This is a genomic window from Chitinophaga lutea, assembly GCF_003813775.1.
GTDB classification, from domain to species: domain Bacteria; phylum Bacteroidota; class Bacteroidia; order Chitinophagales; family Chitinophagaceae; genus Chitinophaga; species Chitinophaga lutea.
The window spans coordinates 922,743-980,413 of the sequence record NZ_RPDH01000001.1 but is presented as its reverse complement, the minus strand read 5'-3'; the positions used below and the strand labels follow the sequence as shown (position 1 = coordinate 980,413).

At 55.1% G+C, this 57,671-nt stretch carries 43 protein-coding genes (2 of these 43 cut by a window edge); 22 read left to right on the top strand and 21 right to left on the bottom strand.

Going from position 1 to position 57,671, the window contains the following annotated elements:
- The 6 genes from EGT74_RS03820 to EGT74_RS03795 all read left to right on the top strand — a co-directional run.
- Positions 1-1,448: the 3' portion of a SusC/RagA family TonB-linked outer membrane protein gene (locus EGT74_RS03820; protein WP_123845204.1), read on the top strand. Its footprint begins 1,756 nt before the window's first position; the window shows 1,448 of its 3,204 coding nt (coding positions 1,757-3,204); its start codon lies off the left edge, out of view; it ends in the stop codon at positions 1,446-1,448.
- A gap of 11 nt (positions 1,449-1,459) precedes the next feature.
- Positions 1,460-2,941 (top strand): SusD/RagB family nutrient-binding outer membrane lipoprotein, encoded by a 1,482-nt coding sequence (locus EGT74_RS03815; protein WP_123845203.1) that lies wholly within the window; start codon positions 1,460-1,462, stop codon positions 2,939-2,941.
- 30 nt (positions 2,942-2,971) lie between these two features.
- Positions 2,972-3,838, top strand: a complete 867-nt coding sequence (locus tag EGT74_RS03810) for a BT_3044 domain-containing protein (protein ID WP_158617989.1) — start codon at positions 2,972-2,974, stop codon at positions 3,836-3,838.
- A 168-nt stretch (positions 3,839-4,006) separates the two neighbouring features.
- Positions 4,007-4,318 (top strand): DUF3467 domain-containing protein, encoded by a 312-nt coding sequence (locus EGT74_RS03805; RefSeq protein WP_123845201.1) that lies wholly within the window; start codon positions 4,007-4,009, stop codon positions 4,316-4,318.
- A 9-nt stretch (positions 4,319-4,327) separates the two neighbouring features.
- Complete coding sequence (locus EGT74_RS03800; protein WP_123845200.1) at positions 4,328-5,404, top strand: Ldh family oxidoreductase; 1,077 nt, start codon at positions 4,328-4,330, stop codon at positions 5,402-5,404.
- A 23-nt stretch (positions 5,405-5,427) separates the two neighbouring features.
- Entirely contained in the window at positions 5,428-6,750 is a 1,323-nt protein-coding gene (locus EGT74_RS03795; protein WP_123845199.1) for an aspartate kinase, read from the top strand.
- Between the two features lie 225 nt (positions 6,751-6,975).
- Here the strand turns inward: EGT74_RS03795 and EGT74_RS03790 are convergent, their stop codons facing one another.
- From EGT74_RS03790 to dinB, 3 genes are all read right to left on the bottom strand, one after another.
- Positions 6,976-9,960: a DNA polymerase III subunit alpha gene (locus tag EGT74_RS03790; RefSeq protein WP_123845198.1), complete on the bottom strand. Its 2,985-nt coding sequence runs from the start codon at positions 9,958-9,960 to the stop codon at positions 6,976-6,978.
- A gap of 253 nt (positions 9,961-10,213) precedes the next feature.
- The gene (locus tag EGT74_RS03785; RefSeq protein ID WP_148089619.1) at positions 10,214-10,546 is read right to left on the bottom strand and encodes a hypothetical protein; all 333 of its coding nucleotides are present in this window, start codon (positions 10,544-10,546) and stop codon (positions 10,214-10,216) included.
- Between the two features lie 185 nt (positions 10,547-10,731).
- Complete coding sequence (gene dinB, locus EGT74_RS03780) at positions 10,732-11,979, bottom strand: DNA polymerase IV (RefSeq protein WP_181954728.1); 1,248 nt, start codon at positions 11,977-11,979, stop codon at positions 10,732-10,734.
- A gap of 195 nt (positions 11,980-12,174) precedes the next feature.
- Between dinB and EGT74_RS03775 the strand changes: the two genes are divergently transcribed.
- Positions 12,175-12,849, top strand: a complete 675-nt coding sequence (locus tag EGT74_RS03775) for an SdpI family protein (protein WP_123845196.1) — start codon at positions 12,175-12,177, stop codon at positions 12,847-12,849.
- A gap of 80 nt (positions 12,850-12,929) precedes the next feature.
- Here EGT74_RS03775 and EGT74_RS03770 read toward each other — a convergent pair whose 3' ends face one another.
- Positions 12,930-13,391 (bottom strand): hypothetical protein, encoded by a 462-nt coding sequence (locus EGT74_RS03770; protein ID WP_123845195.1) that lies wholly within the window; start codon positions 13,389-13,391, stop codon positions 12,930-12,932.
- A 110-nt stretch (positions 13,392-13,501) separates the two neighbouring features.
- Between EGT74_RS03770 and EGT74_RS03765 the strand changes: the two genes are divergently transcribed.
- Entirely contained in the window at positions 13,502-14,257 is a 756-nt protein-coding gene (locus EGT74_RS03765) for an XRE family transcriptional regulator (protein ID WP_123845194.1), read from the top strand.
- A gap of 881 nt (positions 14,258-15,138) precedes the next feature.
- Here the strand turns inward: EGT74_RS03765 and pdeM are convergent.
- From pdeM to EGT74_RS03750, 3 genes are read right to left on the bottom strand one after another with little or no spacing between them, the layout of a single operon-like run.
- Positions 15,139-15,786, bottom strand: coding sequence for a ligase-associated DNA damage response endonuclease PdeM (gene pdeM, locus EGT74_RS03760; protein WP_123845193.1), 648 nt, complete (start codon positions 15,784-15,786; stop codon positions 15,139-15,141).
- Positions 15,787-15,796: 10 nt separating this feature from the next.
- Positions 15,797-16,210 (bottom strand): DUF6157 family protein, encoded by a 414-nt coding sequence (locus tag EGT74_RS03755; protein WP_123845192.1) that lies wholly within the window; start codon positions 16,208-16,210, stop codon positions 15,797-15,799.
- A gap of 24 nt (positions 16,211-16,234) precedes the next feature.
- On the bottom strand, positions 16,235-18,661 hold the full coding sequence (locus EGT74_RS03750; protein ID WP_123845191.1) for a ligase-associated DNA damage response DEXH box helicase: 2,427 nt from the start codon (positions 18,659-18,661) through the stop codon (positions 16,235-16,237).
- Positions 18,662-18,707: 46 nt separating this feature from the next.
- Here EGT74_RS03750 and EGT74_RS03745 point away from each other — a divergent pair, with 46 nt between their 5' ends.
- On the top strand, positions 18,708-20,030 hold the full coding sequence (locus tag EGT74_RS03745; protein WP_123845190.1) for an NCS2 family permease: 1,323 nt from the start codon (positions 18,708-18,710) through the stop codon (positions 20,028-20,030).
- A gap of 261 nt (positions 20,031-20,291) precedes the next feature.
- Here EGT74_RS03745 and EGT74_RS03740 read toward each other — a convergent pair whose 3' ends face one another.
- From EGT74_RS03740 to EGT74_RS03730, 3 genes are all read right to left on the bottom strand, one after another.
- On the bottom strand, positions 20,292-21,107 hold the full coding sequence (locus EGT74_RS03740) for a sulfite exporter TauE/SafE family protein (RefSeq protein WP_123845189.1): 816 nt from the start codon (positions 21,105-21,107) through the stop codon (positions 20,292-20,294).
- A gap of 248 nt (positions 21,108-21,355) precedes the next feature.
- Entirely contained in the window at positions 21,356-22,957 is a 1,602-nt protein-coding gene (locus EGT74_RS03735; protein WP_123845188.1) for an ATP-dependent DNA ligase, read from the bottom strand.
- A 3-nt stretch (positions 22,958-22,960) separates the two neighbouring features.
- On the bottom strand, positions 22,961-23,962 hold the full coding sequence (locus EGT74_RS03730) for a ligase-associated DNA damage response exonuclease (RefSeq protein ID WP_123845187.1): 1,002 nt from the start codon (positions 23,960-23,962) through the stop codon (positions 22,961-22,963).
- Positions 23,963-24,458: 496 nt separating this feature from the next.
- Here EGT74_RS03730 and EGT74_RS03725 point away from each other — a divergent pair, with 496 nt between their 5' ends.
- Positions 24,459-27,698 (top strand): SusC/RagA family TonB-linked outer membrane protein, encoded by a 3,240-nt coding sequence (locus tag EGT74_RS03725; RefSeq protein WP_123845186.1) that lies wholly within the window; start codon positions 24,459-24,461, stop codon positions 27,696-27,698.
- An 18-nt stretch (positions 27,699-27,716) separates the two neighbouring features.
- Positions 27,717-29,480: a RagB/SusD family nutrient uptake outer membrane protein gene (locus EGT74_RS03720; protein WP_220392804.1), complete on the top strand. Its 1,764-nt coding sequence runs from the start codon at positions 27,717-27,719 to the stop codon at positions 29,478-29,480.
- 68 nt (positions 29,481-29,548) lie between these two features.
- Here the strand turns inward: EGT74_RS03720 and EGT74_RS03715 are convergent, their stop codons facing one another.
- The 8 genes from EGT74_RS03715 to guaA all read right to left on the bottom strand — a co-directional run bounded on the left by EGT74_RS03715 (position 29,549) and on the right by guaA (position 42,008).
- Positions 29,549-30,679 carry a TlpA disulfide reductase family protein gene (locus tag EGT74_RS03715; RefSeq protein ID WP_123845185.1) on the bottom strand — a complete coding sequence of 377 codons (1,131 nt, stop codon included), beginning with the start codon at positions 30,677-30,679 and terminating at the stop codon, positions 29,549-29,551.
- Between the two features lie 16 nt (positions 30,680-30,695).
- Entirely contained in the window at positions 30,696-31,850 is a 1,155-nt protein-coding gene (locus EGT74_RS03710) for a TlpA disulfide reductase family protein (protein ID WP_123845184.1), read from the bottom strand.
- Between the two features lie 12 nt (positions 31,851-31,862).
- Positions 31,863-33,329: a RagB/SusD family nutrient uptake outer membrane protein gene (locus EGT74_RS03705; RefSeq protein WP_123845183.1), complete on the bottom strand. Its 1,467-nt coding sequence runs from the start codon at positions 33,327-33,329 to the stop codon at positions 31,863-31,865.
- Positions 33,330-33,340: 11 nt separating this feature from the next.
- Complete coding sequence (locus EGT74_RS03700) at positions 33,341-36,844, bottom strand: SusC/RagA family TonB-linked outer membrane protein (protein WP_123845182.1); 3,504 nt, start codon at positions 36,842-36,844, stop codon at positions 33,341-33,343.
- Between the two features lie 218 nt (positions 36,845-37,062).
- Positions 37,063-38,244 carry a FecR domain-containing protein gene (locus EGT74_RS03695; protein WP_123845181.1) on the bottom strand — a complete coding sequence of 394 codons (1,182 nt, stop codon included), beginning with the start codon at positions 38,242-38,244 and terminating at the stop codon, positions 37,063-37,065.
- 72 nt (positions 38,245-38,316) lie between these two features.
- Positions 38,317-38,883 (bottom strand): RNA polymerase sigma-70 factor, encoded by a 567-nt coding sequence (locus EGT74_RS03690; protein WP_158617988.1) that lies wholly within the window; start codon positions 38,881-38,883, stop codon positions 38,317-38,319.
- A gap of 143 nt (positions 38,884-39,026) precedes the next feature.
- On the bottom strand, positions 39,027-40,355 hold the full coding sequence (locus tag EGT74_RS03685; RefSeq protein ID WP_123845179.1) for an ABC transporter substrate-binding protein: 1,329 nt from the start codon (positions 40,353-40,355) through the stop codon (positions 39,027-39,029).
- Positions 40,356-40,469: 114 nt separating this feature from the next.
- Positions 40,470-42,008, bottom strand: a complete 1,539-nt coding sequence (guaA, locus tag EGT74_RS03680; RefSeq protein WP_123845178.1) for a glutamine-hydrolyzing GMP synthase — start codon at positions 42,006-42,008, stop codon at positions 40,470-40,472.
- A gap of 102 nt (positions 42,009-42,110) precedes the next feature.
- Between guaA and EGT74_RS03675 the strand changes: the two genes are divergently transcribed.
- The 10 genes from EGT74_RS03675 (at position 42,111) to EGT74_RS03630 (ending at position 51,615) form a co-directional block, all read left to right on the top strand.
- A complete protein-coding gene (locus EGT74_RS03675) occupies positions 42,111-42,824 on the top strand; it encodes a head GIN domain-containing protein (RefSeq protein ID WP_123845177.1) in 714 nt (237 codons plus the stop codon).
- Between the two features lie 63 nt (positions 42,825-42,887).
- Complete coding sequence (locus EGT74_RS03670; protein WP_123845176.1) at positions 42,888-43,814, top strand: dialkylrecorsinol condensing enzyme; 927 nt, start codon at positions 42,888-42,890, stop codon at positions 43,812-43,814.
- A gap of 497 nt (positions 43,815-44,311) precedes the next feature.
- On the top strand, positions 44,312-45,448 hold the full coding sequence (locus EGT74_RS03665; RefSeq protein ID WP_123845175.1) for a beta-ketoacyl-ACP synthase III: 1,137 nt from the start codon (positions 44,312-44,314) through the stop codon (positions 45,446-45,448).
- A 97-nt stretch (positions 45,449-45,545) separates the two neighbouring features.
- Complete coding sequence (locus EGT74_RS03660) at positions 45,546-45,971, top strand: hypothetical protein (protein WP_123845174.1); 426 nt, start codon at positions 45,546-45,548, stop codon at positions 45,969-45,971.
- A 9-nt stretch (positions 45,972-45,980) separates the two neighbouring features.
- Complete coding sequence (locus EGT74_RS03655; RefSeq protein ID WP_123845173.1) at positions 45,981-46,979, top strand: BtrH N-terminal domain-containing protein; 999 nt, start codon at positions 45,981-45,983, stop codon at positions 46,977-46,979.
- Positions 46,979-47,725, top strand: coding sequence for an ABC transporter ATP-binding protein (locus EGT74_RS03650; protein ID WP_246008112.1), 747 nt, complete (start codon positions 46,979-46,981; stop codon positions 47,723-47,725). The genes EGT74_RS03655 and EGT74_RS03650 overlap by 1 nt, the downstream gene beginning before the upstream one ends.
- An 8-nt stretch (positions 47,726-47,733) precedes the next feature.
- Positions 47,734-49,026, top strand: a complete 1,293-nt coding sequence (locus tag EGT74_RS03645) for an ABC transporter permease (RefSeq protein ID WP_158617987.1) — start codon at positions 47,734-47,736, stop codon at positions 49,024-49,026.
- 9 nt (positions 49,027-49,035) lie between these two features.
- A complete protein-coding gene (locus EGT74_RS03640; RefSeq protein ID WP_317126712.1) occupies positions 49,036-49,380 on the top strand; it encodes a phosphopantetheine-binding protein in 345 nt (114 codons plus the stop codon).
- Positions 49,381-49,394: 14 nt separating this feature from the next.
- A complete protein-coding gene (locus tag EGT74_RS03635) occupies positions 49,395-50,609 on the top strand; it encodes a beta-ketoacyl-[acyl-carrier-protein] synthase family protein (protein ID WP_123845171.1) in 1,215 nt (404 codons plus the stop codon).
- Positions 50,599-51,615, top strand: coding sequence for a beta-ketoacyl synthase chain length factor (locus EGT74_RS03630; protein WP_158617986.1), 1,017 nt, complete (start codon positions 50,599-50,601; stop codon positions 51,613-51,615). Before EGT74_RS03635 ends, EGT74_RS03630 begins: the two co-directional genes overlap by 11 nt.
- Positions 51,616-51,695: 80 nt before the next feature.
- Here the strand turns inward: EGT74_RS03630 and EGT74_RS03625 are convergent, their stop codons facing one another.
- From EGT74_RS03625 to rpsT, 3 genes are all read right to left on the bottom strand, one after another.
- Positions 51,696-52,541, bottom strand: coding sequence for a hypothetical protein (locus EGT74_RS03625; RefSeq protein WP_123845169.1), 846 nt, complete (start codon positions 52,539-52,541; stop codon positions 51,696-51,698).
- A gap of 44 nt (positions 52,542-52,585) precedes the next feature.
- On the bottom strand, positions 52,586-54,316 hold the full coding sequence (locus EGT74_RS03620) for a M14 family metallopeptidase (RefSeq protein WP_123845168.1): 1,731 nt from the start codon (positions 54,314-54,316) through the stop codon (positions 52,586-52,588).
- Positions 54,317-55,135: 819 nt separating this feature from the next.
- Complete coding sequence (gene rpsT / locus EGT74_RS03615) at positions 55,136-55,390, bottom strand: 30S ribosomal protein S20 (protein WP_123845167.1); 255 nt, start codon at positions 55,388-55,390, stop codon at positions 55,136-55,138.
- Positions 55,391-55,665: 275 nt separating this feature from the next.
- Between rpsT and EGT74_RS03610 the strand changes: the two genes are divergently transcribed.
- Positions 55,666-57,671: the 5' portion of a 2-oxoglutarate dehydrogenase E1 component gene (locus EGT74_RS03610; RefSeq protein WP_123845166.1), read on the top strand. The gene runs 739 nt beyond the window's last position; the window shows 2,006 of its 2,745 coding nt (coding positions 1-2,006); it begins with the start codon at positions 55,666-55,668; its stop codon lies off the right edge, out of view.

Below are 57,671 nucleotides of genomic sequence, written 5' to 3'. Positions count from 1 at the left end.
CCAACAATGGTTTCACTGTACCGGACCTGTTTGCGCTCAGCAACTCGAAAGACCCGATCTCTTACCGTAACAACCGCACCAACAAAACGGTACGGAGCGCTTACGGCCGTGCAACACTGGGCTGGAAAGAAACCTACTTCCTCGATATGTCGCTGCGTAACGACATCAGCTCCGCGCTGCCCAAGGATAACAACTCTTACTGGTATCCTTCCGTGGGTGCGAGCGTGATCTTCAGCGAATGGCTGAAAGAAGGTTTCCCCGCACTGAACTACGGCAAGATCAGGGGCAGCTACGCCAAGATCGGTTCCGACCTCGACCCGTACGGTCTCGACCTGCTGTACACCGTAGGCTCCAACCTCTTCGACGGCAACTCTATCATGCAAACGCCCAACACCCTGCCTAACTCGGAAATCAGGCCTTCGCTCTCCGGTTCTTTCGAGATCGGTGCGGACGTACGTTTTTTCAACAGCCGCCTGGGTGCTGAGTTTACATACTACAACGAAGATAAAAAGGATGAAATCCTGACCGTGAACGTATCCAACGCCAGCGGCTTCGTTACCAAAACCATCAACGCCGGCAGGCTGCAAAGGAGCGGTATCGAAGTGTTACTGACAGGCGTTCCTGTTAAATCGAAAGACTTCACCTGGGAAACCACGCTAAACTTCGCCAAAGGCACCTCCAAAGTGGTGGAACTGACGGAAGACGTGAAAACCTATACCCTTCCGAATGGCGACAGAGGCGGTGCCGCCGTGGCTTTCGGCGTGGCGACAGTGGTGCATAAAGAAGGTGAAACCTGGGGCCAGCTCCGCGGTAACGGTATCAAACGCCTCAATGGCCAGCCGGTACTGAATACAGACGGCACCTACATGATGGAGCAGAACCTCTACTTCGGTTCCGTACTGCCCGACTTCACCGGCGGCTGGTTCAACTCCTTCGAATACAAAGGATTCAACCTCTCCGCAGTGGTAGACTTCCAGAAAGGCGGCAAATATTTCTCCCTGTCTGATTTCTGGGGCTCCTTCTCCGGCCTGACCGCTAAAACTGCCGTGCTGAACGACAAAGGCATCCCGGTTCGTGACCCGGTGGCCGATGGCGGTGGTGTAGCTGTATCCGGTGTGGATGAAGACGGCAAACCCGTTAAAACATATGTGGACGCACAAACCTACTGGCATCAGTTCCGCACCAACTCAAACATCGCGGACATGTCTATCTATGACGCATCTTTCATCAAACTGCGCGAAGTAAGCCTCGGCTACAACTTCCCGGTATCTAAAATGACGAAGAAAATATTTACCCGTGCGAATGTTTCTGTTGTGGCAAGAAACGTGTGGTTGATTCACGCAGAAGAGAAAGGCTTTGACCCGTCCGAGCTGTCCGGTCGTTTCGGTGAAAACGGTCAGATGCCCGGCGTTCGTTCCATCGGTTTAAATATCAAGTTAGGATTCTAAAAAATCAGATCATGAAAAAATATTTGAGGCCATTATATATCGGATTGCTGAGCACGGCACTGTTCAGCATGGAAGCCTGCCGCGATTTCGGAGATACCAACGTATCGCCGAACTCTACCAAAGAACCCGTTACATCTGCTTTGCTGACCGGTGCGTTACAGTACATGGGCAGCGGCAGGGCTATGACGGCAACGTATGCGTTCGACGTGCGTTTCCTCAACGAAGGAGCGATGTACGTGCAGTATAACTCACAAACCCAGTACCCGGACGAATCACAGTATTCCGTGACGGCGCGGAACTGGGCGCCGTTCTACGCCGGTCCGCTCGAAGATCTGTACCAGATCATCAAATACAACAGCGACGATGCTACCAAATCGCTGCCGACGGTAATCTCCGGCGGTTCCAACGCGAACCAGCTGGCCGCCGCGCGTATTTTGAAAGCATATTTCTTTGCGCTGGTAACGGACCAGTGGGGCGACGTGCCTTATACCGAAGCGCTCACCGGTAAAGTGACGCCGAAATACGACGCACAGAAAGACATCTATACGGATCTTTTCAAGGAACTGAAAGAAGCGATCGCACAGTTCGACAACGGGGCCTCGCTGAAAGGCGACATCCTGTTCAAGGGCAATGTGGCGGACTGGAAACGTTTCGGTAATTCCCTGCGGATGATACTGGCGCTCCGCCTGTCCAAACGCAATGCGGAAGCCGGCGATATCGGCAAAAAGGAATTCCAGGCTGCACTGGCGGATCCCGCCGGCCTGGTGGATCTCAACAGCGAAAACGTGAACATGAAATGGCCCGGCGGTTCTTTCAAAAACCCCTGGTACCAGATGTACGACGGCCGCAGCGACTACGCGATCAGCGCCACCTTTGCGGATACCTTAAAACTGTACGCGGATCCCCGTGTGAATGTATACAGCAACCCGCACGGCGGACAGATCATCGGGGTGCCTTACGGTTTGACCCGTGAGCTGCTGATCGACTGGTCTGCTTCCCATCCTTCTTACTCCGAAGTAGGCGACGCCATCACGGGTGAAACTTCTCCCGACTACGTGATCACTGCCGCACAGATCCTGCTGTGCCGCTCCGAAGCGGCGCTGCTGGGCTGGACCGGCGAGAACGCCGAGCAACTGTACAAAGATGCCATCAAAGCATCCTGGCAGCAATGGGGTGTGTTCGATCAGGCCAAATATGATGCTTACATCGCCGACGCCAAAATCTCCTGGGCCGGTGGCGAGCGCGAAAGGAAACTGGGCACCCAGAAATGGATCGCGCTCTATCCCAATGGCTGGGAAGGCTGGGCTGAATGGAGAAGGACCGGCTGGCCCTTCCTCAAACCCACCATTCATGCTGTGAACGCCAGCAAAAAAATCCCCCGCCGGTATGCATTCCCCGTGAATGAGATCACGCTCAACAAAACAGCGTACGACGAAGCCGTAAGCCGCATGGGTGGCGATACGCACGATACCAAAGTTTGGTGGGACAAGTAGGTTACCTTTTAAAGCTAAATGAAATCAGTTATGCAAATCATAGTTAAATACTGCAAAACAGCACTGCTGCTCCTGGGCGTTTGTGCGGGCATCGTTTCCTGCGATAAGGAAGAAGGCATGAACGGCGCCGGGCAAACCATCGTCAGCATCCCTGCCGTGAAAGATTCCATGATCATCGTAGGTGTGGATTATAAAAACAGCCCGCAGGCCCTGAACGTACTCGAAGTGGTGAGGGCGCCGCATAATGCAGCGGTGCTGAATGGGGAAACATCGGTGAAGCTCAGCGCAGATCCCAACCTGATCACCAAGATCAACGCTTCCCGCCACCGGACGTTCATTCCGCTGCCGGCCAATTCCTATACGCTGGATCCCTCGGTACCTTTTGCCAACGGGGTGTACGATCTGAAGTTCCCCAGCGGTGAAATCTCCAAGTCGATCAAGATCAACATCAACACCGGCCTGCTCGACCTCACCAAACAGTACGCCATGCCGTTCGTGATGACGGAAGCCGTGAACGGGGTGGTGACCTCCTCGAAAAAAGTGGCGCTGGTGGAAGTGATCATCAAGAACGAATGGGACGGCAAATACCAGGCAAGCGGTACGTTCTTCCACCCCGTAAATGGTCCGAGGGCCATCGACGAGGAGAAGTTACTGCAAACCATCGGTCCCCGTACCGTACTGGCCAACCTGGGCGACCTGGGTGGTTCCGGCTACCAGATGAAAATCACCATCAATGCCGATAATTCCGTAACCCTCGTGCCCGCAGGCGCTACGCCGAACATCGACATGAGCTACGGGGTGAACAAATACGACCCGGCCACCAAATCGTTTACGCTGAACTATGCGTATAACACCGCCGCGCCGCGTATCGTACGGGAAACCATTACCCGCAAATAAGCAGTTGTTCCGTCCGGACTTTAGCCTCTGTGGCTTTTTTATAGCATGATTTAGATTTTGAAGCTACGTGGCTACAATGTCAAAGGTCGGCCTCCCCGTGGGGCCGGCCTTTTTTTCGTGGCATTAAAAAGGCTTTTTATATTTTTGTACCGTATTAATCCACCCATAATGGAAAAACAAGAAGAGCAACAGCAGCTCAATATTGAGCTGAGTGAGGAAATTGCAGACGGGACATATGCCAATCTGGCAATCATAACACATTCACCGTCAGAGTTTGTGGTAGATTTTATTAATGTGATGCCCGGCCTTCCGAAGGCCAAGGTGAAGTCGCGTATCATTCTTACGCCCCAGCACGCCAAGCGGCTGATGAAGGCAATGGTTGATAATATTAAAAAATACGAATCCGCACATGGCACCATCCAGGACCAGGAACCTGTTTCCATCCCGATGAATTTCGGTGGTCCTACCGCGCAGGCATAATTCAAGAGCATGGAACAAGTTTTTCCTTACGAGCACCTGCACGCATTTACCCAGGATGTATTTACAAAGATGGGCTGCTCGCCGGAAGAGGCCGCACTGGCCACAACGGTGTTATTGTCCGCCGACCTCCGCGGCATCGATTCCCATGGGGTAGCACGATTGTCGGGCTATATCCGCCTCTGGGAAGCCGGCCGCATCAACGCCAGGCCCGATATCAGGATCGTGCATGAAACGCCCAGCACGGCGGTAGTGGACGGTGATAGCGGCCTTGGGCTGGTGATAGCCCCCTTCGCCATGAAAGTGGCCCTGGAAAAGGCCCGCACGGCCGGTACCGGCTGGGTGAGCGTGCGGAACTCCAATCACTTCGGCATCGCCGGTTATCACGCCATGATGGCGCTGGAGCACGATATGATCGGGATGGCGATGACCAATGCCAGCCCTCTTGTTGCGCCCACCTTCGCCACCGAGCGCATGCTCGGTACCAATCCCATCGCCGTAGCCATTCCTGCCGGCCAACAGCCTGCATTTGTGGCCGATTTCGCGACCACCACCGCCGCCAACGGCAAACTGGAAATCCTGCAACGCAAGGAGCAGGAAGCGCCGCTGGGGTGGATCCAGGACAAACAGGGCGTGCCCAGCACCAACCCCAACGAACTGAAAAGCGGGGGCGCTTTGCTGCCGCTGGGAGGCGACCGGGAGCATGGAAGTCATAAAGGGTATTGCCTGGGTGCAATAGTTGATATATTTTCGGCCGTGTTTTCAGGCGCCAATTACGGCCCCTGGGCGCCGCCATTCGTGAGTTTCCTGCCTTTGCCGCCCGATCCGGTGGGTAAAGGCCTGGGCCACTTCTTCGGCGCCATGCGTGTAGACGCCTTCCGCCCGGCGGATGAGTTCAAATCGCATATGGACAACTGGATAGGCCGCTTCCGGAACGCCGCCACCGTGAAGGGACAGGAGAAAGTGCTGATCCCGGGCGACCCGGAGCGGGAAATGGAAGCGGAAAGACGCCAAAGCGGCATCCCCCTTCTGGCCCCCGTGGTAAAAGACCTGGGAGAGATCGCGATGAAATTTAAAATTGATTTTTAAGCATATATATACCTTAACTACAAATGAAAGTCTTAAAATTTGGCGGAACCTCGGTTGGTAAACCTGAGCGCATGCATGCCGTAGCGAAGTTGATCACTGCAGACAGCGATGCCAAGATCGTGGTATTGTCTGCATTGTCGGGCACCACCAACGCCCTTGTGGAAATCAGCCAGTCCCTGGTGGAAGGTAAGAAGGAACAGGCCAAGCAGCAGATCGACAAGCTGGAAAGCCACTACCGCACCTTTTGCACCGAACTGGTAAAAGGCGAGGCCGCCCGTGAGAAAGCAAAGGCGATTGTAGACGAACATTTTGAGTTCCTGAACATCATCCTGAGAATATCTTTCAACGAAGCGCTCAATAAAGACATCCTGGCGCAAGGCGAACTGCTGTCGACCAAACTGTTCTGCGCCTACCTCGACGACGCAGGCATCAAAGCCGTATTGCTGCCTGCCCTGGAATTCATGAGCATCGACGAGTTCGAAGAGCCGGAAATCCCCCGCATGAAGGTGAAACTGAGCGCGCTGATCGATCAGCATAAAGGCGACACGCTGTTCATCACCCAGGGTTATATCTGCCGCAACGCACGCGGAGAGGTGGATAACCTCAAACGCGGCGGCAGCGACTATTCCGCTTCCCTCATCGGCGCCGCCATCAGGGCGTCTGAAATCCAGATCTGGACAGACATCGATGGTATGCACAATAACGACCCGCGCGTCGTGAAAAAAACCTTCCCGATCGACCAGCTGTCGTTCGACGAAGCGGCCGAGCTGGCTTACTTCGGCGCGAAGATCCTGCACCCGGCTTCCATCTGGCCCGCACAGCATTTTAACATCCCCGTGAAACTGCTGAACACCATGCAGCCGGAAGCAAAAGGCACCATCATTACCGAAATGCCGAACGGCAACGGGGTGAAGGCCATCGCTGCGAAAGACGGCATCATCGCCATCAAGATCAAATCTAGCCGTATGCTGCTGGCTTACGGGTTCCTCCGCAAAATATTCGAGGTGTTCGAAAAATACCGCACGCCCATCGATATGATCACCACTTCCGAAGTGGCCGTTTCCCTCACGATCGACGATCAGAAGAACCTCGATCAGATCCTGAAAGAACTGCAGCCTTTCGGTACCGTGGAACTCGACCACCACCAGGCGATCGTTTCCATCGTGGGCAACGAAGTGGCGGCTACGCCTTCCATCCTCAAAAAGCTGTTTGAAGCGATGAACGAAGTGCCTTTACGGATGATCTCCTACGGCGGCAGCCGCCATAACATTTCCATCCTGGTAGGCGGGCAGCACAAGGAAAAAACCCTGCAGCTGCTGAACCAGGGGCTGTTCGGGCTGGAATAGGTTTGAGGCGCTGCTTCTCTGGCATCGACGCCAGGTTGCGGCAAACTTCGCGACAATCCTGATATGATCAGACTACAGAAATAAACGCCCGGTTACGTCTACGGGAAAATTATACGAAACGCTCCGTTATTAACGGAGCGTTTCTTTTTACATCGCATCTTTCAACGCCGGGGCCTTGTCTTCGAAGTATCCGGTCTCCCGCATGCAACTTGCATCCATTGTGGGTTACATCGCATTTTTCAACGCCGGGGCCTTGTCTTCGAAGTACCCGATCTTCCGCATATAACTCACATCCAGCGTGAATACCCCGAATTCTTCCGTGATACGGCCTTCGAGTATGTAGAAGCCGCCCTTCATGAAAGGATATTTGCGCAGGCTGTCGGGGAAATGCACCGTATCGAGGAAACCTCCGTCCCGGTCGAGGAAGGTGCCGAAGCACATAGGCTCGTTTTTGCTGGTGTATACGTGTTTGATGGTCACGAAGTAGCCGAGCATTTTTACATGCTGCCCCTGATGCTCTTTCATGGCGGCCACGGGGAGGTAGCCGCTGGTGTCGTGCTCCAGTACATCAAACGGAGAGCACAGCGGGAAGCCGAGCAGTTCGATTTCATCGAACGCGTCTTCGTGGCGGTGGTATGCGAGGTGGGGCAGCTGCCAGTCGCGCGAAGGCTCGCTGAACAGGCGCGGGTTATAGTCGTCGCTGCCGGAAAGTTTCAGCAGGCCGGAGCTTTCCCACAGCAATTGTTTTTTGGTGAGACCGGTGAATTTGAATGCACCGATACGGATTAAAATCTCCAGTTGCTCGGGTTTGGGGCTGGTGCGGTCCATGAAATTTTCGAGGCCGGTGTAAGGCCCGTTGAGCGCGCGTTCTGCGAGCGCTTTTTCGATGAAGGCCTGCTCCAGCCGGTCCACGTGGATAAAGCCGGTGTACACGTCGTTGCCGGTGATACGGGTGGCGTAGAGGCTGTTGTTCATACACGGCGGATGGAGCTGGACGCCCGTTTTCTGGAGTTCCCGGAAATACAGTTCCCGGTTATAGAATCCCCCGAAATTATTGATCACCGCCACCATGAACTCTGCCGGGAAATAGGTTTTGAGATAGAGGCTCTGGTAACTTTCCACGGCGAAGCTGGCGGAGTGGGCTTTCGAAAAGGAGAAGTTGGCGAAGCTGGAAATCTGCCGCCATACTTCCTGGCTCACCACCGGGTCGCGGCCCAGCCGTTCGCAGTTGTCGAAAAACTGCTGCTTTATTTTTTCGAAGTTGTTTTGACCGCGGTACTTCCCTGCCATAGCCCTTCGCAGGATGTCCGCATCCGCCAGGTCGAGGTCGGCGAAATAATGCGCCACTTTGATCACGTCTTCCTGGTACACCATCACGCCGAAGGTTTCTTTCATGAGGCTTTCCATCACCGGGTGCAGGTATTTCACTTCGTCCTGGTGATTGTAGTTGTACACATACTGCCGCATCATGCCGGCCTGCGCCACACCGGGACGGATAATGGAACTGGCGGCCACGAGTGTGATGTAATCGCTGCAGCGGAGTTTGAGCAGCAATTGTCGCATGGCGGGAGACTCGATGTAAAAGCAGCCGATGGTGTTGACGGTCTGCAGGTTTTTTTTCACCGCTTCGTCTTCCATGAAAGGTTTGCTGTCGTGAATATCGAAGGTGATGCCTTTGTTTTCCCGGACATAATCCATCGTATCGCGGATGTGCCCGAGGCCGCGCTGGCTCAGGATATCGAACTTGTACAGGCCGATGGCTTCGGCCATGTGCATGTCGAGCTGCGCGGTGGGGAATCCTTTGGGCGGCAGGTGCGTGGTGCAGTGCCGGTAAATGGGGGCTTCGCTGATCAGGATGCCGCCGGCGTGAATGCTCAGCTGGTTAGGGTAGGGCTGCGTTTCGCCTTCGTGGTTCTGCACCAGCATTTTCCCGAAACGGATGATGCGCTGGTGGATATTGTCGCCACCGAGTTTCACTTCGTAAGGGTGTTCCAGGATTTTATCTATCTCGCCCTTCGGCAGCCCATACACCTTGCCCAGCTCGCGCACGATGGAGTTGGTCTGGAAGGTGGATACGGTGCCTAGCAGGGCGGTATGGTCGCTCGTGTATTTCTCGAAAATATAGCGGGTGATATCATCTCGGTCGCGCCACGAAAAATCCAGGTCGAAATCAGGCGGCGAGGTGCGGTACGGATTGAGGAAACGTTCGAAATACAGATCGAGCGCAATGGGATCCACATTGGTGATGCCGAGGCAGTACGCCACGATGGAATTGGCGCCGCTGCCACGCCCCACATGGAAAAAGCCGCGATGTTTGGCGTAGCGGATAATGTCCCAGGTGATGAGGAAATAGGCGTTAAAATCGTGGGTGTTGATGATGTCCAGTTCTTTTTCGATCCTGCGCCGCGCTTCTTCCGTGCCGTACGGCGGATAGCGGTAGCCCATGCCTTCCAGGGCAAGGTCGCGCAGCAGTTCGCGATCCGCTTCACGGCTGTGGGTGAACCGTTTTTTGGTGAGGTGCTGCCCCGGCTGAAGGTACATGTCGCATTCATGCATCACCCGGATGGTGTTTTGCACGATGTGCGGGAGCTCTTTAAAATGTTCCAGCAGTTGCAGCGGGGGGATGAAGCCTTCGTCGATGCCGGCTGTTTCCGAGACGGGCAGCTGGCTGATGAGCATGTTATTGTCGACTGCCCGGAGCACGGTATGCAGTTCGTGCCCTTCGCGGTCCGAAAAGGTGAGGGGCTGGAGGATGACCAGTTTGCGGGCGTACTTTTTGGTGTCTACGCGGAACAGTTTGCTGATTTCCCGCGGCCGGATGCCTGCCAGCTCGTGGGCCGCCAGGCTGTCCGGGTGACGGGCGCCCCAGGCATAGATCACAAAAGTGTGCTCCAGCAAGGGGGCTTTATCGGGGAATGGAATATCCTGCTGCAGGTGCCGGGAAAGGAATTGGTTGATATGCATCCAGCCTTCCATATTGCGGGCCAGTAGGATGTATTTGAAATCCGGCCCGTTGCGGAACTCCACGCCGAGGATGGGCTTAATGCCGTTTTTCTGGCATTCGAGCACGAAGAACCAGCTGTCGGTAGTGGCGTTGATATTGGTCAGCGCCATTGCCGTGATGCCGTTTTCCCGCGCCAGCGCCACGAGCTCCGTGGTGCGGATGGTGCCATAGCGCAGGCTGAACCATGATTTGCAGTTTAAGTACATGAATGCTGCGGTTATTTGATGTTGTATGTCATCCCTTGAAAATTTATTTGTGTCCTTTCGTTTTGACGCCACCGGCAGGAACATCGTCTTTACGTCTTCCAATCCAAACCCTCGTCCCACCCAACTTTTTCCCGAAGAATCTTCCTGTTGCCACCGGCAGAAAGAGCGCCTTCATTTCCTTCAATCCAAAACCTCGTCTCATCTGTATTTTGCCCGACGAACCTTTCTGTTACCACTGGACGAAAGAACGCTTTCATTTCTTCCAATCCCAAACCTCGTCTCCCTGTACTTTTGCCCGACGAACCTTCCTGATGTCGCCGGTAGAAAGAACGCCTTCATTTCTTCCAATCCCAAACCTCGTCTCACTGTACTTTTGCCCGACGAACCTTCCTGATGTCGCCGGTAGAAAGAACGCCTTCATTTCTTCCAATCCCAAACCTCGTCTCACCTGTACTTTTGCCCGACGAACCTTCCTGATGTCGCCGGTAGAAAGAACGTCTTCATTTCTTCCAATCCCAAACCTCGTCTCCCTGTACTTTTGCCCGACGAACCTTCCTGATGTCGCCGGTAGAAAGAACGTCTTCATTTCTTCCAATCCCAAACCTCGTCTCCCTGTACTTTTGCCCGACGAACCTTCCTGACGTCACCGGCAGAAAGAACGTCTTCATTTCTTCCGATCCAAAGCCTGCTCTCACAGTACATTTATCCGGTCAGGTTTCTGATATCACCGGTAGAACGAACCTTCATTTCATACGTTGAAGAATCATCCCTTCATCTTCCCCAACCCGGATACCGCCGTTTGAAAACGGCCTCCTTCACCGGCGCTTTTTCTTTCATAAACGGTTGCAGGCCGGGCTCGAATCTCGGCGCGCTGCTGCTGCCGCGCATGATGAATTCCCAACCGAACTGGCTTTTGATGCTGTCGATCGCCTGATAGAGTGAAATCATTTCATGTGTATCCTCGAACAGGCTGATCTGGTAATTGCCGGACACGAGATGGCTGAAACGCACCCCGATCAGCCGTACGAGCAGACGGCGGTCGTACAGCTTGTGAAACAGTTCCTTCACTTTTTCCAGCAGCACATGGTCGCTCGACGTATAGGGAATACTCATCTGTTTGGTGACCGTTTCGAAATCCGAATACCGGATTTTTACCGTGATACAGCCGGTGAGGCGGTCCTGCTGCCGCAGCTCGAAACCGATTTTCTCCGTCATCCGTACCAGTTCGCTGTGCAGGAATTGCAGGTCGATCGTATCGGAGGAAAAAGTATTTTCCGTTGAAATGGATTTCTGTTCGTGATAGGGGATGACGGGCGTTTCGTCGATCCCGTTGGCTTTTTTCCATAACGAGATGCCGTTTTTGCCCAGCCAGGCTTCCAGCAGGCCGATGGGGATCTCGCTGAGGGTTTTCACCGTTTCCACGCCGCGCCGCCGTAATTGGGCGGCTGTTTCTTTCCCTACCATCGGGATTTTATCCACGGCCATGGGGGCGAGGAATGTTTTTTCGTCCCCAAAGGGAATGGAGAGCTGCCCGTTAGGCTTGGCCTCGTTGGTGGCCACTTTCGACACCATTTTATTGGAGGCCAGCCCCAGGGAGATCGGCAGCTGGGTTTTCCGGATAATCTTCTGCCTTAATTCGCTGGTCCATTTCATGGTACCAAAATATTTGTCCATGCCGGTGAGGTCGAGGTAAAACTCGTCGATCGACGACTTTTCATACAAAGGCGCTTCCTCGGAGATCATGGCGGTCACTTCCGCGGAGAAGCGGCTGTATTCCTCCGCATCGCCGCCGCGCACGATCGCATGCGGACATAAGCGCAGCGCCATTTTCATGGGCATGGCGGAGTGAATGCCGAAGGTGCGCGCCTCATAGCTGCAGGCTGCCACCACGCCACGGTCGCCCCGCCCGCCCACGAGGAGCGGTTTGCCTTTCAGGCTCCGGTCTTTCAGACATTCCACGGAGACGAAAAAACAATCCATGTCAAAATGAGCAATCGTCCTTTGGCCATCCAGCAGCATATACCTTTTGTTTACAACGAAAATACTAAAAATATTAGTAAAGCTAAAGTTGTTAGTATGTTATTTTTGAACTTTTTGGCACGAAGGATGTAGTATTAGTAGAGAACTAATCCACCAGCTGTGACATTCCTCCCCTGGTTTTTTACCGGAAAGAGTGTTGACGCCTGGCGTTGAATGACCAAAAAAATATGACTCATGAAACATCCGGATTATGTCAAGGAGTTCCTCCTGCTCGCCCTGCTGCTTGGCCCCATGATTTATCTCGGCATTATCTGGGGCAGCCTTCCTGAAACCATTCCCACCAACTATAACCTGAACGGGGTGCCCGACAGGGTGGGTGACAAAGGCGAATTCCTGTTGCTGATGATTTTCCTCTTTTTTACCAATTTCCTGCTTTACGCCTTGTTCCGTTACATTCCAAAGCCGGAAGAGGACGATGTGCATCCCGAGCAGACGCCGGAGCATATACGGGATTATTACCGTATACGATTCCGTATACATATTTACCTGGCGGTGTTTACAACCGTTATTATTTACCTCGTAAGCGTCGGGCGCGGTATTTTCCTGGAAAAATGGGTGTTTATCGGGGTGGGGCTGATGGTTTCCTTCATCGGCGTGTACCTGCGGCATCTGAAGCCCAATAATTTTGTGGGTGTCCGTACGCCATGGACGCTGAAAAGTGTGGATATCTGGGTGGAAACGCACGATATGGCAGGGAAGTTGTGGCTGTACGGGGGGATTGTCATCATCGTGGCGGGGATGTTCCTCACTGTGGTGAGCGGCGTATTCCTCTTTATTTTTGCGGCCGGCGCGCTGGCTGCGCTGCCGTACATTTATTCTTACCGTTTATTTTATAAAACACAGGGATAAGGCAAGCGTCCCCGGGATAAAAAAAGTAAGGACCGTATCAGATAGACGGTCCTTACTTTTTTTTATGCGTTTGACAATGATCAGAAAGAAGGGAACAGCGCTCTGCCCACTACTTCGCGGCCCGGCCAGGGGATCAGGGCCAGGATGAGCACCATTGCGATGCCGAAGAAGATCAGCGCGGTTTTATGTTTTCTGGCGTCGTCCGTCAGCTTTTTGATTTTGCTGCGGCCGATGTGCACCAGTGCAACTGCCGCCAATCCCAGTATTTCATGTTCCACGGTGTAAAAGCGGAGGCCTTTATTGCCCATGGCCGCGCCCATGTCGCCGAAGGCGCTTTGGGTGATGGGGCTGATGAACAGGAGGATAATACCCACCAGGAACTGGATGTCGAGGAATATCATGAAAAAAAGACCGGCCTTGGTATCGGCGCCGCCATAAGCGGATTTGCTGCTAACGCCGATGATTGCACGAATAACGGCCCAGAGCCCGAAGAGCAGTATCAGCCACCTTACGATGGAGTGAATACCTAAAACAGTTTGCATAAGAATTGAGTTTGTCCGGAACAAAAATAAGCCTTGCCTGGAGAATAATTTGGTAAATACAAAAAATAATTGCTAATTTTGTTAGCATTGTTGTACTAAATAATTTAGGGATGTCTACTGTTTGCCGTAATCTGAAATACCTGCGCAAGCAAAAGGGCTGGACGCAGCAGGAATTTGCCGACCGCCTCAACATCAAACGTTCCCTGCTTGGGGCGTATGAAGAAGAAAGGGCGGAGCCCCGTACGGAAGTACTGGAGCAGGTCAGCGATATGTTTCGTGTATCCATCGACGATCTGTTGCGCCGCGACCTGAGCTCGCAGAAAGAAAGCTTCCTGGAGCGGCGCCGTCAGCAGAAGCTGGGCAACAGCTCACGTCAGAACGTGGTGTTTGTGCCCGTCAAAGCGGCGGCCGGTTACCTGGCCGGCTTCAATGACGATGAGTTCATTGAAGAGCTGAACACCTTCACGCTGCCCATGCTGGGGGCAGGCAGTTACCGCGCGTTCGAGATCGCCGGTGATTCCATGTTGCCCACGCCATCCGGCTCCGTGGTGGTATGTCACAAAGTGGACGGCTGGGAGGATATCCGGAACAATGAGGCGTACATCGTGGTGACCAACCGCGAAGGTATCGTGTATAAAAGAGTGGTAAAAAGCAACCGTTCCAAAAGCAAAGTAACCCTCGTATCGGATAACCCGCAATATGATCCGTATCCCGTCAATATGGACGAAGTGCTCGAAATCTGGCAGGCCGACGCCGTGATCCAGAAAATGGGCCAGCAGCACCGTATGAGCGTAAACCACCTCGCAGGGATGGTCAGCCAGCTGCAGGAACAGGTGAGCATGCTCAAAAAACAAATGAAGAATTAATACCCGTTACAGGCCGGAAGAATGCACCAAGGTCTTAAGGGAACCTTACCGGTGTTGTTTGCTGTGAAACGCGATGCGTTTGCTGTTGCGGCTTTGGCGTTGTGATAAGCAGTAAACAACTGCCGGTTTCCATCTTTCCGCAGATGCCCGTTAAACACGTAGACGTCGCAATAAGCGGCAATAACCACCAGTTTTCCGTCAGCTGTCAATGCAGGGATGGGGTTTCGGGTTGGTGAGGTGGTGAAAAGTGAAGATGCCCGTTTGTTACCCTGGAAATGCAGTTTCCGTAAAGTTGAAAATAGCCATCGTTTCCGTCAGCTGTCAATGCAGGGATGGGGTTTCGGGTTGGTGAGGTGGTGAAAAGTGAAGAGTGCCCCGTTTGTTACCTTGGAAATGCAGTTTCCGTAAAGTTGAAAATAGCCATCGTTTTCGTTAGCAGTCAATGCAGGGATGGGGTTTCGGGTTGGTGAGGTGGTGAAAATAGACAAGCATTGATCAGTTACTTTAAGCAATGCATTGATACATGTCAGTTCAACGGAATTGCAATAAGCAACCAACAGCCATCGTTTTCTGAAATTGTTTGTTAGAGCCTGAAGAATTTCGCCCAGGTGTGAATAATTGGGCGTCGCCTTCATCGTTGTTCGTTAACCGTAAGTATGACGCCTATCAGCGTAATACGTTTCATCGTTGTTCCCCCAGCCGTTGTTTCTCCCCAAGTTAGCCATTAAGCAGTGCCGGAAGTTGTTCCGGCACTTTTTATATTGATGCAATCATCCTTCGCCCAGAGAAACTGCGTATGATTATCAAGAAGAAATGTAGCAGAAATGTAATCTTGAATATTGCAGAAGAGATGAATTTACCTTCCCGGATGGGCGTGCTCCCTACACCCGCAACACCTTCCTCTCCGCAATCACAAACACCTCCGCCGCGGGCTCCCTTTCCATCGTGTAAGTGCCTGTAAACTCACTGAACGCAGGCAGCACCGCCACCTCCGCACCGAAATAAAAACACGGCAGGCGCAAACTCTGCCGCCCGTATCCCACCATCCGCACACCGGGGTGAATGTGCCCGGACAAGACATAACTGCTTAGTACAGCGGGCTTGTCTTCGGCATCATGTATGAAATAAATATCCTGCATCTCGAGGAAATCGTGCAGGCGGATGTCGAGGGAAGCGTAGACCGCCGGATCCATAATGTCGTGGTTGCCGGTGACCAGGTCGAAAATGATATGGGGGAACTGCTGCCGCCAGAGTTTGAAATACTGCACTTCGTTGTTGGCGGAGCTGTGGAACATATCACCCACCACAATGATGCGCAGGGGCCGGTATTGTGTGATGAGCCGCTGCAGGCGATACAAATCTTCCTGTACGATGTTGGCCGGCACGGCAATGCCTGCCTTCCTGAAATGCGCGGATTTTCCCACATGGAGGTCAGCCACAATCAGCGTGTTCTCCGCTTTCCAATAAACGGCCCTTCCGGCTGAAAGCCGCCAGCTATGACCCCTGAAATCAAATGTAATATCCTCCACAAGTTATCCTTTACCCGCGCTTGGAACGCATGGCTTTTACATGTTCAACACTTTTGTCTTTCGCCAGTTTTTTATACTCCGGCGACCCGAGGGCATACAGCGCGATTTTACCGCTGGCGTCGCTGTGCACGCCCCAGCCGTACCGCTTGGTAAGCGGGGAGGCACGCATGCAGGGCTGCCCCTTCGAGAAGAATTTTTCCCTTTCGGCGGCGAGCGCGGCGGCGCCGTTGATATTGTTCTTGATGGCGTATACCTTGAACAGCACATCGTCAGACGTGAACCTGTACGGATGATCGATCACCGTCTCGAACTGAATGCTGGCGGCGGTTTTAGCCTCGCCGCGCGGGGTGGGCACTTCTGCCTCCGTTACGGGACAATCTTCCGCCACCTCGATGAAGGTGTTGATATAATTGGTCGTTTTCATATCCGTCCCAAATTTATTGAAATCTCACCACACGATCATTTTTTTGATGCGGTCTTCCAGCTTTTCGCTGGTGAGCTGTTCGCGGAGACTGTCGACTTTAATGGGGAAGCAGAAAGGTGTCAGCCGCTGCGGGAAGGTGATCACGATCTGCTGTTTCGCGATACGCTCCAGCGTGTCGCGAAGGCGTGCTTCTTCCATCTGGTAAAAAAACGCCTCATTGAACGCCTGCCGCAACAGGAGGTTCTGCGGGTCGTAATCGTGGAAAACGTTGAACAGCAGTGACGCGGACGATTGCAGGTGCCGGTTGGCCTTGTGTTTACCGGGGTAACCCTGGAAAATCAACCCGGCGATGACGGCAATGTCCCTGAATTTGCGGCGCGCCATTTCGGTGGCGTTCACGCTGCTTTGCAGGTCGGCCGTCAGGTTTTCGGGGGAAAACAGTTCCTGGGCATTGGTATCGTCTACCGGGATGGGCTGGTCAGACAGCAGTTCGAAGCCGTAGTCGTTCATGGCAATCGAAAACGAGATCGGGTGCTGCTGGCTGATGCGCCAGGCGAGCAGCGCGGCCATCACTTCGTGCACCAGCCTGCCTTCGAAGGGAAATACAAAGAGGTGGTAACCATCTTTGGTTTCGATCTGTTCGAGCAGCAGTTCGTTTTCCTGCGGGATGTGGGAGAGCATTTGCTGCAGGTCGAAGAGCGGCCGCAGGATAGTGATTTCCTCTTCCTGCGCAATGCCGTTCATGGCTTCGTGGAACTTGCGGCGCAGCATCATGCCGAGGTTGGCCGAAAGGGGCATGCGGCCGCCGTTCCAGCTGGGAACGATGCTCTTTTTGGATTTGGATTTGCGCACCAGCACCGTCATATCCTTGATCATCACGAACTCCAGGTTGTTGCCGCTGAGGCTGAAGCTGTCGCCGGGCGAAAGGCGGGAAATGAAATATTCTTCGATGAGGCCGATGAAACCGCCGGTCATATACCGCACTTTGAGCATGGCGTCGCTTACGATGGTGCCGATGTGCAGGCGGTGGCGCATGGCCAGCTGGCGGCTTACGCAATAGTAGCGGTCGCCCACCAGGTGCAGTTTCCGGAACTCGTCGTAACTGTTGAGGGCTTCCCCGCCGGTAGTCATGAACGCGAGCATCCACTGCCATTCTTCGGGCTCCAGCTCGCGGTAACAGAAGGTGGATTTCACTTCGGCCCATATTTCGGCGGCATTGAAACCGTCGGATACGGCGAGCGTCATCAGGTATTGCAGCAGCACATCGTACGCCAGCACAACGGGCATGCGGCTTTCGATGAGGTTTTCTTTCATGGCGTCTTTCAGCGCGGCGGCTTCCACCAGTTCCAGCGAGTGGGTGGGGAGGAACCAGATGTGGCTCACGGCGTCTGGCTGGTGGCCGCTCCGGCCGGCGCGCTGCAGGAAGCGGGCTACGCCCTTGGGGCTGCCTACCTGGATGACGGTATCGACCGGCCTGAAATCCACGCCCAGGTCGAGGCTGGAGGTGCATACCACCAGTTTGAGGGTGCCGGTGTGCAGGGCATCTTCCACCCAGATGCGCAGTTCGGCGTCGATGGAGCCATGGTGCAGGGCCATCACGCCGGCCATTTCAGGGTAGGCTTTCAGGATTTGCTGGTACCAGATCTCGGATTGCCCGCGGGTGTTGGTGAACAGCAGCGTGGTGCGGCTCTTTTCGATCACGGGCATGATCTTGTGCAACAGCCGGATGCCGAGGTGGCCGGCCCAGGGATATTTTTCGATTTCATCGGGCAGGATGCAATGCACTTCGATGGCTTTGCTCACCGTGGCCCGCACGATGGCCCGCTCCACCGGCGTGTTGCCCATGAGCACGTCGAGCGCTTCGTCGAGGTTGCCGATGGTGGCGGAAATGCCCCAGGTCTGCAGGGCAGGCTGCAGCCCGCGGAGGCGGCTGAGGCCCAGCTCCACCAGTACGCCGCGTTTACTGCCGAGCAGTTCGTGCCACTCGTCGATCACGACGGTATGCAGGCCTTCGAAACGTTTGTAATATTCTTTCTGCGCAAGCAGGATGTGAATGGATTCAGGCGTGATGATCAGTATTTCCGGCATGCGGCGCTTCTGTTGTTCGCGTTCGCTGGTAGCCGTGTCGCCGCTGCGGATGCCCACTTTCCAGGGAATGCGCAGTTCGTGGAGGGCTTCTTCCATGGCGCGGCCGATGTCTTTGGCCAGTGCCCGGAGCGGGGTAACCCACAGCATCTGCAGGCCGTTGGTTTTGGGACTGCCGTCGTTGATCCAGCGGATGACCACGCCGAGGAACAATGAAAATGTTTTACCGAAGCCCGTAGGGGCGTTCACCAGGCCGGAGCGGCCATGGAGGTAGTGCTCCCACGCTTCTTCCTGGAATGCGAACGGCTTCAGGTCTTTCTCTGCCAGCCACTGCGCTATCTTTTGCCATCCGGGTGTGTTTTTCATGCGGATTGAAATTAGGAAAAAATTGCTCAAAGCCTACCTTTGCTGCATGCGTGATTTTTTTCGTTTGCAGGAGAACGGCACCACCGTCCGGAAGGAATTGCTGGCGGGGCTCACCACTTTCTCCACCATGGCCTACATCCTGGCCGTCAATCCCATGATATTGTCGAAAACCGGCATGGATGCCAATGCCCTGATCACCGCCACGGCGCTGGCGGCGGCGATCGGTACGCTGGTGATGGGGCTGTACGCACGGCTGCCCATCGGCCTCGCACCGGGCATGGGCCTGAACGCCTTTTTCGCCTACACCATTGTGCTGGGCATGGGGTACAGCTGGCAGTTTGCACTCACGGCTGTTTTCCTGGAAGGCATCATCTTTATTTTCCTGTCGCTGTTCCACATCCGCGAAGCGATCATCAACAGTATTCCTGAAAATCTCAAACATGCCATCTCGGTCGGCATCGGCCTGCTGATCGCACTGATCGGCATGGCCAACGCGGGCATCATCGAAACGGGGATGCGCCATGTGGGAGAGGGGCGGCTCGACGGGGTGATCCTCAAAATCGGGAACATCACCAGTGCCGGCCCGCTGATCGCGCTCACGGGCCTGATCGTATCCGCGGTGCTGATGTACAAAAAAGTGAACGCCGCCCTGTTGCTGGGTATCCTGGCCGGCACCCTGGCGGGCATCCCGCTGGGCATCACCAGCTGGCCGGCATCGGGCTCCATCGTGAGCCTGCCGCCTTCCCTGTCGCCCATCGCCTTTCAGCTGGAGTTCGATAAAATATTTACGATGGACATGGTGGTGATCCTCTTCACCCTGCTTATGGTCAACCTGTTCGATACCGTGGGCACTCTTATCGGGCTTTGCAGCAAAGCCGGACTGCTCGATGCGCAGGGCCGCATTCCCCGCGCGAAACAGGCGCTCTTTGCCGATGCGGTAGGCACTACAGCGGGCGCACTGCTGGGCACCAGCGTGGTAACGGCGTACGTGGAAAGCGCGAGCGGTATTGCCACCGGCGGCAGAACGGGCCTTACAGCGGTTACGGTGGCGGGCATGTTTTTGCTGGCATTGTTTTTCGCGCCGCTTTTCGCCATGATACCGGCTGCGGCCACAGCGCCGGCGCTGATTGTGGTGGGAATGCTGATGATGGGAGCCGTCGTGAAGATCGATTTCAACGATACGACGGAAGCGATTCCCGCGTTCCTGGCCATCGTCATGATGCCTTATACCTACAGCATCGCGGAGGGCATCGTATTCGGCATGCTGTCGTACGTACTGCTGAAAGTATTCACCGGGCAGTTCAGGAAGATCAGCCCGGTGATGTATGTTTTATCCGTATTGTTCGTATTGAGTTTTCTGCTGCATTGATCGGGGAGCCAGTCCGGTGGCGGTACGTATTTCCGCATTGCTCATATTGAGTTTTTCACCGCACTAATCTGGAAGCCAGCCCGGAGATTGCACGTCTTTTCGTATTGCTCATATTGAGTTTCCTGCTGTATTACCCAGGCAAGCCAGTCCGGTGGTGGTACGTGTTTCCTCATGGCTCATATGGCGTTCCCTGCCGCACTAACCAGCCGAATCATTCTGGAAAGGTATATTTTATCTGTACTCAGTTTCCTGCTGCGCTGATCAGGCAAAGATCAGGCGGATGCCCACGAGGAACAGGGCCCCGGCGAGCGCCAGGATGATGCCCTTGGGTTTTACCTTGCTGCTGAGGCCCGCGCCCAGCTGCGCGCCGGCCACCACGCCGATGCCGATGCTTACGGCAATCTGCCAGCCTTCCCAGAAAGAGCCCTGCACCATGTGCACCACGGTGCCGGAAGCCGACATAATAGCCAGGATAAGGTGGGAGGTGGCGGTAGCGATATGTATCGGGAAATTGAGCAGGCTGATGAGGGCCGGTACGTGGATGATGCCGCCGCCGATACCCAGCAGGCTGCTGAGGAAACCGACGAGGAAACTGATGCCGATGCCGTACCAGATATTAAACGAAAAATGGTATTCTTCGCCGCTGCGCTCCATGATGTGCCGGTCGGTAAGCCGGCCTTTGTTGACCCGGCCGGAATAGCCGCCCTGTTTGGGTTTCATCATCAAAAAAATCGCAATGGCCATCAGCAGGCCCCCCAGTATCATATTGAACGTATGGCGGGAAATAGCCGTAGTGGCCATCGCGCCGAGCACAGAACCGGGCAGCGTAGCCACCGAGAATATCAGCGCGGATTTGTAGTCAATCCTTTTTTTACGGGCATAGGCGATGGAACCGGAGGTGGCGTTGAGACACACTACTGCAAGCGAAATACTGGTGAGCACATCGGGCGGCATGTCAGGGTACATGAGCAGCAACAGGGGCATGAGTATAAAACCGCCTCCCGCGCCAATCAGGGTACCGAAAGTGCCGATGAAAAATCCTAATCCTACCAATAATAATGCAGACAGCAGGTCCATGTCCGAACGATAATTTTCCGTGAATAGTTAACAAAGCATCCGAAGCTGCAAAGGGGAAAAAGAAGCAAATATCATAGCAATGGTTGGTGGTCGCCTGCGTGCGAACAATTGCGTTTTTTCTTAATGTTGGTTTGCGTATGAATTGGTTCCTTTTCCTTAATGTTCCTTCACATTAAGGATGTTCTGGTGACCGGTTTTACCCCCGGCGCAATAAAGGTAAATCAGTTTTCCGACACTAATTCTGTAGACTAAAGGGGGATTCCGTTGAGCAGCTGTTTGAGGTCGTCGAGGGTATTGATCTCCTCCACGGGCTTGTCTTTCCGCCAGCGGTGGATGCGCGGGAAACGCAGGGCGATGCCTGATTTGTGACGGTTGGAAGCGGCGATGCCTTCAAAGGCGATTTCAAAAACGAGCTCGGGTTTCACGGTGCGGACGGGCCCGAATTTTTCGAGGGAATTGCGTTTCACCCAGTTGTCCACTTCGGCGATCTCCTTATCGGTGAGGCCGGAATAGGCCTTTGCGAAAGGCACCAGCTGGTCGCCGTTTTTTACGGCGAAGGTATAGTCGGTGTACAGGTTCGAGCGCCGGCCGTGGCCTTTCTGCGCGTAGATCATCACCGCATCCACGGTATAGGGATCGATCTTCCATTTCCACCAGTCGCCGCGCCGCCGCCCCACCTGGTAAGCGGAGCTTTTTCTTTTCAGCATGATGCCTTCGCTGCCGTTGTGCCGTGCTTGTTCCCGCAGCGCGGCCAGTTCCTCCCATCCCCCGAACGGGATAACGGGCGATATTTTCAACGCGGGCTGACGCACTGCCGTTACCAGTTGTTCCAGCAGGGCGCGCCGCTCTGCCAGCGGCTTTTCGCGCAGGTCCTGCTGTTCCCATTCCAGCAGGTCGTAACTGTAAAAAATGACGGGGGCTTCCTGCAATTGTTTTTTGGTGACGTTTTTCCGGCCGATGCGGGTTTGCAGGAACTGGAAGGGCAGGGGATGACCGGCGGCCTCGTCGTATGTGAGTATTTCCCCGTCGATCGCCGTGCCGTCGGGCAGAAAATCAAAGAGCGCCGTCAGTTCGGGGAACTTGTCGGTGATCAGTTCTTCTCCTCTCGACCAGATGAACAGCTGCCCGTTACGGCGGATGAGCTGCCCGCGGATGCCGTCCCATTTCCATTCCGCCTGCCATTCTGCGGGCGTTCCCAGCTCCTGCGGCGGTACTTCCAGCGCATACGCGAGGAAAAACGGGTAGGGCCGCGAATCGTCCGTATTGCGGTTTTCTTCACTGAGCAACGCGGCCATGGTGGTTTGCTGCGGGTCCCAGTTACCGCTGATGAGATGCGACACGGTGGCGGGCGGCAACTGGTAGGTTTGCGCGAGCGCGTTCACCATCATGCTTTGCGATACGCCGATGCGGAAACCGCCGGTGATGAGTTTGTTGAACACAAAACGTTCCGAAGCCTGCATCTGGTCCCAGGCTGCGCGTATGAACGCGGCTTTTTCCGCTTCCGGCGCTTTTTCCAGTTTCAGCAGTGCGTCGAGCCAGTAGTGCAGCGGTTGTGTGCCGGTATGGACGCCCGGCGGCGGCAACAGCAACGCGATGGTTTCGGCGAGGTCGCCCACGGTGTGGTAACACTCTTCAAACAGCCAGGGCGTTAAACCGGTGGCCTCCATGCACCACTGCCGGAGCTGGGTGGAATTCACGACCCTTTTGGGGCGCCGGCCGCTGAAAAGCGCGAGCACCCATGGTTTATCCTTTTCGTCGGCCGTGGCGAAATAACGGCTTACCGCTTCCAGCTTTTCGTTGGTTTTGGTGCGCTGCGCCAGGGTGGAGATGAGTTGTGAAAAATGCTGCATGGTTTACGCGGTTGTATCTTCTTCGCTGCCATAGTCCGTTTTGACTTCCGCCGCCGCTATGCCGTTTTCCTGCAGATACCGGGCCAGCACGCTGCTGAAACCGTGGGTGACGAATACTTTTTCCGCACCGGTGTGCCGGATGGTTTGCAGCAGGCCCTGCCAGTCGGCATGATCGGAAATCGCAAACCCCGCGTCGGCGTTCTGCCGGCGGGCGTTGCCCCTCACCTGCATCCACCCGCTGCACACGCCCAGCGAATAAGGCGCGAACCGTCGCATCCAGGCGGAGTCGGCGGCGGAGGGCGGGGAAATGATCAGGCTGTCGGCAAAATGTTCCTTCGGCGTGTCGTGCGTGATGAGCTCCACCGGTGGCAGGGGCCATCCATGCTGCAACAGGGTTTCGTGCGCATTGTAAATGGCGCCGTGCACGAGGAAACGCTCCACCGCCCCGCGGAGATTATAGATCAGCCGCTGTGCCTTCCCGAGGCTGTACGCCAGCAGCACGCTGTTTTTACCGGCCTGTTTGTTTTTGTATATCCATGCCTGTATATCGCTCATGATCTGCTGCTGCGTTTTCCAGTGGTAGATGGGCAGGCCGAAGGTGGATTCGGTGATGAACACATGGCATTTCACAGGCTCGAAGGCCCCTGAAATACCGTCGTTTTCGGTTTTGTAATCGCCGCTGGCCACCCACGTCTGCCCGTCTACCGTCACTTTCACCTGCGCGGAGCCGATCATGTGCCCGGCGGGATGAAATGACACCTGCACATTGTTGAACCGCAACGTTTCGCCGTAAGAAAGCCCCTGCGCGCTGATCTCCTTTCCCAGCCGTAACTGCAGCAGCGGCACCGAATCTTTGGTGCAGAGGTAATGGTCGTTGCCCCAGCGGGCATGGTCGGAATGGGCATGGGTGATCACCGCACGGGGAACGGGCTTCCAGGGATCGATGTAAAAATCGCCGGCGGGGCAGTAAATGCCGTTGTCCGTAAAAGTAAGTACGGGTTCCATGGTATGATGAAGATAACGAGAAAAAAAGATATGCCCTGCGCGTCTATAAAACAGCTGTGTGCCACTCTTTATTAATAAATGAATTGTTAAAAAAAACTATGAAAATGAAGGATCAGGAATTATATTTATGGCGATAGTATGTAAGCACTAAGAGTTTAAATCGAAGCCATATCAACGCAGTGAACGCTATCAACTAAAACCATGCAGTCGTTATAAGCTGCGGAAACCTATTTGTTCCATCAATGAATTATTGCAGGCGGGCCAGAGACTGACGGGGCGGAGCTATGTCCTTACCGCCCGCCGCGCATACACACGACATATATCTTTTAATTATTGCGGGCGAACGTCCACCGGGCGGAGCTATGCCCTGTTGTTCCCGCTTTAAAAAACCTGTTACGATGAGCCACTCAAGAGCGCCGTGATCACTGCACGCATGTCAACCGTTTTTTTCACTGTTCCATCTATGCACATATTCTCAACCAATAAAACCATCGAGATGTATTCAACTATTCCAAGCGCCGGAGGCACCGGTTTCTCCGCGCGAAGCCTGGGCAAAGCAGTGCAGTTGCTGCTTTTTTTCTGTTGCCTGGCACTGGGCGCACAGGCGCAGACCGGCCAGCGCATTACCGGTAAAGTAACCGACGCCACGGGCGCCATCCTGCCGGGCGTTTCCGTTGCCATCAAAGGCACGCAGCAGGGCACCGTTACCAACGTCAGCGGCGAGTATGCGCTCAGCGTTCCGAATGCCGACGCGGTGCTCGTATTCCGCTTTGTAGGATATGAACAACAGGAAGTGCCTGTTGCGGGCAAACCACGCATCGACGTGGTGATGGCCATGGCGGCCAAAGGCCTCAACGAGCTGGTGGTGGTAGGTTACGGCCAGCAGAAAAAGGTGAACCTCACCGGGGCCATCACCGCCGTCAAATCGGCGGATATCCAGAACATCGCGCCATCCAACCTGTCTAACGCCCTCGCGGGCCGTGCGCCGGGTGTGAACGTAACCAACACCTCGGGCCTGGCGGGCGCCAGCTCTGCCGTGCGCATCCGCGGCAGCTTCGGCGATCCGCTGTATGTGATCGACGGGGTAGTGCGCGACAAATCCGACTTCGACGCACTGGAAGCGGCGGAAGTAGACCAGATGAGTTTTCTGAAAGATGCGGCCACGGCGTCCATCTACGGTTCCCGCGCGGGCAACGGCGTGGTGCTGGTGACCACTAAAAAGGGCGCTACCCAGAAGCCGGTGTTCAACTTCCAGACCAACTACACCACCAACCGCCCCACCATGGAACTGCTGTCCGACAAAACCACGGCTACCGACGAACTGATCTACCAGAACCGCGTAGCGCAGTTCAACGGCACCGCGCCGCCTAACGGGCCGGAGGAGTTCGACTATTTTAAGAACAGGAGCTACAACGTGCACGACTTTATCTGGCAGAACCCGCACAGCCAGCGTCATTCACTGAGCGTGGCGGGCGGCTCGGAGCGGATTACGTATTATTCGCTCATCAGCTACCGCGGGGAGGAAGGTTCTTACAAAAACCTCTCGCACAACAAATTCAACCTGCGCAGCAACGTGACCGCCAAAGTGAGCGACGCCATCAAGGTAAGCCTCAACATAGCGGGCTCGCAACAGAATCTCGACCGCTTTTTCTGGCCTTTCACCGGCGACGATGACTTCGACGTGTCCGACCTCTACCGCGTAACATTCAACTGGCCGAAAACTTACCCGTTCTACACGGAAGCCGACGGAACGCCGGCCGATTACGTAACGCCCTATCCCGTGCAAACGCCCATGGGCAGCTGGCAGGCCTGGAGCGTGATCGACCAGGTGATCGGCAACCGGTATATCCGTACGCGGCAGCGGGAGATGAGCAGCATCCTTACGCTCGACATCAATCTCGACAAATACGTAAAGGGCCTGAGCACCAAAGTGTCCGGCAACTATGTGGGGGAAGACTACATGCGCAAGCGTTTCCTCACTTACCAGAAAAACTACGTGTTCAACCAGGCGGATCCGGACGGCAACCGCTTCCTGCCCGCCGCGCCGGACCCGAACAAAACCAACACTTTTACGTTCAGCCAGAACCAGCCGTTCATGAACTACGACATCAATACCACCTGGAGCTACCAGTTCAACTGGTTCGTGAACTACACCCGGAACTTCGGCAAACACGGCATTGATGCATTGGCGGTATTCGAACAGGCGGAAATGGGCGGCTATGGTGCGATGGCCCGTGCGGAAAATCCCGTGGCGGCATACGACCAGTTTTTTGCCTATCCCAGCGACCGGCAGTTCAGGAACTCCGGGGGATGGGATTCCATCGGCGCACGCCAGTCGTGGATAGGCCGTTTGAACTATAATTACGACAGCCGCTACATCGCGGAATTTTCTTTCCGGTACGACGGCAACACCCTCTTCCCGGAAACCAAACGCTGGGGCTTTTTCCCGTCTGTATCCGCCGCCTGGCGCGTATCTGAAGAAACGTGGTTCCGCAGCCTCACCAAGGCATTCGACGACCTCAAGCTGCGCGCGTCTTTCGGTATCACGGGGAACGACCTGAATGTGAATGCGGAAAAGATCGCGGCGTTCCAGTATCATCCCGTGTATGTGAATTCCGGCAGTTATATGTTCGGCGACCGGCTCTACCAGGCCATTGCGCCGGGCAGCACGCCCAACCCGAACCTGACGTGGACCACTTCCCGTTCGTACAATGCCGGTGTCGATTTCGCGCTGCTCCGCAACCGCCTCAACGGTAGTGTGGACGTGTTCGTGCGCAAGGAAACCGACATTCTCGGCTCGCGGCTGGTAAGGCTGCCGGACAACTATGGCCAGGCGCTGGCGCCGGAAAACTATGCCGCGCGCTCTTACAGGGGCGGCGAGTTGTCGCTCGAGTGGCGCGACAAAGCAGCCGGTAACCAGATCAATTATTCCGTGACCGCCAATGTGGGTTATGCCAAAGACCGCTGGGATATTTACGATGAGTCTGCCGCCTTCGGCCCCGGAGGTTTCCGGAATTTCGAATCCCGGATCGGCCGGCCGCACAACCGCATCGTCGGTCTCAAGTCACTTGGCATCGTGCGCACGCAGGAGCAGCTGGATGAGTTGCTGGCGAAGGGTTTCACCCAGTTCGGGCGGAAGCCTTACCTGGGCGGGCTGATTTTTGAAGACGTGCGCGGGGATGGGTACAAACCCGGCCCCGACGGTAAAATCGACGGGAACGATAACCAGCTGCTGTCAGAGAATGCCGCACCGCGCGTCAACTTCGGCATCGGGCTGAATATCTCTTACAAAAACTTCGCGCTGCAAACGCTTTTCCAGGGAGTGAGCGGATACGACCGCATCATCAGTAACCAGGAAGGGGAAGGCATGCGCCAGCACGGCGGCGCCGTACGGCCTTATTATCCCATCTGGGCCGGTGATGTATGGACGCCCGAAACACCGAACGGCAAATATCCCCGCCCGGTGGGCAACAACTGGTTCGAATCGGGTACAGGTTCGTCTTCTTTCTGGATCCGCAACGGCGCTTACCTGCGCCTGAAAATGCTGAACCTGGCCTATTCACTGCCGAAGTCGTGGGTAAACGCCCTTCGCCTCAGCAGCGCACAGGTGTACTTCAACGGCACCAACCTGTTCGCATTTTCGGCCATGAAGGAGTTTCATGATCCCGAACAGAAGAACTACGATTCTTATCCTGTCATGAAAGCCTTCACCTTCGGTGCAGATATTAAATTCTAGTGGTAAAGTATGATGATTATGAAAAAGATAACCTTAATAATACTGGTGTTGGCAGGCATGTTTGCTTCCTGTAAGAAAGTGCTCGACATCAAGGATCTCAAGAACTATAACCCGGACGAGGTCTGGAACGACGAGAACCTGGCCAATGCTTACATGGCGGGCCTCTACCCGATGTTCGGCAACTGGAGCCCCAGCCTGGAGCAGAAAAGCGAACAGCTGGCGGGCATTTTCTGGTATGCAGACCGTATCACCATTTCCAACGGTGAATTCAAGATCTGGAATTACAACCGCATCCGCCTGATCAACCAGGCCATCAAGGATGTGGCCGAAGGCGGGTTGAAGCAGGAGCTGAAAGACGTGATCGCCGCGCAGGCCAAATTCATGCGCGCCTACACGTATTTCGAAATGGTGACGTATTACGGCGGGGTGCCGTATATCACGGAGCCGCAGGACCGGTATACAGACAGCCTGCATACGCCGCGCAACTCCACGAAAGAGTGCTTCGAACTGATCGTGAAAGATCTCGACGAAGCCATCGCCAAACTGCCGAAGCGCCATCTCGCTTCTTCGCCGGACTATGGGAAAATAGACGCCAACTTTGCCATGGCCTTCAAAGCGAAGGTGCTGCTGTACAAAGCGTCTCCGCAGTTCAATCCTTCCAATCCCTGGAACAACGCGTACTGGAACGATGCCTACACCGCCGCCAAAACGGCGTACGACGAACTGAAGGCGCAGGGTTACCGCCTGGTGACCAACTACAGCGACATCGCGCTGGTGGAAAAAGGCCCCGAAACGGTATTTGCCGTGGTGAATGCCTATCCGAATAAAACCACCGAGTGGGACAATGGTGTGCGCCCCGGCTCTGAAAGCCGCGGCCCCGCCAACTCAACGCCTACCTGGGAGTTTGTGAAAACTTTCCCGATGAAAGACGGCAAGCTGTATAACGATCCTACCGGCCTGTATTACAAAACAGACGCGCAGTTCCTGCAAAGCTACTGGGAGAACCGCGACCCGCGTTTCGATAAATCCGTGGTGTGGAACGGCAAAGTGTATGAGGTGTCAGGCAAGGCGGGCAAACGCCAGTACACGTCGCTGGGCATCGCGCACGAGCTGGACGATTTCGGGGTGAATCCCGTTGCCGGGGTGAACTCCACCAACCTCGACCGTTACACCGGTTTCTTCGTCCTCAAAAACAGCCTGCTGCGCCTCAAACAGGCGGAAGTGCAGCAGTACGACGTGGATTTTGTGCTGATGCGTTTTGCGGAGGTGATGATGAACTATGCCGAAGCGGCAAATGAAACCGGCAGGATCGCCGAAGCGCTTGCTATCCTGAAAGAAATCCGCCAGCGCGCCGGTATTGAGCCCGGGGCAGCCGGGAATTACGGCATCACGGCCACCACCCGCGAAGCCATGCGCGAGGCTATTCTTGCGGAGCGGAACATCGAGTTCTGTTTCGAAGGGCACCGCTTCTGGGACCTGCGCCGCCTGCGCATGCTCAACCGACTCGACGGAACCACCAAAACCGGTGTGGAAGCCATCGCCATCCAGCCCGGAGGCGCCGACATGCCCATGAGCGAAGCGCGTACCAAAGCCACCGCGTACCAGCTGACGGAAGCCAACTTCCGGTACAGCCTGCTGCAGGTGCCGCGCTCCGGTGTGAAAGTGAACGTGGTGCCGGAGAAATATTATTTCTTCCCCATCCAGAGCGATATTCTCGACAGGAACAGGAACCTGGTGCAGAACAACAACTGGGGCGGAGCGTTTAACCCTACGCTGGAGTAGTATTCCTTGCAGCCATAAAAAAAGGCCGCCTCCATGGAGGCGGCCTTTTTTGTTGTAGTCTTGTCCGGTTATTTGATCACTTCTTCCAGTTTCTTCTCCAGTTCTTCACCCCGCAGGTTCTTGGCGAGGATGACGCCGTCCGGCCCCAGCAGATAGTTGGCGGGAATGGAACGGATATCGTACTGGCGCGATACCGCGTTGTCCCAGAAATTCAGGTCGGATACATGCGTCCAGGTGAGGTTGTCGTCGTGGATGGCTTTGAGCCATTTGTCTTTTGCATCCTGACGGTCGAGCGACACGCTGAGGATGGTGAAGTTTTTATCTTTGAATGCGTTGAACGCTTTCACTACCGCCGGGTTCTCTTTGCGGCAGGGCACGCACCAGCTGGCCCAGAAATCGATAAGCACGTATTTACCGCGGAAATCTTTCAGGGAAACCGGTTTGCCCAATGTGTCGTTTTGTGTGAACTCCGGCGCCACCTTGCCGATGGCGGTCGCTTTCGACGCATTGATGCTGTGCTGCATCTTTTTACCGGGCGCGTTCTTTTTCGCGGCGGGCGTTAGCTGGTTGAGCTGCTGCTGCAATTTGTCCATATCCGTTTCGCGGAGATAAAATGAAAGCACCATGGCGCTGACGGGAGAAGCGGGGTGTTGCCGCACCCACTCCCTGTAATAAATGGATTTGATGGAATCCACACGCCGGTATTGCTGTTGAAGGTCTTTCATCTTTACCGTGTCTTTCTGCTGGTACGCTTCGTTCATGGCTTTACCGAGGGCGGCCGCTTCAATGAAAGCCGGTTCCGTTTTCGCGGCTTTGGCGAGGCTGTTCAGATCCGCCGCGTAGCTGCTGCCGCTGTAAACGGCATCCGTCAACAACGGGCCGGGGCCGGTCAGTTGCAGGGTACCCGGTTGCAGGTAAAATAACTGCGCGCTGCCGGCGGCATTCCTCTCTTTTCCAATCTGGAGCAGGTAGATGTCGCCATCGGTTACCTGTATATTAAAACGGAAGCCGCCTTTACCGGCGATCACGGAATCACGTTTGGTGGAGGAGGCAAATATCGGTGCCAGGTACACCACCGTGCCTTCCTGCAGACCGGCCAGTTTGCCTTCCACCACGGTGTTGGTTTGTGCGGTGGCCGCTGCGGTAGCCAATGTGGTAGCGGCGAGCATGGCGAGGGTTAAAACATGTCTGTTGAGCATATGAAACGTTTAATAGTTATTGGCCGAATACGGATTTCAGTTTGGCATCCATCTTATCGTCGTCCTGGTCACCGCCTTCATACCGCCCGATCACCTTGCCCTGCGGGTCGATGAGGATTTTGGTGGGCAGGGAATAGATGCCGTACTTTTTCGAGATGTCTTTTTCGTTGGGTACGTTGTTGCGGATTTTATCCCAGTCGAGGCCGCGCAACACATGTTTCCACATACCGATGCCGTCCTGCGCCACCGCTTTTTTCCAGGCCTCGGGTTTGCTGTCGTCGTCGGAAACGCCGATGATTTCAAGGCCTTTGTTTTTATAGCGGGCGTAGAGCTCCTTCAGGTGCGGGTTGCCTTTGCGGCAGGGTAAACACCAGCTGGCCCAGAAATCGAGGAGTACATACTTTCCTTTGTAGTCGCTGAGCGCCAGCGGCTGGCCGTTAATGTCGGTGGTGCTGAATGCGGCTGCGATAGTGCCTTCCACGCCCAGCTTCTTGCGCTCCAGTTCTTCTTTGAGCCTTTTGCCGAACGATGTTTTCGCCTGTTCGGGCAGTTGATTGTAATATACGGATAATTTTTCCGCGGAGAGTTTGGTAGCGTACCGGTTCAGCAGGTATGCGGTGAGAAAAGCGTTCGGATGCGAATCGATGTAAGCGAAGTCGATCTTTTGCATTTCATCGTAGTAAGGCTTCAGTCCTTCTTTCATTTCCTGCGCCTTGAAGTTGTCGATTTTGCCGACCGAATCGAGCGAGCGGAAGAAGGGTTTCCATTTTTCTTCCAGCGGCGCCTTCCGCTGCTTGAGCGCGTCCATTTCCGCCTGCATGGCGCTGCCGGTGATATGGATCTGTTTGAAGGCATGTTCTTTCACTGTGGCTGTCATCTGCGCAGGTTCGATGAAGAAGTCGACGAAGTTCGGGTCGTCCATGCTGCGGGTGGCCATCTTTCCGGTGAGGCTGGCCTGGGCGGGGCCGGCGATGCTTCCCCTGAAAGTGAACCGGCCGGTTTTGCTGACGTCGATACTGTCTGTCGTCCACACGCCTTTATCGTTGGTGTACCGCAGGTACAGATAAGGTGTGCTGCTGCCGGTAAAAGTGCCGGAGAGGGTAAACTCCTGCGCGGCGGCTATTCCGGGAATCCCGATGGCCAGCAGGCAGGTGGTGATGAGTTGATGCATATGGATGTGAATTTACTGTTCGTTCTGTTTCAGGTTCGGGTTGCCGGTGATTTCATCGATGGGCACGCGCATCACCACTTTGGGATCGGTGGCCTGGATAGTCATCGGCCCCGAATTGCCGGAGGCGTAGTTGCGCACCATCGGCAAACCGTTGCGGAAATAGTCGTAGCTGACGTGCCCTTCAAACGCCAGTTCCAGCCGCCTTTGTTTGAGGATTTCATCGAAGAGCGCCTGCCCGCTGAGGCCGGTAGTGTCGCCGATGCCGGCGCGCAAGCGGATGGTGTTCAGATCGGCCAGCGCGGTGTTGTTATCACCGGTTTTCACTGCGGCTTCCGCCCGGTTCAGGTACATTTCGGCGAGGCGCAGGTAGCGGGCGGGCGACTGGCTGTAGAGGGAAACATATCCCAGCATATACTTCGCGCAGGCCAGCGAATCGTTGGGATTGCCCGGCGTAACATTCTTCACATAGAACTTCCTGCGCAGGTCGTTGCTTCTGAGCAAACCGAGCAGATCGGGGGAAGGGCGGTACAGCCCGCCGGAATAGTTGATCTGTGACGGCATGGCGTACAGGTTGCTGATAAGGCCGTTGGCGTATTGTGCGTTGATGGCAAATACATCTTCCTTGTTGGCCGGGTTGTCGCTGTTATAATAACCGGTATAGGCGGCGCCTTGCAACAGCGTGTATCCGCCGTTCAGGATAACAGAATCCGCATACGCTTTGGCTTTCTGGTTAGCGGCATTGTCCGGTTGCGCGAAAGTGCCGCCCATGTAAAGATACAGACGGGAAAGCAGGGCGAAGGCGGCGTACCTGCCGGCGAAGCTGTTGCCTTTGTTCTGCTTCAGCAGGGGCAAAGCGGCTTCGAGGTCGGCCGCCACCTGGCTGTACGTTTCCTTCACAGTGGCGCGGGGCGGCGCAAAGCTGATGCCGTTGTTGTCGGTCACGATCAGCATCACACCCGGATTGCCGGCCGCATTCTGGTAATACGGCCTGCCGTACAGGCGCACGAGGTTAAAATAAACATACGCCCGCAGGAACAATGCCTCGCCTTTGGCCTGGAGGATCTCGGGGTTCGTTTCCCCGTCTTTTACATGTGCCAGGATTTTGTTGATCTGCAGCATGCAACTATAGCTTCCTCTCCAGTAATCGTACGTAAGTGAGAGGTCCTTTTCCCCGGAATTGAGATAGTTGAAGGCATCGGTGTATCTATTGACGGCCGCATCGAGCGCCCGGATGTTGTTGCCGTGCGATTCCGAGAGGAACAGCTGCATGTCGTTGTAATTGAAGCCGCCCGTAACCGCTCTGCCGGCCACCCCGGCGTAAACGCCCCATACGGCTTTGGTGTAACCGGCCGGCGATGAAAACTGCTGCTCTTCAAAAGTGACGTTATGCGGCCGCAGTTTGTCCAGTTGTTTGTTGCAGGCGCTGGTACCTCCCAACGCAGCCAGCAGTATAGCGATGTATGTTGTTCTTAATTTCATGGTCGTCTTTTTTAGAATGATACGTTCAAACCGGCCAGGTATCTCCTGGAGTTGGCGAAACCGATGCCGACGCCTCCGTAAGCAGTGCTGCTACCGAGCGTAGCGCCCTCGGGGTCCGCGCCCACAAAGTCTTTTTTCTTGAGCACGGCGAGGTTATCACCACTCACATACACGGAGATGTTCTGCATTTTCCACTGGCGCACGAGGCGCTGCGGGAGGTCGTACGATAGCCGTACGTTCCTCAGCCGCGCATGGCTGGCATCGCCCCACAACCGGGAAGAGCGGTAGGTAAGAGCGCTCCAGGCATTCGGATTAGTGCTGAATATGTCGGGATAGTTGGCGTCGGTGTCGCCGGCTTTTTCCCAGATGCGCTGGTTGCTGCCGAACACCACGTTGTTGCGGCCCAGGCGGGGCGAAGTGGGCGACTGGAAGTTATTCACCAGCGCCATCATCACGTAGTTGCCATACTGGAACCACCATTCCACGTTCAGGGTGAAATTGTCGAATTTGAAAGTGTTGGTGAAGCCGCCGAAGAACTTCGGTGTGGCGGAACCGACCACCTGCCAGTTGGCGAGTTTGGCCGTGGCGCCGATACCTTCCACTTCCACCCTTTTTCCGGAAGCATCGAAATTCTCATGGATCATGTGGCCGTTGGCGGGATTGATGCCCACATAGCGGATGGCTTTGATCACGTTGATGTCTTCACCGATTTTGCGGTAGTAGGCGCCGGAGTAGTTATCCCGCAGCGAATCCTGGTAGAGCGCGGAAATGTTGTTCCGGTTGAAGCTGATGTTGAAGTTGGTGTGCCAGTTGAACCGGGGGCTTTTTACGTTGTGCGTATTGAGCATCAGCTCCAGGCCCTTGTTGATGATCTCTCCGATGTTCTGGTACTGGCTGAGCGAGCCCTGTGCGGAAGTGAGCGTTACCTGCTGCAACAATCCGGCGCTTCGCTTGTGGTATACGTCGAGGGTGACCTGCACGCGGTCCCACAAACCGGCATCCAGCCCGAGGTTGGTATTGTACATCGTTTCCCACGAAATGGAGGGGTTGGCCAGTTGCGAAATGGTGGAACCGATATTGTTCTGTGCGCCATACCGCGCGCCGTCCGTATAAAGCGTGGTATTCATGTAGGCGTCTCCCAGGTCGCGGCCGGAAGTGCCGTATGCCGCGCGCAGGCGCAAGGTGCTGATGGTTTTGTTGTCCACCAGGAAAGATTCGCGCGAGAGCAGCCAGCCACCGCTCACAGAGTAGAAGGTGCCGTACCGTTTGTCGCGGCCGAAGTTGGTGGTAGCATCCGTACGGGCTGAAAGCGTTGCATAATACCGCTGATCGTAGTTATAGTCCGCCTGCCCGAACACGGAGAAGGTGGCCCTTTCCGCGTAACTGCCGGTGGGCACCGCGGGCGGTGTGGCGGGTGTGATGTAGGCAAGGTAAATGGCATCACCGATGCCTTTGGCCGCGCCTGCATTCCTTTCGCCGGGCATCATGTTGTAGAGGTTCGTGGTGATCACGTCGAGCGTGCGTTTGCCCCATTCCTGGCCAATCAGTGCGCTCACGGAATGTTTGCCGTAGCCTTTGCGGAAGTTCAGCGTGTTGGACGTGAGGTAATCGGTGGCTTTCCTGTCGTCGAGCTGCAGCGTGCCGTTGGGCAATATGGGGCTGGATGGGGTAAACAGGTAAGGGAAGCCGCCGTATTTGCCGGAATACGAACGCGGGTCGAGGTAGGAGTTGACGCTGGAGTTGGTGTAGGTCAGCGAGTTGGAACTCTGGATATACAGCCAGGGAAAGATGTCGTATTTCAGTTTCAATGCGCCAAGGTGGTTGTGAAACTTCGTGATCCTCGTATTGTCGTATGGTGTTTCGGCGAGGAAGTTCTGCGTCCAGGTCGTAAACGCCGGGCCGTAGTTATTGGATTGTTTGACCGGTATGCTGTCTGCCAGGGTGCCATCCGGGTTATAGGGATTCATGAACGGCTGGATCATGTACAGTTCGGGGATGCCGTTGCGTTTTTCCGTGACGTCCACCATGGAACTGATGTTGATGGTGGCGGTAAAACGTGGGGAGATCTGCTGGTCGATGTTGAGGCGGATGCTTTTCCGGTCGAACGAGTTGTCGTACAGCGCGCCGTTTTCCTTATACCAGGCAATGCCGCCGTAGAATTTCGTTTTTTCGGAGCCGCTGTTGATGCTGAGCTCCGTGTTCCGGAAATCGCCGTTGCTGTAAATGGCATCCTCCCAGTTGAAATTATTGTTGCGGTCGGCGTCTGAATACGTCCTCCGCTGGTTCACAAAATCATTCACGTTGGGGAACTGTGTGCGGATGGAAGGTGTTTGTTCCCAGTAGCGCACCATCTGTTTGTCCATGAACGAGATCAGCTCGGACGTTGTCATGAACCGGATGTTGCGTTTGGGCTGCAGTGCGCCGTACTGCATGGTGAGGTTGGCGGAGAGTTTCCCCTGTTTCCCTCTTTTCGTGGTGACCACGATCACGCCCTGTGCGGCGCGGGAGCCGTAGATGGCGGTGGAGGAAGCATCTTTCAGGATGGTGATATCTTCCACGTCCGCGGGGTTCACCGCGTCCTGGAGGGCCTGGTAGTTGGTGATCACGCCGTCTACTACCAGCAGCGGGCCATAGTAAGGGTTGGTGTTGGGGGCAACCGGTAAAGACGATTGTCCTCTTTCGATCACCTGCCCCTTTGCGCCGGCTTCACCGCTGGTTTCGGTGATGTACAGGCCGGTGGTTTTGCCTTTGAGCATCGACAATGCGTTGGGGGTGGCAACGCCTTTCCGCAGCTCATCGCCCGTTACTTTCTGCACGGCGCCGGTCACCTCTTTGGCGCTCCTGGCGGAGTAGCCGGTAATTATCAGCTCTTCGAGCCGGGAGGTGGCGAGGGCCAGCTTGATCTGCTGGTTCTCTTCCTGCCGCGCAATGCCGCTAAAGGGGTGGTAGCCGATCATCGAATACTCCAGCGTCGTATTATCCGGCACCCTGATGTTGAAGTAACCGTTTGCATCGGTATTGGCCACCACCATCGTACTGTTGCTTTTATGGGTGGTTTTGACCGTTACGCCTGCGAGCGGGACGCCCGTTTCATCCGTTACCCGCCCTCTCACCAACGGCACCGCCTGGGAGGTGGATACGTTGCCGGAAATAGCGGCCCGCGTGACCACGATATAGCGGTTGTCGCGGATGGCATAGGAGAGCCCCTGGTCTTTGAAACAGATGTCCAGCGCAATTTTCAGCGGCACCTTTTCCACGGCGATGTCTACTTTCCGGGCATTGTCGAGCAAAGATTTGCCGTACACGAAAGTGAAGTCCGTCTGTTTCTCAATTTCCCGGAACACTTTCGCCAGCGGCTCATTCCTGAATTTCAGGGTGACCGTCTGCGTGTAGCCGGCCACGGTGGTAAGGAGGATAAGGAGCGTAAGCAGGCCGGCTCTCCGGGCGCTGCGATGTTGGTTGGTGTGGGAGCATGAAATGCCCCGCTGCTTTTGGCACCAAGCAGTGAATGTCATACATTTGATTTTGGGTGATGTAAAAACGAATACCTCTACGATTCAGATTACTCATCTTATCCCGATAGCGGCCGCATACCGCTACGGGATTTTTAATGAGTAATGGTTGGTTGTTTAATCATGTCTTTCTGGTTTTATGCAATAACGGATACCAGGGCGTTACTGTCACCTGTTTTCCTGTTTAATCATGTCTTTCTGGTTGTATGCAATAAAGGATATCAGGGCGTTACCGTCACCTGTTTTCCCTCGATTTCAAAATGAACGAGCCCCGTCAATTCCAGCAGTTCGAATACTTTCGACACCGGCACATTCCGCGGAATGGTGGCGGTAAAGTATTCTTTCACGGGCGCTCCCCTGTACACCACGCTGATGCCGTACCAGCGGGAGAGTTGTTTCATCACCGTTTCTATGTTGGCCTCATCGAACCTGAACAACCCGTTTTTCCAGGCCACGGCGCTTTCTGTGTCCGCATCATGCAGCACACTCACGGTATTATCCCCTATGGACACCGCCTGCTGCCCGGGCGCCAGCAGTTTCGCCTGCCCGTCTTTCCGCACATTCACCGCGCCCTGCAGCAGGGTAGTGGTGATGCGCTGATCGTCCGCGTAAGCCTGTACGTTGAACCGGGTGCCCAGTACTTCAATCGTCAGTTGATTATCCGCCCGCACAAAAAACGGTTTCGACGCGTCTTTGGCGATCTCGAAATAAGCTTCTCCCGTCAGTTCCACATTCCGGGCATGCCCCGTGAAAGCGGTGGGGTAGCGGAGGGAGCTGCCGGCATTCAGCCACACGCCGGTACCATCTGGCAGGGTGATCCGGTACTGCCCGCCCACCGGGGTGGTGAGGGTGTTGTACTGTACCGCCTCTCCCGGCGCGGATTGCCCGCTGTAGGAGAGCTCTCCCTCGGCCGTTTTCACCGCCTGCATGCCGCCCTGCTGCATCACCGTTCCCTGTTGGGCATCGTCGAGACTGATGGTGCTGCCGTCAGACAGTGTGAGCATCGCCCGGTTGCCGCCGGGCTGTACATCGTTGCGGTAACGCTGCACGGTAGCGGCAGGCTGTTGCTGATCGTTCAGCAGAAAATATCCTCCTATGCTGCACACGCCCACAATGACTGCCGCCGCGGCGAGCTTCACCCATAACGGAAGCCGCTTCACGGGTGTTGCCGCACGTTCGTCCGCCGCTTCCCTTACCCGCAGGATCATCCGGTTGATGGCGGCGGCGTCCGCCTCTTCAGGCACTACACTGTCGGCCATCGCCGAAAGTATGCCCGTGATGGCCTCATCGTACCGGTCGTCCCGCAGGAAGCGGGACAGTTCCTCCGCTTCACCGCTGCCGATGCTGCCATCGGCATACCGGGCCAGCAGCTGCTTCAGCCTTTCGTGTTCATGTGTTAACATAGTGGAATAGAATTGCGCTACAGATATATAACTATCAGGTGAGATGGTAGGACTAGTCCGTCCGAAAAAAAATTAAAAAAAGTACAGCCCGGTGGAGCGACGCACAAAATCCCGGATGGTTTGCAGGGCTTTAACGAGGTGATTCTTGACGGTATTGGGTGAAAGCTGCAGCCGGTTGGCGATTTCCCGGGTGCTGAGCCCTTCGTGGCGGCTCAGTTCATACACCAGCTTCTGTTGCGGGGGCAACCGCAGTACGGCTTCGCGGAGGAGCAGCCCGCTTTCTTTCCAGTATACCTGTTCTTCAGTGTTGAGGGTACGGTCCGGCTGCCGGTCGCGGAGCAGTTGCAGCAGGCGCCCTTCCACGGCTTTCCTTTTCAGGTAGGTGAGCGACAGGTTGGAAGCGATGGTGAACAGCCAGGAGCTGAGATGATAGATGCGCGCCGTGTCGTGCCGTTGCTGCCAGAGGCGGAGAAATACTTCCTGCACGATCTCTTCGGCTACATGCCGGTTTTTGGTGAGGTTGGCGGTAAAGGGGAGCAGTCGCGGATAATAATGATGGACGATGGTTTCAAACGCCTTCCCGTCTGCCTCTGCGATGCCCGCCAGCAGCACGTCCTCATTATTTAATTTACTGCTCATCCCGATGTATGGCCCCTCCCGGCGATTAAATTCTGGTTGATTGCAACTTAAAATTAGTAAAAAGGATCCATTCTTTGCAAGCAACAAAAAAGCCGCATGCCCTTCCGGTACCATGCGGCTTTCGCTTTGAACAGGATGTGGTGTTACAATGCGGTATTCATCCGGAAGTCGGCGCTGTCGCCTTTCTGGATGATATAAATATTTTTGTTCTCGAAATAATCGGGCATGTCCGCCGCACCGTCTTTCAGGTACACGGGCTGGAAGTTGAAGCTCGTGAACACGCGGTTGGCCGGTTTGTTCAGGTCTTTGTTGAAATACACGCCGTCCTGCATGAGCAGTTTCACGAAATAATACGTGAGCTCGAAACCTTTGAAGGCCATGTCGGACGGGCGCGATTTATACACTTTCCGGAAATGGTCGGTGATGTAGCGGCTGTACAGGTCCGTTTTTTCGTTGTAATACGGAGAGGAATAATACATGGTGATGCCCGCGAATTCCGGCTCCTTGAACTTCATCACGTCCCAGGTGGGCATGCCGAATACCTGCATGGGGTAGGTGGCTTTGTGGGCCGCCAGCTTGCGCAGGATGGATTTGGCGCCGGCCTCGTCGAGCGCGGTGACGATGAGCAGGTTGGGACGGTCCGTCAGCAGGTATTGCGTCAGCTGCAGGTCGGTGGTGGCGTCGTTCCAGATCACTTCGCGCACGCGGCTCTTTTTATCGTAGCTCAGTTTATCGTAAGCGGCTTTGATATTACCGGCGATGCCGGCTTCGAAGTTGCTGGCCCTTCTTACCACCAAGATGTTTTTATTGGCGAACCCTCTCTGCGCGTAATCGTGCATGGCTTCCACGTGCGAGCGCAGGGTGCTGTTGCTGATGAGCAGGAACGGGTTATCGGTGATGCCGGCATCGTTGGGGTAGGTGGCGGATACGAGGTTGATCTCTTTCTGTTTGGCAAAGTCGCTGAGGGGCTTGAACTCCGGGGTGCTCACCGCGCCGATGATCAGGTCGGTATTGTCGAGCAGCCGGTTGCGGATGAGGCTGGCCACGTCGTTGTTGCGGGATTTGTTGTCGTACACGGTCACGTTCAGTTTCGCGCCCTGGCTTTGCAGGGAATCGAGGGCCAGTTGCACGCCCTCATAGAACTCGAGGCCGGGCAGTACATACCGCGGCATGGTGCGGCCGGGGATCTCGAGGGAGGTGGCAAATACCGAATCGAGGTAAAGCGGGGCAAATACGGCGATGTTGTAGCTGCTGCGTTTTACTTCTTTGGCAAAAGCAGGCACGTTGAATGGCGCTTTTGCTTCGGGTTTCTTTTCTTCGGGTTTCTTTTCCTCGGGTTTCGTGGGCTTCGACAGTTCCGGCGGAGGGCCGTCGGTTTTAGCCGGCGCCGAGCGGAAAATGCTACAGGCCTGCAGCGTTACCAGCAGGGTGGCGATCACGGCAAGACTGGTTAAAGATTTCATTCGGTTCATACAGTGCCAAATTTGCAAAAATCATTCCGTAAAAGACGATTACGAATTACGGCCCGGCCTGCATACCCGGGGGCAGCGGCCTGATCGTAATTCGTAATCAGGACATATGATAGATTATTCCCACTCGATAGTGGCCGGCGGTTTGGAGCTGATGTCGTACACCACGCGGTTGATACCTTTTACCTTATTGATAATGTCGTTGGAAACTTTTGCAAGGAATTCGTACGGGAGATGCGCCCAGTCGGCCGTCATACCGTCGGTAGACGTTACGGCGCGGAGGGCCACGGTGAATTCGTAAGTCCTTTCGTCGCCCATCACGCCCACGCTCTGTACGGGCAGCAGGATGGTGCCTGCCTGCCAGACCTGGTTGTAGAGGCCCGATTCGCGGAGGTTCTCGATATAGATGGCGTCCGCTTCCTGGAGCATGGCCACTTTTTCGGGGGTGATTTCGCCGAGGATGCGGATGGCGAGGCCCGGTCCGGGGAAGGGGTGGCGGGCCAGGAAGATGTCGCTGATGCCGATTTCCTTACCCACGCGGCGCACCTCGTCTTTAAAGAGGAAACGCAGGGGCTCCACGAGGCCCATCTTCATTTTTTCCGGCAAACCGCCCACGTTATGGTGCGATTTGATGGTGGCGGAAGGCCCGTTTACGGAAACGGACTCGATCACGTCCGGGTAAATGGTGCCCTGGCCCAGGAAGGCGATATCTTTCAGTTCGGCGGATTCCTGCTGGAATACCTCGATGAAGAGGCGGCCGATGATCTTGCGTTTGGTTTCGGGGTCGGTGACGCCTTTCAGCTCGCCGTAGAACAGTTCACGGGCGTCCACGCCTTTTACATTGAGCCCCATGTGTTTATAGGAGTCCAGTACGGAGGAGAACTCGTCTTTCCGCAGCAGGCCGTTGTCTACGAACACACAATACAGGTTCTGGCCGATGGCTTTGTGGATCAGTTCGGCGGCCACGGTGGAATCCACCCCGCCGCTGAGGGCCATCACCACTTTTTTGTCGCCTACTTCCCGTTTGATACGGGCCACCGTTTCGGCTACGAATGCGGCGGGCGTCCAGTCCTGGTGAATACCGCAGATATGCACGAGGAAATTCCGGATGATCTGTTTCCCTTCGAGGGAGTGGGTCACTTCCGGGTGGAACTGGAGGGCGAAGAGCGGATTTTTAGCCAGTGTGAAGCTTTTGAAAGCCGCCACCGGGATATTTTCGGTATGAGCGATGGGGGTGAAAGCCTCGGGCAGGCGCACAATGGTGTCTGCATGGCTCATCCACACCTGGCTCTTGGGCGAGATGTCGTATAATAACGGTTCTTCTTTGTCTGCATGCTCCATAAACGCACGGCCGTACTCGCGGTGGCTGCTTTTGGCCACTTCGCCGCCGAATACCTTGGCCATCAGCTGTGCGCCGTAGCAAACGCCCAGTACGGGCACCCTGTCGGCCATGGCTTTGATGTCCACCACCGGGGCCAGCGGGTCGTTCACGGAGAACGGGGAACCGGAGAGAATGATACCTTTAATACTGTCTTCCCAGGTAATGGGCTTCGTACATGGTTGAATTTCACAATAAACATTCAGCTCCCGGATGCTGCGTGCGATCAGCTGTGTGTATTGGGAACCGAAATCGAGGATCAATATCTTTTCTGTCATGGTGGTGCAAAGATAGCGTTTGCCCATTAAATACCCTGCGCTTCGGGATTGAAGAATTCTTTGTATTTTTCGGCGTCACCATTTATCTATAAACCTTAGTATATGAAAACAGTTTCCCGTTTGTTTCTCCTTCCCCTGCTATTGCTCACCGTGCTGGCCGCCTGCGATTCGGTGGACGGCAGCGGCCGCGTCACCAAGGAAGACCGCCAGGTGGGGGATTTCTCCGCCGTAGCCGTGAGCGGCTCCATGGACGTGTTCATCACCCATGGCAATACCCGCAGCCTCAGCATCGAAGGGGAAGATAATATCGTGCCCCTGATAGAATCCAATATCGACAACGGCGCCCTGGAGATCCGTTTCAAGCCCAATACAAACGTCCGTACCCACCGCGACGTGAAGGTATATATTATTACCCCCGTACTAGAAGGGGTGAACGTCAACGGTTCCGGCGATGTGAAGGTGATGAGCCACTTCGCGTCCGACCGCGGGCTGAGCCTGAACCTTTCCGGCAGCGGCGACCTTTCCGGCAGTTTCGACGCGCCGGAAGTGCGGGTCAGCGTGGCCGGCTCCGGGAACGTGAAGCTGAAAGGGCAGACCCGCGACCTGAACGTGAACATTGCCGGCAGCGGCAATTGCGAGGCGGACGAACTGCTGGCCGAAACGGCTGAAGTGAATATAGCAGGCAGCGGCAATGCGGACGTGCATGCCAGCCGCGAGCTGAAAGCCAATACGCTGGGCTCCGGCGACGTGCGTTACAAGGGAGATCCCCAGCTGAATGTCAGCAAACTCGGCTCCGGTACGGTGAAGAAGCGCTAACCTAACAAATTCCAGATTTGTTGTATGTTTACAACTTTTTTGGAACATCCGACACACCTGTCTATGAGTCAACTACCGAAGATATTAGTGGTGTATTACACCCAAACCGGCCAGCTGAGGAGGATCATCGATAACGTGCTGGGCCCCCTGCAGGGCAAGGCCGAAGTGGTATATGAGGAATTAGTGCCGGTAAGCCCCTTTCCCTTTCCCTGGTCCAAACAGGCGTTTTTCGATGCCATGCCCGAAACGGTGCTGGCGCGGCCAAGGGCCATACAACCGCTGAAAGTGAACCCCGACGAACATTTCGACCTCGTGATCATGGCTTACCAGCCCTGGTTTTTGTCGCCGTCCCAACCCGTGGCCGCCTTCCTGCAGAGCCCGGAGGCGGTGAAACTGCTGAAAAACCGGCCGGTAGTGACTTTACTGGGCTGCCGCAACATGTGGATCAACGCCCAGGAAAAAATGAAAAAATACCTGCATCAGATCGGCGCCAACCTGGTGGGCAACATTGCGATGGTAGACACGCACCATAACCTGGTGTCGCTGATCACCATCCTGCGCTGGTCTACCAAGGGGAAAAAGGAAGCCTTTTTTGTATTCCCGCCGGCGGGGGTGCAGGAAAAAGATATCGTGGAATCGGCCCGTTTTGCCGCCCCCATCGGGGAAGCGCTGGCGCAAAGGGAGTTCGGCGGTTTGCACGGCAAGCTGCTGTCGCTGGGAAGCGTGGAGATGAAACCGGGCCTCATCGTACTGGAAATGCGCGGGGTAAAACCGTTCCGCTTTTTTGCCAACTTCATCAGCGCCAGGGGCGGGCCCGGCGATCCCGGCCGGCAGGGGCGTGTTACGTTATACCGCGTAATATTGTTGCTGGCGATACCCTTCCTGTCGCCCTTCACCACAGTAGCTTCATGGTTGAAACTGCTGCTGCGGCGCAAACAGCTGAACGAGGATGTGACCTATTATAAAGGCGTCTCCCTCCGGGAAGGATGATTCTTTCTCCTTAAATTTGCAGTGAAACGAGAATGCCGACAGTTTAGTATTAATTTCGGGTTACTGCCCGGTGCCATGGTCAATTAATGCATGCAAAATTCTATATTTACGGCCGCTTAAACCGAAGCAGGGGTAAAATCCGGTGAATAAAACACCGCTTGTAACGTTAAATAAACAGGATACGCAGTTCCGGACATAAAAATCACTACTGTTTTATCGCTGTAACAACCGGGCAGGTAACTATCTGACCGTTAAAAAACGAATACGTCCAGATGAAGTAACGTTCCATCTGACCGATAAAAAATCAAATAAGTCCAGATGAAATAACATTCCATCTGACCCATAAAAAACGAACAAGTCCAGATGAAATAACATTCCATCTGACCCATAAAAAACGAACAAGTCCAGATGAAATAACATTCCATCTGACCCATAAAAAACGAACAAGTCCAGATGAAACGCCATCTGACCAAAATAAAAAGTACTAATCACTACAGATGAAAGAAGTATATATTACGAGGCTCTCCAAATTTCTGCCGAATGAGCCAGTAGGGAACGATGATATGGAAAGCATCCTCGGAATGGTTGATGGAAAGCCTTCCCGGGCCCGAAATATGATTCTGGGAAATAACAAGATCAAGACCCGTTATTATGCTTTGGATAAAGAAGGGAACTCCACGCACTCCAACGCAGAGATGACTGCCGAGGCCGTGAAGATGTTGTTCGACAACAAATTCCCCATGCAACAGTTACAGCTGCTGGCCTGCGGTACCACTTCGCCCGACCAGCTGCTGCCCAACCACGCCGCCATGGTGCACGGCATCCTGAAATGCCAGCCCGTTGAGCTGATCGCCGCTACCGGCGCCTGCGCTGCAGGCATGCAGGCTTTCAAATACGCCTACATGTCGATCAAATGCGGCAACACCAGCAACGCCGTGAGCACCGGCTCAGAGAAATTCTCCAGCTGGATGCTGTCGCGCAAATTTGAGCCGGAAACGGAAAACCTCAAATCCCTCGCGGAAAATCCCATCATCGCATTCGAAAAAGACTTTTTAAGATGGATGCTCTCCGACGGCGCCAGCGCCGCCCTGTTCCAGGACAAACCCAACGAAGAAGGGCTGTCGCTGCGGGTAGACTGGGTGGAGATCGCCTCTTACGCCAATAACCTCGACACCTGCATGTACGCGGGCGCGGTAAAAAACGAAGACGGCAGCACCAAAGGCTGGACCGACATGACGCCAGAGGAATGGGCCGCCAACAGCGTGTTCTCCTTCAAACAGGATACCCGCCTGCTCGGCAAGAACATCGTTCCTTCCGGCGCGCAGATGTGGAAAGAGCTGGTGGATAAATACAACATCGATATCAGCAAGCTGACTTACTTCCTGCCGCACCTTTCTTCCGAATACTTCCGTTTCCGGATCGACGAAGAGATCGCACGGCTGGGCGTGCACATCCCGCAGGAAAAATGGTTCACCAACCTCACCCGCGTGGGCAATGTGGGCACCGCTTCTCCTTACTTCATGCTGGAAGAGCTGCTCAACCAGGACAAACTGAAGAAAGGCGATACCATCGTGATGATGGTGCCGGAGAGTGCAAGGTTCTCGTATGCGTACGCGCATATCACGGTAGTATAAGTCAATCATCAGAATAGTGTAATGCAGCAGTGGCCGTTATGATGTCCGGTTCCTGCTGCATTTCAGTAATAGTACTTTATGCTTCAAAACTGCACCCATGAAAAAAGATGAAGTTCCGCAGGATGGTGATAACCTGCATCGTGGTACATTCAAACAGTTATTCTATGCGGTGGATGCTTCGGGCAACTATACCGCCCCCGTTTCGAGCGTGGGCTGGGAACCGGAGAACGTAGCGCTGGGCCAGGCCTGGGAAGAAGTGGAGCACCGCGTGGCGGCGACCCGCGACAAGGTGGAAAGCGGCGCACTGAGCCCCATCGCTTATTATATGGAACGCACCCTGCTCGACCTGCCGTTACTGGCCAGGAAAGTGGGCAAGTTCCAGTGGCAGGTAAAAAGACATATGAAACCCGCCGTTTTTAAAACGCTGAGCGCCGGCATGATCGCCAAATACGCCACCGTATTCGCGATACCGGCAGACACGTTGCAAAAGGGAACGCTGCTGCCATTTCAGCGCCCCGAATAAACAAACAACATGACACAATTCAATCACGTACAGACAGCGCATTGCGAAAGCGGGGTGATCTCCAATATCTTCCGCCATTACGGTTTGCATATCAGCGAACCGATGGCGTTCGGTATCGGGGCCGGCATCTTTTTCGGCCATCTCCCCTTTGTGAAAGTGAACGGCGTGCCCGGCAGCACCTACCGCATATGGCCGGGCGCGATCTTTTCAAGGGTCTGCAAACGCCTCGGCGTCAAGATGCAGTCCCACAAATTCAGCAGCCCCGGCAAAGCCATGCAGGCGCTGGATGATATCATTGAAAAGGGCATTCCGGTGGGCATGCAGTCGAGCGTATATTACCTGCCTTATTTCCCCGCCTCTTACCGTTTCCACTTCAACGCCCACAACCTCGTGGTGTTCGGCAAGGAAGGGGAGAACTACCTGGTGAGCGACCCGATCATGGACACGGTGACGCAGATAGACCCGGAAAGCCTCGTACAGGCCCGTTTCGCAAAAGGGTTCCCCGAACCGAAAGGGAAAATGTATTACCCGTTGAGCGTGCCCAAACAGGTCGATTTTGCGCGGCCCATCAAGGAAGGCATCCAGCAGGCCTGTTATTACATGCTCAAGATACCCATGCCGCACTTCGGCGTGAAAGGCATCCGTTTCCTGGCGAAGCGGGTGAAGGATTACCCCGCCAAACACGGCGACCGCAGGGCGGCGCTCTACCTGGGCAACATCATCCGCATGCAGGAAGAGATCGGCACCGGCGGCGCGGGTTTCCGTTTTATGTACGCCGCTTTCTTGCAGGAAGCCGGCACACTGCTGAACAAAGAAGAACTGAAATCCATAGGCGGGGACCTGACCCTGGTAGGCGACCTCTGGCGCAATTTCGCATTCGCCGCCGGCCGCGTCTGCAAAGCCCGCTCGGCCGATAATATCTCTTACGGGGAACTGAGCGATATGCTGCTGCACATTGCCGACGAAGAAGAAAAAGTATTCCGCCGCTTATCCAAAGTAAAATTCTGATGAACAGCATCGAGGTGAAGGAGCTGCACAAAACCTACGCGGGGGCGCTATCGCCAAGCCTGCAGGGGCTCTCGTTCACCTTCGGGGCCGGGAAGGTGACGGGTTTGCTCGGGCCGAACGGCGCCGGTAAAACCACCACCATTTCGATATTATGCGGCCTGGTGAAAGCCGGCGGCGGACAGGTGCACATCCTCGGCATGCCGCAGGATGCCGCGCACCGGGAAGATATCAAACGCATGATCGGCGTGGTGCCGCAGCAGATCGCGCTGTTCCCGCAGCTCACGGCCATGGAGAACCTCCGGTATTTCGGGAACCTCTATGGTTTTAAAGGAAAGGCGCTGCACGATAAAATTTCGCATTACCTGCAATTGTTCGGGCTGGATAAAGCCGCGGACAAGGAAGTAGGCAAATTCTCCGGCGGCATGAAACGCCGCACCAATATCATCGCCGCCATATTGCACGAACCGAAGCTGCTGGTGCTCGATGAGCCCACGGCCGGCGTGGATGTACAGTCGCGCGCCATGATACTGCAGTTCCTGCGCGACTATAACCGGCAGGGCCACAGCGTGCTGTACACCTCGCACCTGCTCGAAGAAGCGCAGCAGATCTGCGAAGACGTGGTGATCATCGACGAAGGAAAAATGGTGGTGCAGGGCAGTCCTGCCGCACTGATACAACAACATCCGCAATGCCGCAACCTGGAAGATGTGTTTCTGCATTACACCGGGCATGCGGTAAGGGATTAAACAAGAAGATGCTAAGGCTCATTGCTACCATACGGAAAGAATGGCTGCTGTTGTTGCGGGACAAGGCAGGACTGGCGTTGCTGTTTGCCATGCCCGTTGTGCTGATCACCGTGATGGCCCTCATCCAGGATGCGCCTTTCAAAGATTACCAGGAAGTGAAGTTCGACATCCTCACGGTAGATAACGACCAGGCGCGCCTCGGCCGTTACATCCGCGAAGGGCTGGGCGCCAGCGGGCAGTTCAACGTGGTCGATTCGCTGAACGGCCGGCCCCTTAGCGAGGCGCAGGCCCGGCAGCTGGTGGCCGAGGGCGATTACAAGATCAGCATCACCATCCCGAAAGGCGCCACCGGCGAGATCGTCAGCAATGCCAACAAGATCGTCAACGATATTTCCAAACGCATGGGCATCCCTGCGCAGCTGCCCGTGAGGGCCATCGCCAACGATTCGCTGGCCGTGCAGCTGTACTTCGACCCCGCCGCGAAAAAAGCATTCAAAAGCGCCATCCGGCAGGCGCTGGACAATTTCCTCACGCAGGTGCAGACCGACCTGCTGCTGGAAAGGATACAGATGCAGCTGAAAAGCAAAGACAGTACCGCCACCGATACCTTTCCCGCCATCCGGCTCAAAGCCGTGGGCTTGCAGGAAACCAGCATCGGGGAAGGGAAACAGATCGACGTGATTTCCAATTCCGTGCAGCACAACGTGCCGGCCTGGAGCATTTTTGCGATGTTCTTCATCGTGATACCCATCGCCGGGAACATGATACGGGAGCGGGAAGACGGCAGCCTGGTGCGGATGAAGCTCATCCCCGGCAACTATGCCGAAATACTGGGCGGCAAACTGCTGTTTTTTGTAGGCGTCTGCCTTGTGCAGTTTTACCTCATGATGATGGTGGGGCTGTACGCGATGCCGCTGCTGGGCCTGCCGAGGCTGCAACTGGGCGTGGACCACGTTGCCGGTTTCCTGACCGCGTTCAGCATCGGGATGGCGGCCACGGCCTACGGCATCCTGATCGGCACGCTGTTCAAAACGCCTAACCAGGCGCTGAACTTCGGGGCCATTTCGATCGTGATACTGAGCGCCATCGGGGGCATCTGGATACCGCTGGAAATAATGCCCGAAGGCATTCAGACCATCGGCCGGCTCTCGCCCCTCAGCTGGGGCCTCGACGCCATCAACGATATTTACCTGCGAAACGGCAATACGCGCTACGTGCTGCCGGATATTGCACGGTTATTGGGCTGTGGACTGGTAATGCTGGGCATTGCCGCGTGGGTGGAGCAGCGGAGGATCAGCTGAGGAACAAACATTTTCGTAACAACCGTAAAACATTTATTTTTACTCCCTTGGAATGCGCCGTGGGCAGCGGCCCGAAGCGCAGAAACCTACAACATTATGGAAGCTTTAAAACTGAAACTGAAACAGCAAATCATTGAGGCATTGAATTTGCAGGATACCCGCCCCGAAGACATCGACGATAACGCGCCGCTGTTCGGGGAAGGGCTGGGGCTCGACAGTATTGATTCGCTGGAGCTGATGGTGCTGCTCGAAAGGCAATACCAGATCAAAGTGGAAGATCCCCGCGAAGGCCGTAAGATCCTGCAGAGCGTGCAGACGATGGCTGAATTCATCAAAAGCAAACAAGCGGCATAACACCTGAACGAGATATGGCGGAAAGGGTTTTTATTACCGGTATGGGCATGATATCCGCTATTGGCAGCAATGTGGTGGAGAACCTGCGCAGCCTGCGGCTGCAACAGAGCGGGCTGGGGTATACCCGGTACGTTGAAACCATTCACAAGGAAACGCTGCCTGTCGGGGAAGTGAAATACAGCACTGAAGAACTGGCCCATATGGCCAGCGTGGAGCAGCCGGGCGGTTTTACCCGCACCACCCTGCTCGGCCTCATCGCCATCCGCGAAGCGCTCGAATCCGCCGGCATCGCCAACGCCGCCGAACTACCCGCCGCGCTCATCAACGCCTCTACTGTGGGCGGCATGTGCGATACGGAAAAAGTATATTTCGATATCCTCGATCCCCAGAAGGAAGGCACCTTTCTGCAATACATCGATGTGCTCGATTGCGCCGACTGTACGCAGCGCATGGCCGACGCAACCGGCATCCGCGAATATGTGACCACCATCAGCACCGCCTGTTCCTCTTCCGCCAACGCACTGATGTACGGCGCCCGGCTTATTCAGCAGGGACTGGTGGACAGGGCGGTATGCGGCGGCACGGAAGCGCTCACCCGTTTTACCATCAACGGTTTCAACTCTCTCAAAAATATCGACAAACAATTCTGCCGCCCCTTCGATCAGCACCGTAACGGCCTGAACCTCGGGGAAGGCGCGGCCTACCTCATACTCGAAAGCGAATCGCTGGCCAAACGCCGCGGCGCAAGAGTACTGGCGGAACTGAGCGGATGGTGCAATACCAACGAAGCGTTCCATCCCACCGCTCCTTCGCCGGAAGGCGACGGCGCGTACGAGGCCATGAAAAACGCGCTCGCCATGAGCGGCAGAACGGTGAACGACGTGCAGTACGTGAATGTGCACGGCACCGCCACTTTAAATAACGACGTATCGGAAGGGAAAGCACTGGAAAGGCTGTTCGGCACTGACGTGCCGCGCTTCAGCTCCACCAAGCCGTTCACCGGTCATACCCTGGCCGCCGCCGCCGCCATAGAAGCGATCTATGCCGTGCTGTCGATCGGCCAGCAGGTGGTGTTTCCCAACCTGAATTTTTCGGAAAAAATGGAAGAACTGGCCATTGTGCCCGAAACGCAACTGATTGAAGAGTATCCCGTACAGAACGTGATATCCAACTCATTCGGTTTCGGCGGCAACAATGCATCGCTGGTGTTCAGTAAATATGAAGGCTAAGGTTTATATACGGGGTTGCGCCGCCATCTCCGCGCAGGAGAGCTTCAGCGGCGGTTTTGTTCCGCAGCCGGTAACGCTGGCGGAGCATAACATGATGCGCGCGAAAGAACCGGACTACAAAGGATTCATTGCGCCCAACAACCTGCGCCGCATGAGCCGCATGCTGAAGATGGGCCTCACCGCCGCATTGCAATGCCTGCGTAACAGCGGGCTGCAGGTGCCCGATGCCATCATCACCGGCACCGGTAAAGGCAGCCTGCAGGATACGGAACGTTTCCTGCACGACATCCGGCAGTACGCCGAAGCCGCGCTCAATCCCACGCCCTTCATACAATCCACCTACAACTCCGTGAACGGCCTCATTGCCCTTCAGCAGCAATGCACCCGCTACAACAATACTTTCGTGCACCGCGGTTTCTCTTTCGAGCATGCCGTGCTCGACGGCCTGCTGCTGCTGAACGAAGGCAACGCCGTGAACGTGCTGGCCGGCGGGTTCGATGAAATCACCGCCGAGCATTTCTACATCAAAAGCCGCATCGGTTACTGGAAAGAGCAGCTCACCCAGCCCGCCGATCTCTACACGGCCAACACACCCGGCTCCATCGCCGGTGAAGGCGCCGTGTTTTTTGTGCTCAGCACCGAACCCGCTGCCGTGCGGCTCGAGGGTTTGAAAATGATCTACAAACCTTCGCAGGAAACGCTGTCGCAATCGCTGGAAGCCTTTCTGGCGCAGCATCAGGTCACCGCCGCGGATATTGATCTGCTCATCACCGGGCAGAGCGGCGACACGAATTACGATCACTTTTATCACGATCTGCAATCCCGCTATTTCCCGCAAACCACCAGCGAGCCGTTTAAACATTTATGCGGAGAGTACGATACGGCCTCGGCATTCGCCCTGTGGATGGCGGTGCAGCGCATGGAAGCGGAGCCTTCTTTAAAACGGGTGCTGATCTATAACCACTTCTACGGGGAGCAGCATGCATTCTTTCTGCTGAGCAGGTAATTATGTTTCCTGTCAACGCGAAGGCGCCTGGAGACTGACCTCCCCCGGGAAGTCCTTCGGAAATACCCCCCTGTTTTCCGCTATTGCAACAACACCAGTTCCAGCTCACGCTCGATGCGGAACGGTACTTCGCGCTGGCAATGCCGGTAGGTACTGTCGCAGGCGATTTTTACTTTCAGCTTCAGATCATTCACCATCGCCGCTTTCAGCAGCCTGCCGCTTTGTTGCTGCACCTCGCTGTCGATATCGAAATACTCACGGCCCCACTGCACGTTGAAAGTGCCGGCGGCAGCGGGCCGCACCATCTGGAAGTTGTTCAGCGTGTCGGGAACGACGGGCGCATTCATTTCGTCGAGCATAAAACGCAGGCAGCTGGTGGCCGGCGGACGGAACGCCGTTTTCAGCAACAGGGTATTGTTCCTGATGCCGGTAAGGGTGTTGGAGACCTGCAGGCAATCGTTGCCCAGCAGGATGGAGCTGCCGTTCGCGAAGTCTCCCGTGAGCGGCGCGGGCAGCACAAACCGGTCGCCCGCCTTTTTCAGGGAAGCGAGGCCCAGCTTCGGGCCGAGGGCTACATAGAAAGTATGAAAATCGGTAATGGGGCCTGTCATATCCGCTACGGCGATGCGCGGCAGGGCGAGATTGCCCTGCGTGTGCAGCGAAATGCGGTAGGGCTGTACGGCGCGGGCGCTGTGGCCGGCGTCGGTCGTATCGCTTCCTTTCACGATGCGCATGGAAATCCATTTCACTTCTTCATAGGGAATGCCTTTCGCGTCGGCGCCGGCCGTCAGTTCGCAGACGGCAATGCTGCCGGGCTGGGGCTGCCCGTTGTAACGTACGTGCGTGATGAGCTGGTAACGATGTGTCTGCGCCGTACCGGGGAGGTACAGCAACAGGAGGGGCAATAGCCGGATGATGGTGTGCATGGCATGTTTTCTTTTTGGTCAAAACAGGGCGGATATTTCCGGTATCATTTCACCACCCTGAACACCGGGTACCGCATGAATCCCGGCTCATTCCAGGGCGAAAGGCGGTACACGAAATTCAGCTGCGCCGATGCGCTTTTTGCAAAGGCGGTGTCGGTGGCGCGTTTTTCTTCGAGTGCTTTTTTGGCGTCGGGGTTCGACCGCAGGAACTCCGCGGCCGTGTCTTCGAACACATACGTCGAATACCCTTCTTTCTGGCCGAGGATGGCGTCGAAAAAGTTCCAGGCGAAAAAGGAATCCCCGCCGCGCGGCTCCAGCGTTTCGGCCAGGTAGCGGTTGGCCGTCTGGTTCATGGGGATGTAATAATCGCCTTTCAGGAATTTGAGCGTTTGCCGGCTGCTGCTCACGGTGGTGCCGGTATGGAGGTAATGTTTTTCGTACGGGCGCTGGCCGGTGTTATAGTTTTCGATTTTATACGCTTCCACGGCGACGGTCGTGTCTTGCGCAAACCGCCGCATCTGTACGCCGTTCAATTGCAGGCGCTCGATCACGGCCCACCATCCCTGCGGCACGATGTACGCTTCGGGGCGGGTCACGAAATCGCCGGGCACGAAGGTGTTGAATACTTTGATCTGTTTTTCGAAGGGTTGCTGCCGGTCGTAGTACAGGCGCGGCAGCCCGGATATTTCGCTGGTTTTGGCGCCCGCCTTGTACCCTTTGAAGGTGTACAGGTCGTACTGCGTCATGTCGGGCGCCCAGCTGAGCGGGAATTTTTCCTGTGTCTTCACGGCGGCTTTCGTTTGCTCGCGGAGATGTTTGATCTGCTCGCTGTGCCGGGCGGTGAACGCGATGAAACATTCCATGAGGGCGTAGGTCGCGTCTACCCGCTGGCGGTAGGGCTTCAGCATGTGGGTTTCGGGCACGAAGCCGAAGGTATGGAACAGGGTGGTGTAACCGCTGGAATACCGGGGGCCGTCCGCATACGCCACCCAGCCGCTGTCCGGCGTGCTGCCGTAGTGGTTGACGTAGGGGAGCAGATCGTATCCCCTGGTTTTCATCATTTTATACAGTTCCGGCTCGAAGGTTTTGTGGAGGAATTCCCCCATGGGCCCGCCCAGTTTGCCGTGCTGGGTGCTGAGCAGGGTCATCACGTGCTGGTAGTCGGCGCCGTTGCTCACATGGTTGTCGATGAACACGTCCGGGTCGGTGAGGTGGTAGATTTTGTGGAAAGCCAGGGCGTTGCGGGAATCGGCCTTGATGAAATCGCGGTTGAGGTCGAGGTTCTGGGCATTGCCCCGGGAGCCGAATTCGGCGGGGCCGTTCTGGTCTACCCGGTAAAAGGCGCTCCGGTTGAGGGAGCCGCCGATATTGTAGAGGGGGATGACGGCCAGCACCACGTTGGCCGGCAGCTGTTTTTTGCCCTGGAGGATATCCCTCACCAGCATCATGCTGGCGTCGATACCGTCCGGCTCGCCGGGGTGGATGCCGTTATTGACGAGAATAACGCGTTTATTCTTCTTTTTCAGGCTGGGGAAGGAGAAGTCCCTGTCCGGCGACAAAACGGCCAGATGAAGCGGATATCCGCTGTCTGTCTGCCCTATTTCGAGCAGTCTGAGCTGCGGGAAGCGGGTGGCCAGCATTTTGTAATAGGCGATACATTCGAAATAGGTGGCCGTTTCTTTGCCTTCGCTGCGTTCGTAGCGGGTGGCAAGGTTTTGGGCGGAAAGGCGGCAGGCCAGGGCCAGGAGCAGCAGGATACAGGAGAGATTCCTCATAAATCAATGAAAATCAGATGGTTTAGATTTGGTGACGGTGCAGGTTTTACCGTTTATGGGGTTAAATGTACGATGCGGGGAGCAGAAAAGGAAGGGGATCGAACGAAGGATGAACGAAGCTTCCCTGGGTGATGAACGAAGGAATAGCGGAAAAGTGTAGGTTCGTTGGAGGTTCGTTCGTTGTTCGTTGAAGGTTCGTTGAACACCGTGCAAACGCCCACCCGGTAAGGGGCGTTTTTCTGATTGTCTGGCTGGTGGCGGGTTTGGAAGTGTTATTTCTTCCTGTTTCTTGAAACGGGTTTATTCCCTCCGGTATCAAAATATGCGCTTAGTGCGTTAAAATAAGGGTGGTTTTCAGAAAAAACGGCTATAAGTTATTGATAATGTGTGTGTTGATTGTTTCCCTAAAACGCGTTTTTTGCTAAAACACGCACTCCCTACGCACTATCCCCTAAGTAACCCTTAAGTATCCCTTAAGTAGCATGGGGGGAGACCCTGGGTTGACCCTGCCCAGGATAGGCCTGCCCGTCCTGCTGAAAATTCGGAATAATTGATTTTCAATGATTTACTGAAATCTCCTCATGACCTGCAGCGGCAAAATCATACTCAATTGATTTACAGTGCCTTACCGAAGCATCTTCGGAGCCCCTCCGTAGCAGGAGCATATCCAGAGCATAGCTGAAGCACAGTTACCCCTGTATGAACAATTGTTGCAAAAAAGGAAAGATGGAGTGATAATCAATCACTTGGATGGGAACAAATAAAAAAAGCCCTTCCCGTTTGCAGGGAAGAGCCTGAATTATGTGAAAGCAGTTGCAATTATGCCAGAACGTTCACCTTTTTGGCGAGCTTGCTTTTCAGGTTAGCAGCTTTGTTCTTGTGGATAATATTGCGTTTTGCCAGTTTGTCGATCATAGAAATTACTTCAGGTAAATTCTCGGAAGCGGCTGCTTTGTCGGTCAGCTTTTTCAGATCCCGTATGGCATTACGGGTAGTTTTACCGTAGTAACGGTTACGCTCATTACGCTTTCTGCTCTGACGTACGTCTTTTTTCGTTGCTTTATGGTTTGCCATTGTATAAATTTCAAGTTTCGGACGGCAAAGGTAAGTTTTATCTTTTTATAAACAAAAATAAAAAGCAGGTATTTCCGGATGCCTGCCGGAATTACCGGGTTCAAAAATAATAAATTATATACATATCTGCCTGTTTTAAATCATAAAACAGCCTTCGGAAATACCTTAAAATCCCAAATCTTTAGCGATATTTGCAATCCCATTTGCCGTTTTTTGTGTTTATGAAACAGGTAAGGGAAAATGTGAATAAAAGACCAAGCTTAAATTCGTTGTAAATGAAGGACTTTTCGTTTGTCACCAACTCGCACCCGGCGTATATTGAGTCGTTGTACCAGGAGTACCGCAGAGACCCGGCCGCAGTGGACCCGGAATGGATCAAATTTTTTGAAGGATTCGACTTTGCGGTGAGCAATACTAACGGGAAAGCGGCCACATCCACAGGCGCCGCTTCTTTACCGGTGAGCAGCGAACAGCTTGCAAAAGAACTCGGGGCATACCGCCTCATCCAGGCATACCGCAAAAAAGGGCACCTGATTGCCAAAACCAACCCCATCCGCGAAAGGAAAGACCGCCAGGCGAACCTCGACCTGAAATATTTCGGCCTCACCGACGCCGACCTCAAAACGGAATTTTTCGCCGGCCAGGTAGTGGGCCTCGGTAAAACCTCTCTCGAAAAAATCATCCAGCATCTTAAAGAAGTATATGCTTCCGCGGTAGGTATCGAGTTTACCTACATCAACGATGCCGCCAGAATAGAATGGCTGCAGAAAGAGCTCGAAACATCTTTCCGCAAGCCCCTCGGCCCCGAACAGAAAAAGCGCATCCTGATGAAACTCAACCAGGGTGTGATGTTCGAAAAGTTCCTCCACACCAAATATATCGGTCAGAAACGATTTTCGCTGGAAGGCGGTGAAACCACCATTCCCGCGCTCGACGCCATGATCAGCACCGCCGCCGAATACGGCGTGCAGGAAGCCGTGATCGGCATGGCCCACCGCGGCCGCCTGAACATACTGGCCAATATCCTCGGTAAAACGTACGAACAGATCTTCTCCGAATTCGAAGGCACCGCCACGCCGGATACCACCATGGGCAGCGGCGACGTGAAATACCACCTCGGTTTCCGCGCCAGCATCCAGACGCCGGCCGGCAAGGAAGTGAACGTACAGCTTACGCCCAACCCTTCGCACCTCGAAGTGGTAGACCCCGTGGTGGTAGGTTTCGCGCGCAGCAAGGCCGATGTGATCTACGACAGCGACTACGACAAGATACTGCCCATCCTCATCCACGGCGACGCGGCCATCGCAGGCCAGGGCGTGGTGTATGAAGTGGCGCAGATGAGCAAACTCAGAGGGTATTACACCGGCGGCACCATGCACTTCGTGATCAACAACCAGATCGGTTTCACCACCGATTTCGAAGACGCCCGTTCCTCCGACTATTGCACCAGCGTTGCCTCCATCGTGCAGGCGCCGGTGTTCCATGTGAACGGCGACGAAGTGGAGGCCGTGATCAAGATCGCGGAAATCGCCACCCGTTACCGCCAGGAATTCAATTCCGATATTTATATAGATATGGTGTGCTACCGCAAGCACGGCCACAACGAAGGCGATGATCCGAAATTCACCCAGCCGAAGCTGTACGCCGCCATCGACAAGCACCCCAATCCCCGCGAAGTATATTCCCAGCAACTGATCGCCAAAGGCGATGTGGACGCGGCCATCGCCCAGGAAATGGAAAAAGCCTTCTGGGCGGACCTGCAGGAGCGCCTCGACGAAGTAAAACAGCATCCGCTCCCGTACACCTACCAGAAACCGGAAAAATGGTGGCAGGAACTGCGGAAGTCGACCCCGGAAGATTTTGTGAAATCGCCCGACACCGCGATCACCAAAGCACAGCTGGATGAGCTGTTCAAAGTCATCATGACCATCCCGCAGGGTTTCAAACCGCTGCGCAAGGTGGAAAAGCTGCTCCAGGAAAAACAGAAACTGTTCGACGAACAGGGGCTGCTCGACTGGGCGTCCGGCGAACTGCTGGCCTATGGCAGCATCCTGGCCGAAGGCCGCGATGTGCGCCTGAGCGGGCAGGACGTGAAGAGGGGTACTTTCTCCCACCGCCACGCCGTGCTGCGCAGCGAAGAAACAGACGAAGAATACAGCCGCCTCAGCAATATCAGCGACAAACAGGGCAAGTTCCGCATTTACAACTCCCTGCTCAGCGAATTCGCCGTGCTCGGTTTCGAATACGGTTATTCCATCGCCAACCCTTACGCGCTCACCAT

Excerpts from the sequence above, each read along its gene's own strand:
- EGT74_RS03815 (WP_123845203.1), top strand. The coding sequence starts at position 1,460 with ATGAAAAAATATTTGAGGCCATTATATATCGGATTGCTGAGCACGGCA.
- EGT74_RS03810 (WP_158617989.1), top strand. The coding sequence starts at position 2,972 with ATGCAAATCATAGTTAAATACTGCAAAACAGCACTGCTGCTCCTGGGC.
- EGT74_RS03805 (WP_123845201.1), top strand. The coding sequence starts at position 4,007 with ATGGAAAAACAAGAAGAGCAACAGCAGCTCAATATTGAGCTGAGTGAG.
- EGT74_RS03800 (WP_123845200.1), top strand. The coding sequence starts at position 4,328 with ATGGAACAAGTTTTTCCTTACGAGCACCTGCACGCATTTACCCAGGAT.
- EGT74_RS03795 (WP_123845199.1), top strand. The coding sequence starts at position 5,428 with ATGAAAGTCTTAAAATTTGGCGGAACCTCGGTTGGTAAACCTGAGCGC.
- EGT74_RS03790 (WP_123845198.1), bottom strand. The coding sequence starts at position 9,960 with ATGTACTTAAACTGCAAATCATGGTTCAGCCTGCGCTATGGCACCATC.
- EGT74_RS03785 (WP_148089619.1), bottom strand. The coding sequence starts at position 10,546 with ATGAAGACGTTCTTTCTACCGGCGACATCAGGAAGGTTCGTCGGGCAA.
- dinB (WP_181954728.1), bottom strand. The coding sequence starts at position 11,979 with ATGCTGCTGGATGGCCAAAGGACGATTGCTCATTTTGACATGGATTGT.
- EGT74_RS03775 (WP_123845196.1), top strand. The coding sequence starts at position 12,175 with ATGAAACATCCGGATTATGTCAAGGAGTTCCTCCTGCTCGCCCTGCTG.
- EGT74_RS03770 (WP_123845195.1), bottom strand. The coding sequence starts at position 13,391 with ATGCAAACTGTTTTAGGTATTCACTCCATCGTAAGGTGGCTGATACTG.
- EGT74_RS03765 (WP_123845194.1), top strand. The coding sequence starts at position 13,502 with ATGTCTACTGTTTGCCGTAATCTGAAATACCTGCGCAAGCAAAAGGGC.
- EGT74_RS03755 (WP_123845192.1), bottom strand. The coding sequence starts at position 16,210 with ATGAAAACGACCAATTATATCAACACCTTCATCGAGGTGGCGGAAGAT.
- EGT74_RS03750 (WP_123845191.1), bottom strand. The coding sequence starts at position 18,661 with ATGAAAAACACACCCGGATGGCAAAAGATAGCGCAGTGGCTGGCAGAG.
- EGT74_RS03745 (WP_123845190.1), top strand. The coding sequence starts at position 18,708 with ATGCGTGATTTTTTTCGTTTGCAGGAGAACGGCACCACCGTCCGGAAG.
- EGT74_RS03740 (WP_123845189.1), bottom strand. The coding sequence starts at position 21,107 with ATGGACCTGCTGTCTGCATTATTATTGGTAGGATTAGGATTTTTCATC.
- EGT74_RS03735 (WP_123845188.1), bottom strand. The coding sequence starts at position 22,957 with ATGCAGCATTTTTCACAACTCATCTCCACCCTGGCGCAGCGCACCAAA.
- EGT74_RS03730 (WP_123845187.1), bottom strand. The coding sequence starts at position 23,962 with ATGGAACCCGTACTTACTTTTACGGACAACGGCATTTACTGCCCCGCC.
- EGT74_RS03725 (WP_123845186.1), top strand. The coding sequence starts at position 24,459 with ATGTATTCAACTATTCCAAGCGCCGGAGGCACCGGTTTCTCCGCGCGA.
- EGT74_RS03720 (WP_220392804.1), top strand. The coding sequence starts at position 27,717 with ATGAAAAAGATAACCTTAATAATACTGGTGTTGGCAGGCATGTTTGCT.
- EGT74_RS03715 (WP_123845185.1), bottom strand. The coding sequence starts at position 30,679 with ATGCTCAACAGACATGTTTTAACCCTCGCCATGCTCGCCGCTACCACA.
- EGT74_RS03710 (WP_123845184.1), bottom strand. The coding sequence starts at position 31,850 with ATGCATCAACTCATCACCACCTGCCTGCTGGCCATCGGGATTCCCGGA.
- EGT74_RS03705 (WP_123845183.1), bottom strand. The coding sequence starts at position 33,329 with ATGAAATTAAGAACAACATACATCGCTATACTGCTGGCTGCGTTGGGA.
- EGT74_RS03700 (WP_123845182.1), bottom strand. The coding sequence starts at position 36,844 with ATGACATTCACTGCTTGGTGCCAAAAGCAGCGGGGCATTTCATGCTCC.
- EGT74_RS03695 (WP_123845181.1), bottom strand. The coding sequence starts at position 38,244 with ATGTTAACACATGAACACGAAAGGCTGAAGCAGCTGCTGGCCCGGTAT.
- EGT74_RS03690 (WP_158617988.1), bottom strand. The coding sequence starts at position 38,883 with ATGAGCAGTAAATTAAATAATGAGGACGTGCTGCTGGCGGGCATCGCA.
- EGT74_RS03685 (WP_123845179.1), bottom strand. The coding sequence starts at position 40,355 with ATGAACCGAATGAAATCTTTAACCAGTCTTGCCGTGATCGCCACCCTG.
- guaA (WP_123845178.1), bottom strand. The coding sequence starts at position 42,008 with ATGACAGAAAAGATATTGATCCTCGATTTCGGTTCCCAATACACACAG.
- EGT74_RS03675 (WP_123845177.1), top strand. The coding sequence starts at position 42,111 with ATGAAAACAGTTTCCCGTTTGTTTCTCCTTCCCCTGCTATTGCTCACC.
- EGT74_RS03670 (WP_123845176.1), top strand. The coding sequence starts at position 42,888 with ATGAGTCAACTACCGAAGATATTAGTGGTGTATTACACCCAAACCGGC.
- EGT74_RS03665 (WP_123845175.1), top strand. The coding sequence starts at position 44,312 with ATGAAAGAAGTATATATTACGAGGCTCTCCAAATTTCTGCCGAATGAG.
- EGT74_RS03660 (WP_123845174.1), top strand. The coding sequence starts at position 45,546 with ATGAAAAAAGATGAAGTTCCGCAGGATGGTGATAACCTGCATCGTGGT.
- EGT74_RS03655 (WP_123845173.1), top strand. The coding sequence starts at position 45,981 with ATGACACAATTCAATCACGTACAGACAGCGCATTGCGAAAGCGGGGTG.
- EGT74_RS03650 (WP_246008112.1), top strand. The coding sequence starts at position 46,979 with ATGAACAGCATCGAGGTGAAGGAGCTGCACAAAACCTACGCGGGGGCG.
- EGT74_RS03645 (WP_158617987.1), top strand. The coding sequence starts at position 47,734 with ATGCTAAGGCTCATTGCTACCATACGGAAAGAATGGCTGCTGTTGTTG.
- EGT74_RS03635 (WP_123845171.1), top strand. The coding sequence starts at position 49,395 with ATGGCGGAAAGGGTTTTTATTACCGGTATGGGCATGATATCCGCTATT.
- EGT74_RS03630 (WP_158617986.1), top strand. The coding sequence starts at position 50,599 with ATGAAGGCTAAGGTTTATATACGGGGTTGCGCCGCCATCTCCGCGCAG.
- EGT74_RS03625 (WP_123845169.1), bottom strand. The coding sequence starts at position 52,541 with ATGCACACCATCATCCGGCTATTGCCCCTCCTGTTGCTGTACCTCCCC.
- EGT74_RS03620 (WP_123845168.1), bottom strand. The coding sequence starts at position 54,316 with ATGAGGAATCTCTCCTGTATCCTGCTGCTCCTGGCCCTGGCCTGCCGC.
- rpsT (WP_123845167.1), bottom strand. The coding sequence starts at position 55,390 with ATGGCAAACCATAAAGCAACGAAAAAAGACGTACGTCAGAGCAGAAAG.